The following is a 56,537-nucleotide window of genomic DNA, read 5'->3' on the forward strand; positions in this document are numbered from 1 at the left end:
AGACTTCCTGCATACCTACAACCACCACCGCTGCCACACCGCACTCGGAGGCAAGCCACCCATCAGCCGCGTGAACAACGCTGCAGGTCAATACAGCTAGACGCGTGGGCTGACGTAGCGCACGCCCGGGCCCCACCGCTCCATCACCGGCGCCATGCACCACTGGCACAGCGGGCACCCGCCACTGCCGTACTTGTGCGTCTTGCGCTGGCACCCGGCGCACAATCCCACCCGGTCACCCGGGGCACGTCAGCGCGGACGGGTCGGGCTCCGAAATCGGCGGGGGAGTGGTCATCGTGATTCCTGTTCCGGGTGACGTTCCCGGTCACCTCACCCGCAGACACCCCTTGCAAAACTGGAGCCATGATTGGGTCCGGCGCGCCCTGCAGCACCTCTTCGCAGTCCGGTGCGTGCAGATGGGCGGGACCGCGCCCGCGCTCGTCTTCTGTGGCACCCACCCCGAAGGCCGGCGCTCCCTGAGCACCTCGCGGTTCGCCGACTGGCGTGACGGCTCCCGGCGCTGGGCTGGTCGTAGTCGACGCCGTCGACCGGCCGCACATGGTCGAGCGCCCGGACCCGCGCCCGGTACTCCGCCGCCTCCACACTGCCTTTTGGTCAACCGTCGAGCAGGAGGATCGTCTTCCCACTCCCGCTGACATGGGGGCCGCTTGGCAAACTGAGCCGGCTGGATACAGCGCTGTGACCGGCGTGCGGTTGGACGTCGCCGGTGCGAAGCTCGGTCCGGCGCCGGGAGAGGTGGTCGGCGCGGCTGGATGCCTTGGTCATAGGTGTGGGCGCGTGGGTGTGAGGATGGCTTGGGTGACGAGGTAGGCCTCCAGTGCTTTGGGGGCCATGGGCGGGGAGTAGTAGAAGCCCTGGCCGTGGGGGCAGCCGAGTGAGCGCAGCCGCTCGGCCTGGTGGGGGGTTTCGATGCCTTCTGCGATCACGTCCAGCTCCAGGGCGTGCCCCACGTCGAGGATGGCCTGGATGAGGCTGTTGTCGGTATCGCTGCCGCCTCGCAGGACGAAACTCTGGTCGATTTTGACGATGTCGGCTGGGAGGTCGCGCAGGTAGGCCAGGGAGGAGTAGCCGGTGCCGAAGTCGTCGATGGAGATGCGTACGCCGAGGTCGCGCAGTGCGCGGGTGTGGGTGGATGTGGTGTCGGTGTCGGTGACGAGGGTGCTCTCGGTGATCTCCAGGATCAGGGAGGCCGGGGGGAACCCGGTCTCGCGCAGGACTTGTTGCACCGTGTCGGGGAAGCGGTGGTCCTTGAGCTGTTGGCCGGAGACGTTGACGGCCACGCTCAGGGCCTGGGCTTTCGGGATGGTGTGGTGCAAGTGCCGGCCGTGGCGGCAGGCTTCGCGCAGCACCCAGGCGCCGATGGGGTGGATCAGGCCTGTTTCCTCGGCGACGGGCACGAACACCTCGGGCGGGGTGGGGGAGTGGCCTTCCCGCTCCCAGCGCAGCAGGGCCTCGACGCTGGTGACCCGTCCGGTGGGCAGGTGGATGACCGGCTGGTAGTGCACGGTGAGTTCGTCGCGGGGCAGGGCGTAGCGCAGGTCCTGGGCGATACGGGCCCGGCTCTGCCGTCCCAGGCTCATGGCGGGATCGAAGAGTTCCGCGCGGTCGCGTCCGCGTTCTTTGGCCGTGTACAGGGCGATGTCGGCGTCGCGGAGGGCGTCGTTGAACGTGGTCGGTTCTGTGATGGTGACGACGCCGATGCTGGCGGTGATGAAGACGCTGCGATGGCCGGAGAGTGCGAAGGGCTCCCTGAAGCGGTCCAGGAACCGCTGGGCGTACGTCTTGGCGGGAGTCTCCTTGAGGTCTTCGGCTAGAACGGCGAACTCGTCCCCGCCCACGCGGGCCACAGTGTCGCTGCGGCGGGCTGCGCCCAGGAGCCGGTGACCGACGGTGATGAGGAGCTCGTCGCCGACCGGATGGCTGAGGCTGTCGTTGATGTCTTTGAAGCCGTCGAGGTCGATCAGCAGCAGGGCAGTGTTCCGGGGCGCCGCGGGGCGGCTGAGGGCGTGTTCCAACTGCTGTACGAACAGCGCCCGGTTGGCCAGACCGGTAAGCGCGTCGTGGAAGGCCTGGTGGGTGAGCTGCTGCTGCAGCGAAGTCCGCTGCCGCAAGGCGTCCTCGGCCGTGCGGGCCCGCGCTTGGGCCTGATCGGCCTGGACTTCGGCGAACCGTGCCAGGAGCGTGATGCGCACGACCAGCAGCACGGTCAAAGCAGCCATGATGCTCGCGATGGCCACGGCGTGTATGGCCTGCCCGCGCACACCGCCGACGTCTGCGATCAGCAGGACGGGACCGAAGAGGGCGGGCAGGGTCAGGACACTCACGCGAGCACGGGACAGCCTCTCCTGGCTGCGCGGCACCAGCTGGGTTGTCCTGGCCATGGACGGGTGCAGGGCGCCCGCGCCGAGGAACAGATAGGAGGCCATCCACAGGGAGGAGGAGACGTCGGCGGCGATCGGAGCGCCGGTCGCGGCCAGCGTGGAGTAGTACAGCGCGTCGGCGGCCAGTGTGGCTCCCACCCACGCAGTGAACAGCGCGAGGGCCGGCAGCCGGAGCCCCGAGACGAGCACCAGCTTGGCGGCCAAGCCCAGCAGCAGCAGATCGGCCAGCGGATAGGCCAGGGAGACCGCCAGCGGCAGCGCCGACAGATGGCCGCGCAGGTAGGGCATGACGATGAACGCCCACGCCAGGGTGGACATCCCCAGGGTGATGATCCCGGCATCCAGCACGGCCCCCCAGCGCACGCCCCTGCCCCATGCCGCCATCAGGCTGACCAGGCCGGCGGCGAAGCACGGGTAGGCCGCCAGATACAGCACATCAGCCGGTGAGGGGAACGGCACCAGCGTGCCCGCGGCCTGGAAGCCGCCGAAGATGACGTCCGCCACCGTGAACAGCCCCGTGCCGGCAGCGAACAGGTACCAGGACCGGCTCGGGCGCGGCCGGTGCCACCGCACGCCGACCAGGATCACGGCCGTGGCACAGGCCGCCAGCACCGGGGAGATCAGATGGCGTACGGGGGCGGTGACCACCAGGTAGCCGACGATCACCACAGCCCCGGCGGCCAGGAACCACCACCATGCACTGTTGAGGATGCCCCCGGGAAGACGGGCCTGGGTGTCCTCGCTATGACCGGAGGCGAGCCTGGCGGCCTGTTCGTCACCGTGCACGGTCAGCCTTCCAAGGGCGGTGCGGGGTTGTCCTTGGTGGTCAGGGGCAGTGTGGCGGTGATGGTGGTGCCTTGGCCCTCGGTGGAGTGCAGGTGGGTGGTGCCGCCATGGTTGGTGATGATGGTGTCGACGATGGTCAGTCCGAGGCCGGTGCCGGGGATGGCCTGGGCGGTGGCGTTGGAAGCGCGGAAGAAGCGGGTGAACAGCTGGCGTTGTTCTGCAGCGGGGATGCCGATGCCGGTGTCGCTCACGGCGAGGACGGCATGGCCGTCCTGGGCTGCGGCCTGGAGGCGCACCTGGCCTCCGGCCGGGGTGAACTTGACTGCGTTGGACAGCAGGTTCATCAGCACCCGGTCGATCTGATCGCTGTCGGCCTCGCAGATCAAAGGTTGTTCGGGGCAGTCGGCCTGCAGCCGGACGGAAGCCGCTTCTGCTGCGGGATGCATCGCGTCGATCGCTGCGGTGATCAGCTGACGCAGATCCACTGGCGCCTTGCGGGATGTGTATTTGCCGGATTCGATTCTGGAGAGGGTCAGCAGGTCTTCGATGAGGGTGCGCAGCCGGTTGGCGTTGCGGCTGACGATGTCGAGCATGTGCCGCTGGGGTTCGGTGATGGGCCCGACGTCTTCGTCTTTGAGGAGTTCGAGGTAGCCGGAGATGCTGGTCAGCGGGGTGCGCAGTTCGTGGGAGACGGTGGAGATGAAGTCGCTCTTGGTGCGGTCCAGGGCACGAAGTTCCTGAACCAGACGGGTTTCCTTCTCGTAGAGCTTGGAGGTGTGCAGGGCGCGGGCGACGCCGGCGGCCATGGCCTCCGCCATTTCCGTCTCCACCGGCCGCCAGGGCTGGTCGGGGCGGGTGCGGGCCAGGCACACCGCTCCGATCGGCTCCTGGCCGAGGCCCATCGGGACGACCACGATGGAGTGCAGGCCCAGTTCGGTGGCTGCCGCCCAGTTGGCCGCCGGCAGCCCGATGCGGGCGAACGAGCCCGGAGCGCCCGGCACGGGCGTGGTTTCCGCCAGATAGTGTGAGAGGTTGGGGACCGTCCAGGTGGATCCCTCGCGGTAGTGCTCGCGTACCACCTCTGTGGGGATGGGGGGCAGCGCCTGCTGACGCTCTTCGGGTAGCAGGCCGTCCTGGGCGGACCATGCCCGGGCGACGGGAACAACCTCTGGGTTGCTGTCCTGCATGAGGAGGGTGAAGACGTAGTCGGCGTCCAGGCCCTCGCCCATGCCGGTGCAGGCGGCGTTGAGGACATCGCCGACGTCGAGGCGCTCACGAATGCGCAGGCCGAGCTGCCTCACGGTTTCCGACAGGCGGTAGCGTTCTTCCTCGATGCCGCGCAGCCGGTCGGATTCATCCGCCAGCTCGTTCACCGAGCGAGCCACCGACCGGATCTCCGCAGGGCCTGACTCCGCCGCCCGCACGGCGTGCTCGCCCGCGGTGAGGCGGCCGAGGGTCTCGCCCACTGATCGCAGCGGTACAACCAGGGCGCGGGTGGTGCGCCGTGCGGTGTACAGGGCGAGGGCCAGCGCTGCGAGCAGCAGGGCGCCCAGTCCGGCCGCACCGGCGGTGACGATCGTGTCGGCACGCTGCTGCAACCGCTTCGCCTCGCCGACCAGCTGAGTCTCCAGGCGGTGGTTGTTGGCCTCGAAGGCCTCGAAGCGCCGGTTGCCTTCGCGGGTGAGCTGGGCCGCCTGCTCACTTCGCGGGGAGACCTGCGCCTGCTGGTCAGCCACTCGCAGGTACGCCTGGAGCTGCTGGTCCTGCCGGTTAAGGCTGCGCTCGGTATCGCCGGCTGTGTGGCGTCGGGCATCGGCGACGATCGCTGGATAGCCTGCGCGCGCCCGGCGGTAGTCGGCCAGCAGGGCCTGGTCGCCGGTGATCAGGTAACCGCGCATGGACCGCTGCATGTGGGCGGCCTGGGCGTGCAGATGCGTGTTGTCGACCAGGGCAGGCTGGACCCGGTCGATGATCTGGTTCTGGGTGGCCTTCTCCAGGAAGGCCCCGGTCAGTGCGCCGGTCCCCACCAGCAGGATCAGCCCGGTGGTGACAGCGAACGCAGCTGTCAGCCGCCGCGCGACGCTATCGGCCTTCTCTCCCGGCTTGCTGGTCACGAGCGATCTCCTCCAGTCGGACGGCATGGAGTGGCGTCGACCCTGATGGTCAGCTCTCGGACCGGTCCAGCACGGCCTGCACCCGGCTTGTCAACTCCGACAGGGAGAACGGCTTGGGGAGGTAGTCATCGGCCCCCGCCGACAACCCGGCCGACACATCGCTCTCCTGGCTGCGGGCGGTGAGCAGGATGACCGCAAGCTTCGCGGTGGCGGGATCGGCGCGCAGCTCTTGCAGGACGTCCAGGCCGGTCATCCCCGGCATGACGACGTCCAGCAGCACCACATCAACCTTCAGCTCGCGCACCGCCCGCAGCGCCGCCGGGCCGTCGGTCACGGCCGTCACCTCATGACCGCACCGTCTCAGCTTGTAGGCCACCAACTGCCGGACATCAGGCTCGTCGTCCACGACGAGAACACAGGCCACTACTGCTCCCGCCGCTCGGACTCCTGGTAGGAGTCGACCATCTCCGTCACCGACGCCAACCCGAACGGCTTGGCGAGCAACTCCGTCGCCAGATCCACCAAATCCTCGGCATCCACAACGGAGGAGACGACCAGGTGACACCTGCGGGTCCGCTCGTCTGTGCGCAGTCGGCGCACCACCTCGCGGCCATCGATGCCCGGCAGCAGAATGTCGATGATCACGATCTGCGGCGGATCGGCGAACGCCGCCTCCAGGCCCTGCTCACCTGTTTCCGTGACAGTCACCCGGCAGCCCAGCGCGGACAGATGCCGCTGCAGCAGAGCACTGACATCCCTGTCGTCCTCGATCACCAGGACGTGCGTAGCGGCCATCCGTGCTCCCCTCGCTGAGATCATCAGCAAGGACTCTAGTGACGAACCATCACAATCCAAGCAAAGCGGGTAGATAGGACCACGTGTCGGATGCAGTGGTGCTCCAGCCGGTGCTGGCGAAGACCACCGGCAGGCCGCAGGGATCACACCCCCGATGCAGGTGCAGATGTCTTCCTCGTGTCGTGGTTCAAGCCGGGCGTCACGCCGCATATGGTGCAAAAAACCTTCCGGGCGCGGAGTCCGTTGACCACTACCCAGCGAGGTCAGCCCGATGAGAATGCCTTTCCGTAACCGCCGTACGCGCCTGACGCTAGCGGCTGCACTGACCGCCCTGTGCGCGGGCCTGGCCCCGCTGGCCGCCGGCGGCACTCCCGCGTCGGCCACCCACGCATGGAGGCTTCAGTGGGCGGACGGCTTCAACGGGCGCGCGGGGAGCCTGCCCGATGCCGATAAGTGGATCATCGATGCCGGCACCGGATACCCCGGCGGCCCGCCCAACTGGGGGACCGGTGAGGTGCAGACCTACACCTCCGACCCCGCCAACCTCAGCCACGACGGCCGGGGCAACCTGCGCATCACCCCCCTGCGGGACAGTGCCGGACGGTGGACCTCCGGACGCATCGAGACACGCCGCAGCGACTTCAGGCCTCCCGCGGGCGGACGCATGCGCATCCAGGCCCGCATCCAGCTGCCCGCCGTCACCGGCGCCGCCGCCGAAGGCTACTGGCCGGCCTTCTGGACCCTGGGAGCCTCCTACCGGGCCGGGGCCCCCTCCCCGGCGTCTGGTGAGTTCGACATCATGGAGAACGCCAACGGCCTGAACCGCGTCTGGGGCGTGATGCACTGCGGCACACCCACCGGGGGGCCGTGCAACGAGAGCACCGGCCTGGCCGCCAGCACCACCTGCCCCTGGACCCGCTGCACCGGCACCTTCCACACCTACACCCTGGAATGGGATCGCCGCACCTCCACCGAGCGGCTGCGCTGGTTCGTCGACGGGCGGCGCTACCACACCGTCAGCTCCACCCAGGTCGACCCGGCCGCCTGGCGAGCGGCCACGGCCCAGGGGCACTTCCTCCTGCTGAACGTCGCCATCGGTGGCGGTTTCCCCAACGCTCTGGCCGGCCACTCCACCCCCACGCCGCAAACCCGCCCCGGGCACCCCATGCTCGTGGACTACGTCGCGGTCCTCACCGCCTGACGTCGCTGCAAGCGCGGCCTGCGGCGGCAGATGCTGTTTGTCGGGCGCGGCGTGCGGGGTGTCGGGGTGGCTGGGGTCCGGTGGTTTGGAGGCGCAGGTTCCACTGCTTCACCGGGCCCCAGCTATGAGGCCCGGTTCCCGGGAGGGTGGTAGTTACACCGTTTGCCCGGAGGGATGTCCTGATCCGGGACATGCCTGGGGCCCCGGATGTATCCGGGGCCCCAGGCATGTTGCTGTGTGGTGGGTTACCAGCGATACCAGCGGCCCTTGCGGCCGCCGGTGTCCGCGGAGCGCATGACGAAGCCCAGCAGCCAGACGACCAGCACGATGACGGCGATCCACCACAGTGCCTTCATCGCGAAGCCCGCGCCGAAGAGGATCAGAGCCAGGAGAAGAACGAGAAGCAGGGGAACCATAGTTATCAACCTCCGTCGCTCCTGGTGCCCGGCGAATGCAAGAACACACGGTCGATTTCCCTGGTTTCTCCACTGCTCTTGCGGGAACTGAACCTAGATTCTCCACGGCGTTCACCGCACTGCCGGGCCGGTGGGCGGCTATCGGTTCAGCCGAGTTGCGGGGGCCTGGGGTACCGGGATGGTTTCACGGGTGGCGCGGGCGGTCAGGGCGTGCAGTCGCACGGCGCGGTGGCCGTTCCCGGGGTCGATGGTGAGCAGCCCGTAGCGGTGCAATACCGGAGCGTGGCCTGGGCCTGCTCCTTGGTGACTTCGGCGGATTGAGGGGCGGTCAGTAACGTGTCGGACGGATCGCGGTGGGCGGTCAGGTAGCTGGTCACTGCGGCTTCGGCCCACAGGCTCTGGGGGTGTCCGGCCGGGTCGAGGTAGGCGGCCAGGTGCATTGCTGGGGTAGCCAGGCCGACCGGGAAAGGTTCCTCTTTCCTGTTACCGGGGCTGCCGGCCCGGCCGTGGTAACCAGGGCTCCGGGTGTGTCGTGTGGCGTCAGCCGGTGTGCTGGAAGGCCGGGTCCAGGCGGCGGGTGCTGTCCTGTGCCAGGCGGAGCCGAACCGGTTTCTGCGGCAACTTGGCGTAGGCCACCTCCGGATCTCGATCCGGAGTGAGCCATCGAGTGACCTTTTCAAGCAAGTTTGGGCAAGTCCGACATCGGGGCGGTGTTCTGACCTCCACGAGGAGATCATCCACCCACAAGAACCGCGCTGTGGGGGAGGGGGAGGGCTGTGTCCATTCCGGCTCTTGAACACGTGATCGACTTTGTGAAAGCTCTCGACGAACTGGTGACGCGGCCGAGCGGCGGCCGAGAGCTGCCCGTGATCGTCCTCCGGGACGACGGGGCCGGGTCGCGACTGGCCGAGGCCTTCGTGTCCGGCTACGGCGGTCGGCTCGAGGCGGGCAGCGATGACGACGTCACTTACCTCGTCCCTCGTGCTGTCGTGTCCCCGTCGACGGCCTCGGGGAACGAAGCTGCAAGACCGGACGTCGAACCGGTCAGACCCGACGTCGACCTGCTCGACTTCCTCGTCATGGAGTGGAAGAACTCCATGCCGCGGCATGCAGGGACGCTGCACATGCCGGCGTTCCAGGCCTGCCGGGACGTCCTCGATGTACCGATGCCCGGCGACGAGCACACGGACGCGGGGCCGGGTGTCCCCCCTATCCCTCAGGATCCGCACCGTGCGATGACTCATGGACTGTGGACCTGCTGGGAGCAGCGCACTCCTGTTCTCCGCACCGTGCAACAGGGGCTGGACAACGCCGCGCTCCCACGCTGGCTGTCAGGTATCTGGACCGTGGTCCTGTCGTGGCCCGTGCAGGTATGGCACCGATGGAGGCTCAATCGCAGCATGCGGTGGTATGCCCGTCGGATGACCAGTGCTGGGCTGGCCGCCAGGGACTTCATCCAGGCCGCGACACGGTTGCGCACCGCGGATGCGGAACAGCACCGGCTTCTGAGGTTGAACCTGCTGGTGGAAGCTCTGTCAACGGATCTGTCCCGGGCCGTCCGGCCCAGCCGGTTCCGGCCGTGGCGGCGGCGCAGGGTGTGGCCTTTCGTGCTGCTGGTGCCCGATCTCGGCGGTCCTCGGGGCGCTGTCGTACGGCAGTTCCTCCAGGCGCACCACGAACTCGTCTTGCAGGGTGCGCGCCCTCCGCTGGTGATTGTGGCGGGGCAACGGAGCGAATCTGAGGGCTCTGACACCGGCGCCGGTCCGTCGGTCGGCCTGGACCAGGCTGCCGCTGTGCTGAGGCTGCCTGGAGCCCGGTCGGCGAACGCGCCCGGGCCCCGCCGGATCGACGTGCTGATGAAGCGCGGGCTCGAGCAGCCCGATGTGGCCAGGTGGCTGACGCTCAACGCCAAAGCGACGCCCCCTGTGGTGGGCGCGGTCCGTGCGCACGCGGGGTGGGCCGTGCCGGCCCTGCTGCTGGCCGTCATGTGCTCTGCGGGATTCGCCTTGCGGAACGAGGTGCCGGCGTTCGACCTGTGGGATGGCTCATCCGATCCCTGCCGCGGCACCTGGCGGGTGGGAAAAGAGGTCGTGGGCGTGGACACCGAGACCAAAGGCTGCTACTTCACCACGGGCAACAAGTCACAGCTTCTGCTGCGTGAGCTGCAGGAGCAGATCCGTCACCAGAACGCCGCAGTGAGGGGAGCCCACCGCACGGTGGTGTTTCTGGCACCCCTGACCGCCGATCCCAAGGCACGCAGCGAGCAGATCGTCCCAGCAGGCGTGCTACAGCTCCGAGGCGCCGCGGAAGCACAGAAGACCTGGAACGAGCGGGCCATGGTGGACCACGACACGCCAATGCTCAAGATCCTCGTGGCGAACACCGGCTTCGCCTTCGGCGAGGGAGAAGCGGTCGCGGACCGCGTCAAGCGGCTGGCGGAGCAGGACAGCAGCGTGTCCGCAGTGATCGGCATCACCCAGAGCCGTCAGGAATCGGTCGATGCCATCAACCGCCTGGGTGACAGCATGCCCGTGATCGGAGCCTCCGTCACCGGCGACTTCATGGCTGAGGAAGCACGGAACTTCTTCCATACTCAGCCGACCAACGAGCGCATGGCCGAGGTCATGGTGAGGCGTGCGGTGAACTGGGGCAGCGAGAAGGCGCTGATCGTCTATGACAGCAAGGACCGCTACAGCAACGAACTGCGGGACGGCCTCGCCAGGCGGCTCAAAGCCCGCGGCATCGGCGTCGAAGATCCCTGGTTCGCGCAGGTTCCGGCCCCCAGGCCCGGGAACAGCACCGCCACAGCACGGGGACTGCCAGACCTCGCCAAGAGAATCTGTGATCTGCACGCGGACCACGGCACGACCTTCTACGCCGCCCGGGGCACCCAGCTTCCGAAAGTGCTTGCAAAGGTGCAAGACACCTGCGGCGGGGACGGCACAACGAAGTCTTCCCCCCTCCCGGTCATCGCCTCCGACGTCAACACATTGATCGAGTCCAAGGACGTGCCCGCATGGGCGAAGTTGCACAAATACGCCGCGGTGGACCTGTACTACATCTCCTTCTCCGACCGAGCCGTCCTGCACAGGGCCGACGGCGGGAGTGACTATTCCACCGGAGCGGACTCCTTCCGGGCAGCTGCCGCCGCCATCGAACAGGCATCAGCAGCGTCCGGCGGATCCGCCTCACCATCGAACGTCCTGCAAGCCCTGCGTAACCATGTCACCGTCAAGGACAGCATTGCGCCGGACCGGCCGTTCATCCTGCCGCTCAGCGAGGAAGAGCGGGCCAAACGCCCAATCTTCCTATGTTTGGCTCCTCACGACCCGAAGGTGGACAGCCACCGAGACTGCTCTCGGGGAGGCCGTTGAGGGATCCGTCCGCCTGGCGAGCTCGAGTCAATGCGGCCTTCCAAGCGGACGGAGCTAGGCGCTGGCCGCTCTTCCAGGTCGTTCGCTCTCGCTCCGCTCGGGGTGTTCTACCTGGGGGTGCGGCAGGCGGCCGAAGAAGTAACCGTGGGAACAAGGAGGATGAGGGTCGTGGCTCCGATGGCGTCTGGGATGAAGATCAGGGGGGCCACGGTCCGAGGTGCCGGTCTGCCGGACGGCTCCCCGGGCAGGCCGGCGGATGGGAGGCTGCCAGGTTCTGTCTCTGCTACGCGCCGTTGATGCTCTGGGGGCCGCTTCGGGCCGTGGGTCAATGAGCCTGATGCAGGGAGACGACGGCCTGCACCAGGGCCTGGGGACTCTCCCAGTTCAGCATGTGTCCAGCGTCCGGCACGGTGACAAGCCGTGCGCCCGGTATGCCGGTGGTCAGGCGTCGGGCGTGGCTGGGCGGTGTGCTGCGATCGGCCGAGCCGACCATGACGACGGTGGGGACCGTGATCTCGGCCAGGCGCGGGTAACGGTCCTCGCGGGCGAAGGCCCGCACGATCGGCAGGAGCGGGGTGTGGGCCTGCTGGAGGAAGACCTCGAGGAAAATCTCGATCATCGCGGGAGAGGGGTGTTTGCCGCACTGAGCGGCTCCGAAGAGGACTCCGCCCGTGCGGGTGCGTGCCAGCCGCTGGAGGATGCCCATCTCCAGCAGTGGGATCTGCAGCCGGTTGTGCGGTGCTCCGTCGTAGATGCGGCCCGCCCAGGTCGCGAACAGCACCAGACCGCGCAGCCGCCGGGCGACGCCGGGATGGTCTAGCACGGCCCGAAGTGCCAGGAACCCGCCCATGGAATGCCCGACGAGCACTGCGTCGCGGACGTCGAAGTGCTCCAGGAGCGCTAGGTAATCCTGCGCCATGGGGCCGGAGCCGATGCCGTCCGCACCGAACGTCGACCCTCCGTGGCCGCGTTGATCGAAGACGATGACACGGTGCCCGCCGGCCACCAGGCTGGCCTGCACCAGATTCCACTCCAAGAGCGAGACGCCGTAGCCGTGGGCCAGCACCACCGTTGGCCCGTCACCCGTGACGATGGTACGCAGAACCGTCCCGTCTGGGCGGGAGAGGAACACTTCCTCGCCCTCGGGCTCGCGACGGAGCCATTCGTAGGGGACAGGATCCGGCCGACGTTCGATCCAGTCGGCCGTCAGCCGCGCCGCCGCGATGACAGCGAGGGCCGCGGCAGCGTCATCCCGGACCAGCCGCATCTTCATGGGTGCCTCCCCGCTCCGCCCTACGGTGCGTCAGGCCGGGTGGTGCGGGCCTGACGGCGCCCATTCTTTACTTCGACGGACGGCGGTGCGTCGAGGATTCAGCGGATTGGCTCAGAAGCCGCTGTGCAACTTGTCGTCGTCGGCTGGTGGTTGCCGACCGGCAACGGTGGAAGTCGTGGGCTCGGGGCTGAGTTGGCACCTGAGGAAAAGGACAGACTTGCGCATCCGGATCGCCCGTGGCGCTGTGCTCGCCGCCGCGCTGGTCTGCTGTGCGGCTGTTAGAGTCCCGGACCGACGAAGGGAGGCCGCTCGTGGCCAAGGTCAACATCAGTCTCGATGCCGAACTGGTAGTGGAAGTGATGGTCCTGGCCGGGGTCGGCTCGCCCCAGGACGCCGTCGAAGCGGTCGTGCGCGACTACATCGCCCGTGGACACCGCACCGAGGCGCGCACCGAGCTCAGAGAGCAGAGCCTGCGAGAGGTCGAGGTCAAACCGCAGGAGCCTCAAGGCTGACCACTGCGATTCGCGAGACGTCGCTCCAGCTCCGTTGGCACGCGCCCGGCCGGCTGTGGCGAACCCGCCACGGCGACGACCGGCACCTACGGGCCTACGGGGCCCAGGTACCCCCAGCCGGCTGACCACGCCATCGTCATCGACCACGAGGACTCACTCGATACCCAGACCGGCCAGGAACGCGACATCCTGCACCGGGCCGAACAGGAGCTGGCACGCGATCGGGCCGTGGCTGGCTGGAAGGTGGTCACCGCGACCGAGGGCCCCGGCGGTGTCCTGCCGCCCCCCCCGGCAGCCAGGACCTCCGCACGGCCGGCTCCGCCGGCCTGCTCCTCCTGGTCGACTACGCCGACCGCTGGCCCCTCGCCTCGCTCACCTGGCTGTTCAGCAACGCCCTGCTGCACCGGACCGACATCCCCGTACGCGTACTGCTGCTGGGCGGACCGCGGACCTCTGGCCCGCCCTGCGGGCCTCGCCGGCCAACAACCAGGTCTCGGCGTCGTCCCAGGCCCTGCCGCCGCTGGACGCCGACGGGCCCGGCGCGCGCACCACGATGTTCCGCGCCGCCCGGGACGTCTTCGCCGACCGGTACGGCATCGATCCGCCCTCAAAGCGCGTCGACCTGACAGACGACGCGTTCGCTCTCACGCTGGTCGTGCACATGGCCGCGCTGGTCGCGGTGGACGCGGACGCCTGTGGCCTGGACGCCCCACTCCGAAACCCGGGCCCCGTCAGTCTCGAAGGGCTCACTGTCTACCTCCTCGACCGTGAGCAGCTCGACTGGGCCCGCATGCACACCGGCAGGAGACACGGGCGCATCGGCACCCCGCCGACGGTGATGAACCGCGCCGTGTACACCGCGTCGCTGGTCGGAACCCAGCCGGTCGCCGAGGGCACCATGCTCGTGGACGCCCTGGAGTTCGGGCACCCCACCGCCGACGTGCTCGCCGACCATGCGGTGTGCTACCCGCCACCTGACGCCGCGGCGGGGAAGTCCGTACTCGAACCGCTCTACCCGGACCGACTGGCCGAGGACCTCCTCGCCCTCACCCTGCCGGGCCACACCGCCGACTACCCCGCGCAGCGATGGGCCTCCGGCACGGCCACCGAGGCGGTGCGCCGGGTCCGGCGGCCCGGCCGGGCACTCACCACGCTCGCCGCCGCGGCAGCCCGGTGGCCGCACGTCGGGCGGGACCTGCTCTACCCGCTGCTGCGCGCCGACCCCGCCCGCGCAGTGGCCGCCGGCAACGCCTTCCTCGTGGCGCTGGCCCAGCTCACCGATGCCGCGCCGGAGTTGCTGCTGACGGTCGCGGCCCACATCCCCGACCCGGTGCCCGACGACCTGGTCACCGGCCGGGCCCTGCTCCGCGTACGGCTGCTGGAGCACCGGCTCGCGCTGGCCGGCGAGGACCGCGCTGAGCAGGCCCGCATCCTCGTCAACCACGGCAGCGACCTCCAGTCGCTGGGCCGTGACGAGGAGGCCGCCGAGGCAGGACGGCAGGCCGTGGGCCTCTTCGAGGACCTTGCCGCCGCCGACCCGGACTCCTACGAGGAGGACGTCGCCCGGTTCCTGACCAACTACGCCCACCACCTCTCCGACCTCGGCCGCGACGACGAGGCGCTCGCGGCGCAGCAGCGGGTGGTGGCCACCTTCCGCCGCCTCGCGGATGCAGACCCCGAGCAGTACGGCCTTGACGTGGCCACCGCCCTGGCCAACCACGCCCTGCAGCTGGAATCCGCCCACCGCTGGGAGGAGGCGTACCGGGCCAGCCAGGAGGCGATCGCTCGCTACCGCGACCGGATGCGGACCGACCCGCGGGCCAGAGCCGGTCTCGCGATCGCCCTGACGAATGCGTCGGCGCTGACCCTGCGCGACGCCGGTGCCGGGGACGCGGGAGAGGGCGCCCGGAGCACCGCGGAAGCGGTCGCCCTGTGGCGGGAGCTGACGACCATCGATCCGGGCTCCCACCAGGCCTACCTCGCTATCGCGCTGATCAACCTGGTGGGCGAACTCGCCGCCGCCGGCCGGCCGCACGAAGCCGTCGCCGCGGCGCAGGAGAGCGTCGAGATCTACCGCCGGCTGGCCCGTGCCGATCCGCACGCCCAGGAGGAGGGACTGGCGACCGCGCTCGGGCTGCTGCGCGACGCCCTCGTTTCCGCGGGCCGCGCGGCCCAGGCCGTCACGGCCGGAGCGGAGTGCGTCACCGTCTTCCGGCGCCTGGCCGCCGGGCCCCCGACCGCTACGAACGCCGCCTGCGGGGCGCGCTGCACCGCCAGGACGACGCCCTGCGCGCGGCCGGCCTGCCGCCGGACCCGGAAGCCGACCGGCGCTCCCCGAAGGTTTCGCTCCGGAACGCGGTGTACCGGCCCGCCGTCACGGTGTCCGTGTACGGGTGGGACCCGACACCCGTGCCCGCCCGGCTGCCCCCGCCGGAGCGGCCGGCCGTGAAGGGCCGGCGGCTGGCGCGCGCCGGGGACTGGTCCGGATACTGGCAGCTGATCCGCTCGGTCCCGCTCGTGGACGCCGCCGAGCTGGCGGGGCGCATCCCCGTGCACCAGTGGCGCCCGCCAGCGGAGGCCGATCTCGAAGTGCTGGAGATGCTCAGGGACATCGACCCCCGCCGGGCGGCCCGGCTGGTCGAGCGGCTGGCCCAGGCCGCGACGGTACGGGTGCCCGAGGAGCTCACCATCCACAACAGGGACTACGCCGACTTCGCGCACGGCCGCGCGGCCCTCCTGGTGGCCACGAGGGCAAACTACCGCCAGATCGCACGGCGTAGCTGCTGACCTTGGTCGGTAGGGTCCAGTGGGGACGACGTGGCATGTGCTCGCTGGCGTGCCACGGGGTGAGCACGCGGCACGGGGAGAAGCTCATGGGGGATCGGTTCGCGACACGGAAGACGTGCGGCGTCACTGGCGCCTGGAGGAAGGCGACCGCTCCGGGTCACCGAAACGAAGGACGAGGCGGCCAACCGGCGATCCAGCCTCTGGCGTCGGGAAGAGCGCGCGAGCGAACTCGAACTGGTCGGCGAGGCCCTGGTCGTGGCCCGGATGCACTACTCCGACTCCGGCCGGTACCGGTGGGGCGTCTTCCACGCGGGGACCCGCAGCCGCTTCTGAATTCTTTGCCGCCTTCCCAGCGGTCCAACTTCGATGCAATCGGCCCAGGTGCCCTGTCACCGGACACACACGCCGTGGTGTCACGTCGTCCGAGCCTGTGAGGTCTGTGAGCCTCACAGTCGTTCCCCCAGGGTAAACGCACTGACCTGTGAGGCCGAGCACTGGATCCACCTGCGGACCACCAACCCCATCGAGTCCACGTTCTCAACCGTCCGGCTGCGGACCAAGGTCACCCGCGGCGCCGGCTCCCGCACCGCCGCCCTGGCCATGGTCTTCAAACTCGTCGAGTCCGCCCAGCAGCGGTGGCGGGCGGTGAACGCGCCCCACCTCGTCGCCCTCGTCCGGGCCGGAGCCCGCTTCGAACGCGGCCGGCTCGTCGAACGCCCCGAGGCGGTCGCGGCGTGAGCACCCTCGCGGCCCAGGACATCAGCAGCAGGCGGCTGGACCTGCTGCCGCTGCACGTCGAACACGCCGAGGAGATGGCCGCGGTGCTGTCCGACCCGGTCCTGCACACCTTCATCGGCGGCACTCCGGACACCCCGCAAGCCCTGCGCTCGCGCTTCCAGCGCATGACCGCAGGCTCGCCCGACCCGGCCGTCTCCTGGCTGAACTGGGTGATCCGGCTGCGCGACGAGTCCTGCCTGACGGGCACCGTCCAGGCGACGGTCGGCCCTTCCGGCCACGGACTCATCGCCGAGATCGCCTGGGTGGTGGGCACCCCGTGGCAGGAAAGAGGCATCGCCACCGAAGCAGCCCAAGGACTCGTCGACTGGCTCAGCCGGCAGCCGGTGCACACCGTCGTCGCCCGCATCCACCCCGAACATCGAGCATCCGCCGCCGTCGCCACCTTCGCCGGGCTCACACCCACCGACGAATGGCACGAAGGCGAGATCCGATGGCACCGGAGTATCGGGCGATAACTTCAACGATCCACAGTTCTTGACTATTACTCGGGCTTCGGGCTCATCTCGAGTCATGGATGATCGGCTTGCGTTGAACACCGGCGATGCGTCGGACGTGAAGGTGGGTATGGAAGCCCCCCATGGTGTCGATCCTGCGCTGGTGTCTTCACCCTCTGCATCGATGCGATTACCCTCACCCGTGCCGTCTGCCCGTTTATCAAGGCTGGGCTTGTTGGACGCGCTGCGCGGCATCGCGGCACTCGTCGTGGTGTTCGACCACTCGTCATACGCCTTCATGGCCGAGTTCCGGCACGAGTTGATGCCTGAGTTCAACACCAGCCGGTACGGCATCATGGTGTTCTTTCTCGTGAGTGGCTACATCATTCCCGCCTCGCTTGAGCGACGGGGTTGCGTGCGGACATTCTGGATTGGACGGATTTTCCGCATCTACCCACTATGGGCTGCTGTCGTCACCGCGGTGCTTGCCGCCAACGCGTTGGGAATCGCCCAGATCCGTGACTTCGACGGGCAAAGCTTCGCCACGGTGGCCGCCGCCCATGTCACCTTGCTCCAGGAGTTGCTGGGAACGCCCAACCTCCTGCTTGTCCTTTGGACGCTCTCGTACGAGATGGCCTTCTACCTGCTGGTGGTGGCGCTCTTCTCGCTGAGGCGTCATCAGCGGTCGGCACCGGTCGCCGTGACCCTGGCGGTGCTGGCGGCTGTGAGCGTGACCCTGGCGAGTGCGCTGCCTGTGTCCGCTCTCAGCGACGGGGTCGGAACCGGCCCGCTGGTGGCCGTCGCCGCGACCGCCATGGCGGTCGCCATCTGCTGTGCGAGCGGCACATCAGCCGCGCTACGGGTGTCGGGTGGCGTGCTGGGTGGCGTGCTGGGGCTCGTGCTGGTCGCCTTCAACAGCACGGTTCCCATGTGGGAGGGGCTGGTGATTCTTGCCGTCATGTTCTTGGGCACCGCTGTGTACCGAGCCGAGAGCGGTCAGAGCACCTGGAGGTATGCAGCCTTCACCGCGATCGTCGTGGTGGCCTGTGCGGTATGGGCGGCCTACAGCTACGGTGATGGGTCCAACTTCACGCGGCGCGCCTGGATCGTGTCGTTTCTACTGGCCGTGTTCACGTTCGGCGTTGGGCTGGCGTGTCGTCGGCGCCAGCTACCGCGCTGGCTGACGTGGCTCGGGACGATCAGCTATTCGGTCTACTTGGTTCATCCAGTCCTGTTGGCGGTTACCGACGGCACGATCGGCCGCTGGCAGGAGAACAAGCCCTGGCTCGAGTTGGCCTTCTACGCCGTGCTTCTGCCCTTGTGCGTACTGACTTACCGATACATCGAAGCGCCGGGGCAGGCGTTGGGGCGAAAGGTGGCACGGCGTGTTCGGAGGCCGTGACGCGGAGTCCGTTCCACCTGGGGCGAGACGTGCTCGGATAAGCGCTCGTCGTTCGATCCGCTCTTCCCGGGCAGCGACTACGGCACACGGCCTGAAGTGCTCGATCGGCTCACCGGTCATGTGACGGCCATCAACACCGGTGATCTCGCCGATGCCTACGCGAACGCTGTGCGAGCGATCCAGCAGCGGCTGCAGTGCACGGTGCCCCGGAAGCTGATGAGCACCGCCTCCTGACGATCAAAATCGCTGACGGGTACTGAGTCGGCGCGATGCGGCCTTCCCGCTGCGGCCGACCGCATGCGTCCTGTATGACTGCTGGGTTTGATGTTGGTGCACTGGGAGGCCTCCCGCAGCACGGTGAAGCCGTCGCACGCGGTCACTGTCCCAGGCCGTGTGCTGCCGGTTGGTCTGGCGCATGGAGGGGGGTGGCCGTGTGGCTGGCCTCGGGTGACGGACTGTGGCGGGTCTGGCGGGGCTGGGGGATGTGCGTGCGGATGCGGCCTTTGCCTGCTCTCTTGGCCTCGTACATGGCTTCATCGGCTTGGTGGAGGAGTTCGTCCGGTGTGACGCCCGGGAGGGCTACCGTCATGCCGATGGAGGCCGAGACGAATGCCTCTCTGCCTGCGATCTGGTATGGCTGTGTCAGGGTAGACAGGATGCGCTCGGCGACGTCTTGGGCACGTGAGGGGTGTGCCCCGGCCTCTCCCTCCAGGAGGGCGGCGAACTCGTCACCGCCGAGGCGGGCTACGGTGTCTTCCGCCCGCACGGATGCCTGGATCCGGCGGGCGGCGTGGATCAGAAGAGCGTCGCCCACCGCGTGTCCGGCCGAGTCGTTGACAGCCTTGAAGCCGTCCAGGTCCATGAAGAGCACTGCGGGCGGGGCTGTGCGAGTGGTCCGCTTGCGCAGGGCATGCGCGACTCGGTCGGCGAACAAGGCCCGGTTGGGCAGTCCGGTGAGCGCGTCGTGGAAGGCCAGGTGCTCGAGCTGTTCCTGCTGGGCGACCCGGTCGGTCACATCGCGACTGCTGAAGATCATTCCCTCGGTGTGGTGGCTGACCGTCGATTCGACGTGGCGCCAACGTCCGTCGGCGTGGCGGACCCGGCAGGACACGCGGCGGCCCGGACCGGGGATGCCTGATGCAGCTTCCTGCCGCAGCGCCTCGACACTTTGCATCAGCGGCGTCAGGTCGTCGGGGTGGCAGTACAGGGGCAGACGGGAACCCAGCAGGTCCTCAGGCCGGTAGCCGAAGATGTGGTGGGCGGCAGGACTGACGTAGAGCACGCGGCCGTCCAGGCTGACGATGGTGATCACGTCGCGGGTGCCGTCGACCAAGGCGCGGTAAAGCGCCTCCCGGGTGGTGACTTCGCGAGTGATACGCAGGTGATCGGCGTGGATGATGCCTTGGCGGATACCGAGCGAGATAGGCAGCAAACCTGCCAGGACCAGCAGGACCATGTCGGTGCGGCCTCCGGCCATGGTGTGAGCTGTCAAGGCCAGGACGCAGATGACCACGGGCACGAAAGCGGCCACGACCCCGACAACGGGCATGATGCGCTGATCGACGTCCACGACGCTGCTGCCTCCGGCCAGCCATGGGGCCACGGCGATGAGGAGCAGGCCAGTGATCGAGCAGGCCGCCGCGCAAGGAATGCCGTACCAGGTGCCGGGGGCCGGCATGAGGATGCGCAGCATGTCGCTTGCGGTCAACACGATGAGGGCCAAGGCGGCTACCGTTGTCGCTGTGCGCTCAGGACGCTTCACGGAGTAACGCAGTGCCACCAGAAGTCCAAAGACCACGATGTCCGACGCCACGCGTGCCAGATCCTGCAAGGACCCGAAGGCATCGCCGCTTTGGTCAGCACGATGCAGCAGCAGCACCCAGCCCAGTGTGAGCAGGGAGCCGGCGATCATCCATCCGTCCAGTACTCGTCGCAGCCAGATCAGCGTCGCCCCGCGGTCCGCAACCGCGATCACCAGTCCGGCGATGGCCACCACCAGACACAGGACGATTCCGGTGACCGCCAGCACCTGGAGGACGACGTGGAGCCCACCAGCGGGCCCCCCTCGAGAGGCAGGGAGCTGACTGATGACGACGTGGTGAAGGCCACCCGCTGCCACAGAACCCGCAAAGAGCGCGAGGCGAAGACGCACCCTTCCGGCAACCGTCCTGGCACGCCCGAGCAGAGAAAGGGCGGCCAGACCATGCGCAGCCGGCACTCCTACGCCGACTGGAAGGAACAGCACCGCCGTCGCGCTCGCGCTCACCGTGGCTGCAAGCACGCATCCCAGCCCCAGAGCCTTGCCCCACCCACATGCCGCCGCTGACCCGCCGATACGAACGGCGCGCAACGAGCCCCACCAACCGGCCTGTCCCGGCCTCATACGAACCCCCGACGGTCAACGAGCCCAAAAGAGAGCAGGCACCCCGTGTTTGTACTGCTCGTGCCGGATAAGAGCATAGGAGGATGTCCAGCGCCTATCCTCATGAAAGCGGTAGGTTCACCTGAAAAACGGACGAGGTCCCAGAGGCTGACACCCTGCCAGTTGGAGGCCATCTGCAGAAGCTGTCTGATCACTCCGCCTCGGTGTGGGTCTGGGACAGTGCCGCGCATCTTCAGGCCGCGGCCAGCGCGGGTTCTGGTCTCATGGCCTCGGCCATCTGCTGGCGGGCGACAAGCCGTGCCGTGTCCAGCTGGCGGGCGCCGGTGACCACACAGTGTGTAGGTGGCGTCCTCAAGCTGGCGGGCGGTCTCAGCGCTGTTGTCGGCGGCCAGAGGATGCCGGAACGCTTCGCATCGTTCGACCAGCTCCCGCAGGAGCGAAGGGTGCGCCGTGATCATGGCTGGCTCCGTCCGGCGCAGCTCGTGTGGACCAGCCCCTTCACTCATCCGGTTGCAGCCGCAGGCGCCTACCGCACGTAGAGGCCGTGCCCGGTTCGCCGACGGTGCGCCGGCCGGCGTCTGTAACACGCTGCACCAGTGTCGCGGGTCCAACCGGCACGGCTCGGACAACGGCACGGCCCCGTCAAACTTGATCTCGGACTTCGTGCCAGCGGCCGGCCTCGATACAGCCACACGCCACCCGAACGGCCCACACACTCACGCACCGAGCGAGCGCCGTTCCCCCGATTGGACCAGTCTGGCCAGGAGTCCGTGCACCGCGGTCCCGTGATCACCGATCCATCGGGAGGCCGTCATGGTCGTGGTTCCTCTGCTTCTGCCGGTGCTGATCGTGCTCATGCTGTTCGGACTGGACGTCCTGGAGAACTACTTGTTCCCCCAGCCCACGGAACGGTCCCAGACCGACGCAGGAAAACCTCCAAGACCGCTTTGACCTGCGATAACCCTCATCAAGAGGCCTCCGAATCCCCCGGCCCGCCACCGGGCAGCCCCTCGCGGCAGCGAGGCCCATCCAAGAGACCGAACAGCACCTACATCCGGCAGATCAGCAGCCAAGACTTCAGAACAGGCACTCATGGCGACGGCATCGTCAGGAGGGGGACGTCGGTGGGGGAGAGGTCGGTGCGGGTGCGGTGCAGGCGTGAGGGGAGGTCTTGATCTGCTCGGGATCCAAGCGGTCCTCGGACACTCCTGGATCGCCACCACGATGCGGTACAACCACGTCCAGCAGAGCCGGGTCGAGGACGCCTGGGTGACCGGGCAGCAGCGGGCCGCGAAACGGCTGGAAGGACTGATGGGACGAAGTGGAACCTGCGGCTGACCGCTGCAAACAAGGGGATCTGGAAGGCGTCCGAGCTCCAGCGGAGCCTGGCCGAACACGGCTTGGTGATCTCGGCCGGGAAGATGTCCGGCCTGTGGTCAGGCCAGCCGGTCTCCCTCAAGCTGGAGGACCTGGACGTGATCTGTGTCGTGCTCGGCTGCGAGATCGGCGATCTGCTAATTCCCGAGCCCGGGAAGGTCAGCCGCCCAGGTCAGCAGCCTGGAGTCCAGGAGGCCACGACCGGCTCGATGGTGGCCCCGGCCGTCGTGCCCAAGCGCCGCGACGGCCGTTCCCTGCCACCGATGTGACCTGGTCACCATCACCATGGGGAAGATCAGCGAGAACAAGCCGGCGGCCTCCTGCTCGGGCTGTTTCGCCTGGGGCAGCTGCCCGGCCGGTTCTGCCGCGGCTGCTATACCTACGGCCAGCTGCACGCCGTCGGCGAGTGCGTCGGCTGCAGGCGGCAGGTCCCGGTCGATGACAAGCACGGCTACCGCCGCCTCTGCCGGGCGCAGGCGACGTGGGCGATCAAGGCCAGCGGCAAGGCTTCGGTGATCGAGCCGTACCTGCGGCGGGTGACCTGCCAGCAGCTGTTCTTCGCGAACCTCCAGCGGCCCAAGAACGGCGGGCCCCGGGTCGGCAAGGCCGGGCGGCGCGTGCTGAAGCCACCGCCGGTTCCCGAACCACACCGCGTGATCAACACGTCGACGCAACTGACGCTGTTCACTGCCACTCGGGGCTTCCGCCGGTTCGACCGGGAATTCCATGCCGACCTGGCCAACCCCTGGCTGGTCCGGGCCCGGCAGGCCGCTCGGGCGCTGGGAGAGTCCCGCGGCTGGAGCCGCTGGATCGCCAGCGACGTGAACCGAGCCCTGGTCATCGTGCTGCCATGCCTCCGCGAAGGCGAGCCGATCCGATACTCCGAGCTTTTCCCGGCCCTGCGAGTCCGTGGGCTTTCTTTCGTGCGGACCGCCGAAGTCCTCGACCGTCTCGGCGTGTTCGCCGACGACCGGGCCCCCGCCGTCGACCGGTGGCTGGAAACGGAAACTCGACGGGATGCCCCCAGGTATCCATCGCGCCGTCGAAGCCTGGGTTCGCACTCTCCTCGACGGTGGCCCGCGGTCCGAACCTCGCTCCCGGCATACGGCATGGGCCTACCTCGGCGAGCTCCAGCCGGTGCTGCTGGAGTGGTCCAGCCGCTACGACCACCTGCGAGAGGTCACCCGGGAAGACATCATCGCGGTCCGGGACGCTGTCACCGGCAAACAGCGCGAAAGCCGGATCGTCGCCCTGCGTGTCACTGTTCCGACACGCGAAGAAGAACGGCCAGATCTTCCGCAACCCCACGATCCGCATCAGTGTCCCCCGACAGACCGGCGGCGTCCTCCAAGCCCTCGTCCAGGCGGACATCGACGAGGCTATCGCCACCGCCACCGCCACCGCCACCACCCCGGACATCCGGCTCATCGTCGCCCTGGCCGCCGTCCACGCGGCACGGCCGACGCAGTTGGAGGGCGTCGACCTGGGCAACAGGCGCATCACCGTCGACGGTCACGTCCGCCCACTCGACGACCTCACCCGCCGTGCGGTCCTGGACTGGCTCGACCATCGCCGCAACCGCTGGCCGAACACGGCCAACCCTCACCTGCTGATCACCCAGAAGACCGCCGTCGAACTCGGCCCGGCCGGCAAGCTCTGGACCACCCGGGCCACCCGCAACCTCACCGCCACCCTGGAACGGCTCCGCGTCGACCGACAGTTCGAAGAGGCCCTCACCCACGGCGCCGACCCGCTCCACCTCGCGCTCGTCTTCGGTATCGACGAGAAGACTGCCATCCGCTACGCGGTCTCTGCGCGGGCACTGCTGGAACGGGCAGCCGAGCACTCGACAGTGCCCTCGGCAAAAGAACTTGGCCCGGTGCGCGGAGCCTTGAAGAATGACCAGCCATGCGGATTCGACAGGCAGGGCCTGATGACGCCTCGGCGGTCGCTAGTGTCCACGTGCGCTCCTGGCAGGTGGCCATTGCCGGTCTTGTTCCGCAGCACTACCTCGACGCCATGGACCCAAGCCACGAAGAGTCCGGCTGGAAGTCACGTATCGCAGCGACACAGTGGCCATCGTCGGGAGTGCTGGTAGCCGAAACCGAGGCCGGGATCGTCGGGTTCGCAAGTTTCAGCGCGTCTGAGGAGAGCTCTGCCACCGCGGAAATCGGCACGCTCTACGCGATGCCCGAGGTCTGGGGCGCTGGGATCGGAAAGCAATTGACGGCGGCAGCGTTGACGACTCTCGGACAGGCGGACTACGCACAGGCCGTCTTGTGGGTACTCGAAGACAACGAACGAGCGCTGCGCTTCTACGAGGCCGGAGGTCCGGCCGCCGCAAGCGATAGGTCTCGCCGAGGGAATGGCAGCCGGGCGCGGGCCGTATTGTCAGCTCGCCGCACCTGGGAGACTTCAGATCGAGTCGGGATGGGACGGAGCGGTACACCTCTACACCACACCAGCGGTGGCCGCCGATCTGGCGGGACTCCATGGGGAGGGCGTGACGTTCCTGTGGCGAGACGCGGCTCCTGAACCCATAGAGGTCTCGGACCCCGTCCACACCGTCGCGGACGCGGGTTTCTGGGCGAGGGTGGCGGAGGCGTCCGAGCGCCTGACCCTGGTCTGCGAGCGCTGGGCGTACGGCGCTCACGGATGCAGATGGTTCCGCGCGACGCCGGAGAGCACAGCCGAAGTGGCCCGGCTACTGCGGCCGCGGTCGCTGGTTTGCGTGGCCACCGAGCCGGAGCTGAACCCTAGAGCGGAGCTGCTGCCAGACGACTTCACCGCCTTCGTGGCCCCGCTGCCGCACGGCGAACTGGCCCACCGGAACTACCCCGGTGGAGCCGACACACTCTCCGAGGTCACGGATGACGGTTTCTCCCTCATGCTGGCCGATGCGGCGCTGGGCGACTGGTGCGCCGTCGTACCGGACACGGACGGGGTGGCCAGGGGGCAGTGGGAGACTCCGGGGGTGAGTAGTTGAGGTACAGGAAATTCCGGTGAGAACGATCTTGCTGGGGTTCGCCTACCTCGTGTGAGCTTCAAGCTGACGGGGGACGGCGCCAGCGCGCAGTTCGCGCAGAGGTGTGATTGTAGAGAGTGCCCGGGGAGACGCCGAGGAGCTTGGCGATCGAGGTGATGGAGCGGCCGGGGTCGGGCAGCAGGTCGCGGGCGGCGGCCAGGCCATCGTTGGTGCCGATGACGATGAGGGACGGATGACTCCGCGAGGGCGGCGAAGACGTGGAAGACGAGCCGGCCGCCGGGGGTGGTGGTGTCCAGGTTCTCGTGGAGCGAGGTGAAGCCGATCCCTCGGTCGCGTAGCTCGGTGCGTCGTTCGTATCGGATCCAAGCCGTTTGAACTAGTGCAGCCATGCGAAGGCGCGCTCAACCACCCCACCGCACCTTGCCCAGACCGGAACCGTGGGCGACCCCTCGGCGGGCGATCATCGGCTTGATGCCACGCTTCCACAGCAGGCGGCGGTACTTGTCGAAGTCATAGCCACGATCGGCATAGAGGCGTCGAGGCTTGTGACGAGGCCGTCCTCGGAGTCCCCGGATTGGTGGGACCGCGTCCAGCAGCGGAAGCAGCTGGGTGACGTCGTGCCGGTTGCCGCCGGTGAGGGTGACGCCCAGCGGCGTTCCGTGGCGGTCACGATCAGATGATGCTTGGAGCCGGGACGGGCGCGGTCGACCGGGGAGGGTCCGACGTGGCCCCCCTTTGAGCGCCCGGATGTGCGAGCCGTCCACGGCGCAGTCGTCCAGCCCAGCAGGTCGGCGTGGCGCAGCTCGGTCAGCAGAGCGGCGTGCAGGCGAGACCAGATGCCAGCCTCGGTCCAGTCCCGGAGGCGGCGCCAGGCCGTCACCCCAGAGCAGCCCACAGTCTCAGCCGGGACGTCGCGCCATTCCGCGCCGGTCCGCAGCACGTACATGACGCCGGCGAGGGCCGCCCGGTCGGGAACGCGCAGCCGACCGGGATGGCGGTGGCGCCGTTCAGGAGCCGGGGGCAGCAGAGGAGCCACACGATCCCACAGGTCGTCCAGAACAAGATCAACACGCACCTGGACACCCTGTCGGACAAGATCACTGAGCACAAGATCCGCGACTGACTCATTCTGAAACGATCAGTTAAGCAAGGCCACGGGTGACCCCTGCGTCCACACGCTGGATGCCTCCCGAATGCACAGACAGATGCTGCTGCTCGAAGTAAACGAAGCTACTCCGGCCACGAGGCCCACACGGCGCGGGATCAAGACTGACCTAACGGAGCCCTACTGGCCTCGTGGCATCTGCGGCAGCCGGCGTGTGACGGGCATGGGCGCTGGCTGCGTCGATCGCCGCTTTCACCGCCCGTTCGACCAGCGAGATGCCGCCTTGCTTCGACGTGTTGCCGCTGCTGAGAACCGAGAGCAGGTACCGGTGCCCCGGCAGCCTGACCTGTCCGATGCTGTTGATGACCCACAGCCCGGTTGCAGTGCGCTGCAGCCAGCCGTTCTTGAGCCACCAGCGGGAGGATGCGGCCGACACTCCCCAGTCCTGGCCTTCCACGATGTCACCCATCAGCTCCCGGATGTAGGCCTGGGATTCCGGGTTCAGCCCTTCGCGCGTGCGGGCGGGGTCCGCCATCCCATGGGGGAAAACCGACTGCAACAACCGGATCTGGTCCTTCGCTGTCGTCTGGGTGAGGCCCCAGTGGACGCCGGGCCCGCCATGTGTCGAGGAAAGCCCCAGCCGTTCGTTCGCCGCGTCGAGGCCTTCTCCCTCGCCGATCGCCCGCCACAGGAGGTCCGCCGCGTCGTTGTCGCTCGTCGTGATCATCGCCTCGGCGGCCTGGCGCTCCTCATTCGTCAGTTCGCGGCCCTCATCCTGCGCCTGGAGCAGCAACGCCGCGAGAGTGTCCACCTTGCTGATGCTCGCCGTGGTGAACAACACGTCGCCCTGGTAAGACGCGATCTCCCGGTCAGCGCTGTTCAGGTCGAGCACGGCAACCGCCAACCGGGTGTCACCGTCCATCAGCACCGGCGCGAGCGACCGCTCAAGAGCCGCGCCAAGGCTGGCTGACGGCGGCCCCGCCACTTCGGCGGCCGGCGCACTACTGTGCGTTAGGGACGTCTGCACGTCGTCGAGCGTGCGGGGAGAAGAACAGGCGGTGAGCGACGCCATGACCGCGGCGGTGGCGCAGGCCGCCACGGCGTGCGGGCGGAGGGCGACGCAACGGGGTCTTCTGAGCTCCTCATGCGCCCTGTTGAGCTGTCCATCGGGCATAACGGCCAGACCTCGATATTCCTGTGGAGGGAGAGGGGAAAGTCAGACAATATGACATGTCAGCATTGGGTGCGGTGATCAACAGCACGGCAGGCGTGTCCTTACGTGCAAGCGGCCCGCACCCGTCGTCGAAAACGCCGGCAGCCGACCCCGGCCCGGTCACCGCCAGTGTCGTGGTCGTCCATCCGTCGGCCGGGTCGTCGCCGGAGATCCAATGCCCGAACGCCTCGCGGGTGTAGCCGCCGCGGGATTCGGTGGCCAGCGGCAGACTCGCGACGGCATCGGGGAGGGGAACGGTCTCGGCCGTGTGGGCGGGCGGTGAGGTGGTGAGGGGACGGGACGGTGAGGAGCGCGACGGGCAGGCGCACGTCCGCCAAGCCGGAGCCATGAAGTAGGCGTCACCCTGCGGGCCGCCGGTCTGGTTGGGCTGGGGGATGGCCGGGAGGAGCCCGTAGACCGCTCCTTCTCTCCCAGGTACAGCCGCAGCGACGCCGGCGCCAGACGGCCGTCTCTCAGCCGCCGATCGTCCCTGCCGCCAGGGCGCCGACAGCAGGGCAGGAGCAGCACGCCGTCGGGGGCGCGCGACCGCCCGAAGAAGGCGCGTTACACGGTCGGTGCGCCCGGCGGGGACGCCGTAGGTGAGCGGTCACAGTCCGTGATCATGGCCGATAAGTCCTCCTTTTCGTCAAGCCGGCCTAGGCCCTGCCGGACGCCTCGGAACCCGGAGATGCGGCTATCGCCTGCCAAAGGATTGAGACAACGCCACGCCGAGTGCGTATCGCTTGACAAGCAGACCGAAGACACACCTCTGCGGTCCGGCTCACCAACAGACGATATCGAGCCGATCTCCGGCGTAGACCGGTCAGTTCAGCACATCACTGGTCTGCCGGCACGGATTCCACGCAGCGCTAGGCGGGCCGTGGTGGCGCCCCGCCCCGGACCTGGTTCGTCGAGGAGGACTACCGATGGGTACCGCACGAAGAACATCGGACGGGCCGTGCAGCTCATCAAGGGCTCCCTGGTCATGCCCGAGGAGACCTGGAGCTTCAACCGGACCGTGGGCGAGCGCACCGAGGCCAACGGCTTCGTCGAGGGCATCATGATCCTCGACGATCAGTTCACCAAGGCGCCCGGTGGTGGAGTCTCCGCCGTGGCCACGACCATGTTCAACGCGATGTTCTTCGCCGGGGTCAAGCCCTTGGAGTACGGCGCCCACTCCTTCTACATCGAGCGTTACCCGGAGGGCCGGGAGGCGACGGTCGCCTGGAGCAGCCTCGATCTCAGGTTCGCCAACGACTCCGGCAGCGCCATCTGCGTCCAGGCCGAGTCCACCGACACCTCGGTGACCATCACCTTCCTCGGCACCAGGAATTACGACCGGATCACATCGGTTGCGTGCCGCAGACCCCGCTCGAGGGCTTCGACGTCACCGTCGAGCGGGTCTTCCACAACGACGGCAAGGAAGTGAGGCGGGAGCCGTTCCGCACCCACTACACCCCACATGACGAGATCACCTGCGAAACGCCCCGGTGATCCGAGAGTGGCCGGCCTGACCCCCGGCGGTGAAGCTGCTCTCCGTCAATGTCGGCAGGCCCCGCCCCAACCCTTGGAAGGGTCTCAGCGCGACAGGCATCGACAAGCGGCCCGTCGACGGCCCGGTCGCCGTCGTCGCCCCCGGCCCCAAGGGCACCGGCGCGGTCGGTCTTGTCGGAGACCGGGTCTACGACGTGAAGCACCACGGCGGTTCCGACCAGGCCGCCGTCCACGGCAGCCGGCGACTTCGTCGACGTCAGGTGAGGGTGCCGGACCTGGCTGCGGTTTGCCCCGATACGCCCGGTAGAAGACTGGCTGTTCTGACGGCCGGGAATTGCTCGGAGTGAGGCGACGGCTGCGGTCGACTTTGCTCTCGCATACGATAGTCCACGTATAGGGCAAAGAGGCAGTCATGGCTGAGAAACCGATCAACCCGTCCGTATCGGATGTGACCTCGTCAGGACCCGAGAAGGCCAGCGTCGGAATTCACGGCATCACCGAATCCGCGCGGTATTCCATGGCCGAAATGGGGCCGAAGCGGAGTCTGCAGACGCTGTTGAAGGTGAACCACGTCGACGGTTTCGACTGTCCGAGCTGTGCGTGGGGCGACCCCGATCCCGACCACCGGAAGATCGCGGAGTTCTGCGAGAACGGCGCGAAGGCCGTCGCCTGGGAGGCCACGCGCAAACGCGTCGACGCGGCGTTCTTCGCCGAGCACTCCGTCGCTGACCTGCGGGAGCGGGACGGTCACTGGCTGGAGTCGCAGGGCCGGCTGGCCCAGCCGATGCACCTCGCCCCCGGCGCGACGCACTACGCGCCCATCTCGTGGGAGGACGCACTCGCGCTCACCGCCGATCGCCTGCTCGGCCTCGCCGATCCGAACCGTGCCGTCTTCTACACCAGCGGCCGGACGAGCAACGAGGCCGCCTTCCTCTACCAGTTGCTGGCGCGCAGGCTCGGCACGAACAATCTGCCCGACTGCTCGAACATGTGCCACGAGTCGAGCGGCGAGGCCCTGAGCGCGACCATCGGCGTCGGAAAAGGTCTCATCACGATCTCCGACATCACCGATTACGCGGACTTGATCATCATCGTGGGCCAGAACCCCGGCACCTGCCACCCCCGCATGCTCAGCGCGCTCGAACAGGCCAAGCGGCGCGGCGCCCGCATCATCGCAGCCAACCCGCTCCCCGAAGCCGGGTTCGGCCGCTATCACAACCCACAGACCGCGCGCGGCCTGGTCGGCCCGGGCACGCAGCTCGCCGACCGCTGGCTCCCGGTGCGCATCAACGGCGATCTGGCCCTTTTCGCGGGCCTGAACCGTACCCTGGTCGACCGGGAGGACTCCCAGCCGGGCTCCGTGCTCGACCACCACTTCATCGACCGGTACTGCGACGGCTTCGAAGCGGCCGCAACGGCATGGCGTGCCCTGGACTGGTCGCAGATCGAGACGATGGCCGGCCTGCCCCGCCGCCTGATCGAGGACTGCGCGGCCGACGTGCTCGCCGCGGACAGCGTCATCGTCTGCTGGGCGATGGGCCTCACCCAGCACCGCAACGCCGTGGCAACCATCCGCGAGATCGTCAACTTCCTCCTGTTGCGCGGCAATATCGGGCGCCCCGGTGCCGGGCCCGCCCCGATCCGCGGGCACAGCAACGTCCAGGGCGACCGCAGCATGGGCATCTGGGAGAGGATGCCGCAACCGTTCCTGGACAGGCTCCGCGACGAGTTCGGGTTCGATCCGCCCCGTGCCCATGGCCTGGACACCGTCGGCTCGATCAAGGCCATGCGCGACGGTGAGGTCGACGTGTTCATGGGCCTCGGCGGCAACTTCGCCGCGGCCACGCCGGACACGCAGGTCACGGAGACCGCGCTGGCCAACTGCGCCCTCACCGTCCACGTCGCGACCAAGCTGAACCGGTCCCATCTGTGCCACGGCACCGAGGCGTTGCTTCTGCCCTGCCTCGGCCGCACCGAGCGCGACCGGCAGGTCTCCGGTGAGCAGTTCGTGACGGTCGAGGACACGATGGCCATGGTGCACTCGTCGCACGGACGGCTCCTTCCGGGATCACCGCACCTGCGCAGCGAGGTCGCGATCGTCGCCGACCTCGGGCACGCTCTCTTCGGCGACGACCTCGGCTGGCGCGGCATGCGCGACGACTACGCCGTGATCCGCCGCCACATCGAGCACGTCTGCCCCGGATTCCACGCATACGAGGAGCGCGTCCGGCAGCCCGGCGGCTTCATGCTCCCCAGGGCACCGCGCGACTCCCGCACCTTTCCCACGTCGACCGGCAAGGCGCAGTTCACGGTCAACCCACCGACCGCGCCCGAAGTTCCGTTGGGACACCTGCTGCTGACGACGGTACGGTCGCACGACCAGTTCAACACCACCGTCTACGGCCTCGACGACCGTTACCGCGGCATCAAGGGAGGACGGCGGGTCGTCTTCCTCAACGGGGAGGACCTCCGCGACCTCCACCTCCACGACGGCGACCTGGTCGATCTGATCAGCGTCAACCCGGACGGTGAACGCCGCGCCCCCGGCTTTCGCGCCGTCCGCTATCCGACGCCGCGCGGCTGCGCCGCCGCCTACTACCCGGAGACGAACGTGCTGGTCGCCCTGGACTCCACGGCCGAGACCAGTAACACGCCGGTGACCAAATCCATCGTGATCCGCATCGAACCCTCCGACGGGGGAGCTTCGGTGTGACGGTCAGGTCAGAGGCGGGACTCACCCCGCTGTGAGGTCGGGTCCGGTCCCGGCGGCCCGGATCCGGAGACCAAGCCCTTGGTGGAGGTCCTCGCGGCCGCCAACGACGGGGGGTTCCTCACCGAAGGCTCTCAGCCCGGCGAAGTTGCCACGTTCCATGAACTGCCGTGGCGTCAGCGGGCGTCGTCTCCGGATTCGTCGCGGACCCGGCGCTCGCCCGGGCCCTGTGCGCGCGGGCCGCCGAGGCCGGGCTGGTCCTACGGGCGTACCGGCCGGGAAGCCGCCTCGACGAGAACGGGGAACGGAACGCGGTCGACGTCACGACGTGGGGCTCCCGGGTCAACACCGGGATGGGGAACTGGGTGCCGGCGCGCGCGGTGCGTCGGATCCTGCCTGGGTGCGACCGCCTGGCCGTGCGCGAGGTCGCCCGGGCCTGGCAGGTCACGCTCATCGACCCGGTATGGGGGCGCAACACGGTGCTCTGGCCCGTTTTCGGCGAGGTCCTCGGCTCCTGGCACACGGATGCGCCAAGTCGGCATCTGGATCGGCAGTAGAAAGTGTCCGGGATTGCCGTCAACAGCCCCGGACACCGGACCATCATCCACCCGGAGCCCCGCTCGTGCGGGGCTCCGGCCGTTCCCGGACGCACAGACCATCGGGCCTAGCGACCACGACTCCTGCCCAGGAGCGCACTGAGTCCCCGTCGTCCTGACACGCGGTCACCGGCAGGCGGGGTCTGCGGATCAGGCCGCCTGTACAGCCAGGCGTCCTCCGTGCCGGTGCTCTCCAACGACTCGCGGGCAGCTTCCACGAACGAGGCGAGGGCCTCTGCCAGGGGCTCCAGCACCTCGCGACACTGTTCGATCAACTGTTCACGTGGGGTGTCCCGCAGCTTCAAGGGAGCGCCGGGGATGGCGGCCAGGGCCATCATCACGTCCTGGCACTCCGAGACCGCTTGGACGAGGTCTTCGGTGGCATCGGCCACCGAGACCGGCCCTTCGACCATGACCCGAGCACGACAGCGTTCCCTGCCTGCCACCGCCCGGCGCATCCTGCGTGAGTCTGCTACCCGCGAGGACGGTTACGTGCCCGCCGATGTTCTGCGCGGTCCGCACGGCGAGGGCAAGCTCACCGGCAGCAGTGGCGCGTTCAAGGCCGCGCTGAAGCGCGGCGTCCGTCGCAATTGGTGGATCGCGGCCCAGGTCTCCCCTGTCCTCGCCGAGGGCCCCGGATTCGGAAAGGTCGCCGGCTACCGCATCCGCACTGCTGCCCTTCCCGCGTTTCAGGCCGCTGTCGCCACCCACCAGCAGGGCGAGCTCGCTAGCCAGAAGGACTGCCTCGCCGAGACGATCACCGGCAGCCGGAAGAGACGGCCCGCTACGCGCGGATCGCGCGCCCAGGAGGCCTGCGCGTGCTGATCGCGGATGCTGCCACCGGCCGCCGCGAGCCTGAGATCGACGTCTAGCGCCTGCATGAGTACCCCACGCGCAACGTGGTCCCGCAGCGCACCGGCCGCGCCCTTGCGGACACCCACGAGTGGCTGACGCTGCTGACAGACCGGGCCCTGCGCACGTACCCGTACACGGTCATGGGATCGGCGATCGACCAGGACGTACATCGTGGCGGCTTCCTGCGGCTAGAGCCGAACGTCGCCCTGGAGGCGCGCTCGAGATGGCCGACTGGACGGTGGAGCCGACCGCCACAGCTGTCGACGAGTTGCGTGTGCGGTACCGGGGGAAGGACCACTGCCCGTCCATGTACGCCGTCCCCACTGAGGGTCGCCAGTACTGCACACGGTGGCGCGGCCACCGCGACAATCACCAGGACGACCGGACGCTGCACCAGTGGCAGGACGACGCCCCGCAGCCTCCCGTGTGGTGGCTGACGGACCTCGGCCCGCGGCCAGGGGGGACGCTGGCCCGGGCCTGACCCGCAGGGCATCACTCCGCCCAGCGGCCCTACGCTGGGGTCAGGCGCGTCGGGTGATCAGGACGTCGAAGCGCGCGCGCTCGATCAGGCCGCCCCTGTCGTTGTGTTCGGTCAGCAGGGCGAGTACTCGCTCCTCGAACTCCTCCAGCCGGTCCCTGAACAGGGGACGAGAGGCGAAGGACGTCGAGTACAGGTAGCCGATGACCGTCTGCGGTGTCCAGGGCCGCTCGACCGGGATCGTGTGCTCTTCGACGTCGGAGAAGGCGGACTCGGCGAGGATCTCCCGGTAGGGGCGGTCGTGCGCCGAGTAGGTCCTGCCCTTTCCAGCCCGGCGTTCGTTGCCGGTGTACTCCTGGATCAGGGACCGCAGGGCGTCCGTCCACGTCGAGCGGGCCGTCCAGAGGCTGCCGTCTCCCATGACGACGACGGCAGCGTCTTTGGCCGTGCAGCCATCCAGCAGCGATAGCACGGCCGGCTGGTCCATCCAGTGGAACGCCCGGCAGACGGTGACCACGTCGGCCGCCCAGTCGGCGTGGGGCGGGACGAACTGCTCAGCCGGTTTGTTGTGCAGACGGATCGTCGTGTCGGACAGACCGGCCAGAGCCTTGTCGGCTTCGGCCAGCATGCCGGGACCCCGTTCAACGACGTTTGTCCGCTGGCGGCGAGGGCGCCTTGCACGTCGCAAGCGAACTCCTGGCGCGGCGGGCTCCGGTTCCTTCAGGTCGAGGTAGCTCGCTGCTCGATAGGCGAGGAACATGCCTCGTGTCTTGCCTCGGCTCTCGGGCAGCAGTCGTTCACCTTCGCTGATGAGGTGGTGGGCGCGTCCGGTGTCGCCGAGGTCGAGGAGGGCCTGGCCGGAGTCCACCGCGAGATCGGCTTCGGACACCCAGGCGCACCAGGCGGGCCGGTCGGTGTCGGCGCCGTTGAGGTGTTTCTCCGCTGCGGTGAGGGCACGCCGCACGGCTCGTCCTTCGTTTCGGTCGCCTCGTGCGGCGAGGGTGCGGGCGAGGCGTAGCTGGAGCAGGCAGCGGGCAGCGGGGTTCTGGGCGCGGGCCAGGGCGTAGAGGTCCTAACAAAGGCGTTGGACGTGGCGGTGGGTGATCAGGCATGTGGCGAGGCCGAGGAAGGCTTCGTGGATGTCGTCGCGTCGTTCCCAGCGGATCCGCAGACGCCGGAAGCCGTGCAGCCAGGAGATCGTGCGCTCGACCACGTAGCGGAAGATGCCGAGGCCGCTGCCGTGTTCCTGTCCTCGTTCGGCGATCACGGGGCGGATGCCGCGCTGCCATAGCAGCCGGCGGTACTTGTCGTGGTCGTAGCCGCGGTCGCCGAGCACTACGTCCGGGCGGCGCCGGGGCCGGCCGCGCTTGCCCCGCACCGGCGGTACTGCCTCAAGGAGTGGGCTCAGCTGGGTGACGTCGTTGCGGTTGCCGCCGGTCAGGGTGACCGCGAGCGGGATGCCGGTGGCCTCGGTGATCAGGTGATTCTTGCTGCCCGTCCTGCCCCGGTCGACGGGGCTTCGTCCGGTCTTGGATCCCCTTTTAACGCGCGGATGTGAGAGCCGTCGACAGCAGCACGGGAGAAGTCCAGGGCGTCCGCGCTGCGGAGCTTGGCGAGGAGGAACTCGTGCAGCCGAGGCCACACTCCGGCCTCGGTCCACTCGGCCAGGCGCCGCTAGCATGTCATCCCCGAACCGAAGCCAAGTTCCTGCGGCAGGTGTTCCCAGGCGATCCCGGTATGCAGCACGAACAGGATGCCCTGGAACACCAGCCTGTCCGGATGCCGCTTGCGTCCTGGATGCCGGGTCCGACGCTCGACCTTGGGCAGTTGCGGCTCGATCACTGACCACAACTCGTCATCGACTTCCCACGGCTTCGGCCGAGCCACCCCGCACCCCCGGATCAACGGTCCCGGAGCGATCCAACCACCTCGAAGATCATTTTGTTAGGAGTTCTAAGTAGTCCCTATCGCCGCTGAGGGTAAGCACGATGACGGCGATGATCGTGCCCAGTACGGATAACGCGCTGATCCAGGTCAGCGCCTTCGCCATGGCCGACGAGGAAGTTGAGGGACTACGGCTGGTCTCAGTCACGGGGAGATACTCCTCCAGTTCTGGGGAGTCTTCTGCGACGCGGGGAGAAGCCGACGGGATCGGCTTGATGGGCGTGTCCAACCCGGCTTCTCCCCGGGAGATCGTGCGGTGCAGGTTCCGTGCCGGTGCGCCGGCAGGACGTCGACTGATCGAAGCCAAGTACGCAGCGCACCAACACCCCCTGTGGCAGCGGCCTCCGTCGAAGGCGTCAAAGGTCCACTTCGCCCTGTCATCGAAGCGCTGCCGCGGTCCCGGTCAGCCGGGGGCGGGCGAAGTGGCGGTGAAGTGGCGTACGGATGGCAGACGGACGTCCGTCCCTCGGTACCGACCCCGGCCTACTTGGCGGCCCAGCAGCCCAAATTGTTCCGGTTCCCCTCCGCTGCCCGGCGCGGCGCGTCCGGCGATCCCAGCAGACCGTACGGCAGATACCCGGACCGGACACCGAGTTCCCACCCATGGACCTGGACGGCGAGACAGGCCAGGGCGAGGGTGCCGAGGGGGAGGAGGGACCGGGGCGCGGGATCACCGGCATCGGCCTCGACGCTCTCCCGGTACGCGACCAGCCGGGCGACGAGGGCGTCCTCGAAGGCGTGCTGGTCGTCGTCGAGGAGTACGCGGAGCAGCCGCTGGTCCGCGCTCAGCGCGTCGCCGACCTCGTCGAGCCGCCGGGCGGCCTCCGTGCGCTCCCCGGCGTCCGGCTTGCGCAGCGGAACCGTAGGCCAGTCGCGGGGCAGATGCCCGGCCGCTTCGGTGAGATAGGGGCACAGGGCGTCCATGGCGGCGAGGTCGGCGGGGTCGGAGACGGAGGCGTACCGGTTGTAGGGCACGCCGTCACGGATGGCGGGCGCGTAGTCACCGCGCAGCAGCAGCCCGGTGACCCGCTCCCAGTCCCACACATGCCCGCTGACGACACACATCTCGAACATGTCGAGCCAGGTCCGCGCGGTGGGCGCCTCCTTGACGACGTCCCGGAAGGTGATGGGCCCGTCCCCGAACTCGTCGTCGTCCGGGTCCGTGCTGATCCGCTCCCCGACGAGGGGGAACCGGAGTTCCTGGTCCCCGCTCGGGAAGCACATGATGCTCAGCACTCCATGCACACACTCCGCGGCGGTGACGGCGACCGTGCTGGCCGCAGCGTCGAGCCCCGGCTCCGTCACTGTTCGCGCGGCGACATGGTCGAGCAGTTCGTCCGCCATGGCCCGGATCAGCGTCGGCGAAATGCTGCCGTACCGCAGCGAGTGCCACCGCGTGTAGGCCCGCCCGCCGATGTCGTCGAGCGCCTCGGCCAACCGCTGCTCGCCGACTTGATGGCACGTCACATTCCGCACGTACCCCGTCCCTTCATGAACTCCACGACTGGACGCAGCACGTTATCAACGGGCACTGACAGCACTAGCTAACCCTGTAGGCCGTCCTGGGTGCGTGACTCGATCGCGCGCAGGACGGCCACCATGTCCTCGTGGCCGTGGCCCAGCGTCACGGTCTCCTCGAACAGGGCGTGGCAGACGTCGAGCAGCGGCGAGGCGATCCCCGTCTTGCGGGCGGCCTCGGCGATCAGCCGGTTGTTCTTCAGCACGTCGTGGGCCGCCGCCTGCACCGCGAAGTCGCGGGCGTACAGCTTCGGCGCTTTCATATGGGACACCCCGCTGGCCATGGGGCCCGCGTCCAGGACGTCCAGGAAGAGCCGGCGGTCAAGCCCGTGCCGGTCGGCGAAGTGGTAGGCCTCGGACAGCCCGGTCACCAGCGTGATCAGGAACAGGTTGACCGCGAGCTTCATCAGCAGGGCGTTCGGCGCGGGGCCGCAGACGAACGTCCCCCTGCATAGGGGTGCCAGCAGCGGCCGTACGACCTCCACGGCCGACGTGTCCCCGGCCAGCATCGCCACCAACTGCCCGTTCTCCGCGGGCACCCTGGACCCGGAGACCGGCGCCTCGACATAGCGCCCGCCCGCCGCGCGCACGTCGGCCTCGAGCGCGCGCGAGTATTCGGGCGACGTCGTCCCCATGTGGACCACGACGCGTCCGGCGACGCGCGCCGCGAAGTCCGGTGTGCCGCGGCCCAGCGTGGAGTCGATCGCGAGGTCGTCGGCCAGCATGAGGATCACGGCGTCCGTCCGCGCGAATACCTCGGCGGGATCCGCCGCCACCTCGGCGCCGGCCGCGCGCAGCGGAGCCGTGCGGGCGGCCGTGCGATTCCAGACCAGCAGCGGGGTGCCGGCCCGGGCCAGCCGGAGCGCCATCGGCTGACCCATCACCCCCAGACCGATGAAGCCGACGTCCATGGGGACCGCCCTCCGTGCGAGGCGTCGTCACGAGTCATGACGGCTGTCATAGTAGCGCGCTTTATGACGCCGGTCATAGAGTGAGTGCCGATGCGTCGAGACGGAGGTCACGATGGCGGTGTCCGAGCGCGGGCCACGCGAGCGGATGGTGTTCAGCGCGGCCCAGCTGATCCGGCGGGACGGGGTCACCGCGACCGGCATGCGCGACGTCGCCGCGCACGCGCGGGCGCCGCGCGGCTCCCTCCAGCACTACTTCCCCGGCGGCAAAGAGCAGCTCGTCAACGAGGCGGTGGAGTGGGCCGGCCGGTACGCCGCCCAGCGGATCGCCCGCTTCCTCGCGTCGATGCCGGAGCCGACCCCGAGCCGGCTGTTCGCCGCGATGGTCCGGCAGTGGACGGAGGAATTCGCCAGAACCGGCTTCGAGGGCGGCTGCCCGGTGGCCGCGGCGGCCGTGGACTGCGCACAGTCCACCAACTCCACCCGCGCGGCGGCCGCAGCGGCGTTCGCCCACTGGACGCGCCCGGTCGCCGAGGCGCTGACGGACATGGGAGTCCCGGCGGCCCGGGCTGAACCACTCGCGACGCTCATGATCAGCACCCTAGAGGGCGCCCTGCTGATCGCCCGCGCCGAACGCGACGACCGGGCCCTGACGACCGTCGTGCGGGAACTCGGACCGCTGCTGGACGCGAGCGTCGACAGCTACTAGGACTTGTCCGCCCGATCATGTGACTGTCTGGCTGTTGGCTCGTTGGGTCAGGCATGGGGCGGGGTGACTTGACGGATGCCGAGTGGGAACGGCCTGCGGCCGTTCCTGCCGGTGAGCAACAGACGTTGTGGCCGGTGGCGAGACCACCGGCAGGTGATCAACGGGATACTGCACCGGGTGCGGACCGGAGTTCAGTGGCGGGATCTTTCCTAGCGGTTCGGCCCCTGGAAGGCCGTTTACGAACGGCATCGGCTGTGGTCGGCCGACGGCACGTGGGAGCGTCTGCTGCAGCAGGTCCAGGCCGCCGCCGACGCCGCAGGCGAGATCGACTGGGACATCTCGGTCGACTCCACCATCGTGCGGGCTCATCAGTACGCGGCTGGTGCCCGCGTCGATCTTCCAGACGCTTCCGGCCCCTCCCGATGTCGCATCGGAAGGGGCCGGTTCTCGTAGCGGGGACAGGATTTGAACCTGCGACCTCTGGGTTATGAGCCCAGCGAGCTACCGAGCTGCTCCACCCCGCGTCGGTGCTCCCACCCTACGCCACATGGAATGCTCCAGGACTACCGGGCATAGCTCGCCCACGGCGGCGGGGGACGAACTGCTCACCGGCCGCCCGCCGTGCTCAGAGTGTGTGGGCCGGACTGGAAGAGGTGTAGAGCCACTGCGGCCTGCGGCGGCAGATGCTGTTTGTCGGGCGCGGCGTGCGGGTGTCGGGTGGCTGGGGTCCGGTGGTTTGGAGGCGCAGGTTCCACTGCTTCACCGGGCCCCAGCTATGAGGCCCGGTTCCCGGGAGGGTGGTAGTTACACCGTTTGCCCGGAGGGATGTCCTGATCCGGGACATGCCTGGGGGCCCCGGATGTATCCGGGGCCCCCAGGCATGTTGCTGTGTGGTGGGTTACCAGCGATACCAGCGGCCCTTGCGGCCGCCGGTGTCCGCGGAGCGCATGACGAAGCCCAGCAGCCAGACGACCAGCACGATGACGGCGATCCACCACAGTGCCTTCATCGCGAAGCCCGCGCCGAAGAGGATCAGAGCCAGGAGAAGAACGAGAAGCAGGGGAACCATAGTTATCAACCTCCGTCGCTCCTGGTGCCCGGCGAATGCAAGAACACACGGTCGATTTCCCTGGTTTCTCCACTGCTCTTGCGGGAACTGAACCCAGATTCTCCACGGCGTTCACCGCACTGCCGGGCCGGTGGGCGGCTGTCGGTTCAGTCGAGTTCCACGCACAGTGGCCGCCGGAACCGCCCAGAACGTGACACGTGGCTCCGCTACGGCCCACCCCGTCGGCGCAGCGTGGTGCCCGGAAGGTGGGGCACTGGCACGGTCGGCCCCGGCGTGCTCTTCCTGCTGGGCGTCGGGCTGTGCGAGACGGTGCCGCTGGCGGTGCCCGCCCTGCCCGGGCTGCCGATGATGCGCGGCCCGGGTCAGGAGTCTTCGCATACAGAACGCCCGGTCCTCCCCGCGCCGGTGCCGCCCCCCCACCACCCGGCGATGGCATGTGTGAGGGTTTCTTGGCCCAGCGGTGACGTTGACGATGGGATACCGGGGCACACGAACCCGGCAGGGTCCGTACGGGTGTCCGGCAGGAGGAGCCAGTGGCGGGTCATGAGGTCTATGCCGTCAGCGCATTGTCGGTGGTGGCCGCGATACTGCTTGCGCGATGGTGCCTGGCGGGCCGACGTGGCAGGCCGCGCACTGCTGCCGTATCCCGCCGTGCCTCGCGCTGGACGGCGCCGAGGAAGGCCCGACGCACGGGATCCACCGCGGCCCAAGCCGAGCAACGCCTGCCGACGGACGCGCCATGCGCTCAGCGGGCGGCGCAGGAGGCCGAAGACCTTGTGCACGGCTACTGGCGCCAGCTCAGTCCCCTCTACCTGTCCAAACGCGATCACCATCAGCACTGAGCCGGTCGGGCAGCGGGCAGACGATGAGCCCGGGGGAGCGCGTAGATCAGCTCTATGCGGGCATGCGACGGGTGGCGCTGCTGGGGTGAGTGACGCGGCGGCACGGTATCGATGACCGTACCGCCGCGCGCCCTTTTCAGCCTCGGAGCCTGTCGCGCGAGCTCCGCTCAGTACGGGTCGTAGCTCTCGGCGTCACAGGCCCAAGTGGTCTCGCATGATGTTGTGAAACGCGTAGACAGGCCCAAGCCAGCGCGCCCACTGATGGGGCCCGTCGCCTGTGGCAGTGCCCCCTGACGTGTTTGCCATCGGGCCACCTCATTTCGCCGCCCTCTCACTCCGGCGAAGAGCCGAGGGCGGCGGACGGTTGCAGGTCTCAGACACACGCCGGAGCCGCAATCGGCCCGTTTCCCCCCGTGGAATATCGGTTTGGTGCCGTGTAGCGGGGTTACTAGCTCGCGTTGGGCGTGCTGGGATCCGGTGTGGCGGCTGCCTGGACCGGGCGAGCGTCCGCTGGCGCGGTAAGGGAGCTGGTCAGAGTGAGTGTGGTTTCGGCTCAGGGCGGTGGCGGAGGAGGTTCCAGCGGTCTGTATGACGTGCTGGAGCTGGTGCTGGACCGTGGACTGGTGATCGACGCGTTCGTCCGGGTCTCCCTCGTCGGGATCGAGATCCTCAAGATCGATGTGCGGGTTGTGGTGGCGAGCGTGGACACGTATCTGCGCTTTGCCGAGGCGTGCAACCGTCTTGATCTTGAGGCGGGCCCGCGCAAGCCGGCAGGGCTGCCCGAGGTGGTCAGTGGCCAACTTGGGCAATCCGGGGGCCAGGCCAAGAGCAAGCCAAGAGCAAAGGGGCCCTGTCCGGAGCAGCGGAGGCCCTTTCGGACGCGTTCCAGCAGGCTCGCGGACAGGAAAGGGAAACGGAGGGCGCACGACCCCGCCGTCGTGGCGAGGAGGAGCGGTGAGCACCTACGTCTACGGCATCGCTCACGCCTCACACCCCTCCATGCCGCACCACACCGACGGCATCGGCGAACCACCGCATCCGGTGCGCGTCCTGCGCGCCGGCGACTTGGCCGCCATCGTCAGCGACGCACCCGACAACCTGCGCCCCAAGCGCCGCGACCTGCTGGCACACCAGGCGTGCTCGCCAAGGCCAGCGAAGGCGCAGTCGTGCTGCCGATGCGGTTCGGCAACTCGCCCCGACGATGAGGCGGTGACGGCGATGCTGACCGAGCATGCGGCCCACTACCTGCAGCGACTGCAGGATCTGGACGGCATGGCTGAGTACAACATCAAAGCCACCCCCAACGAAGAGGCTGTGCTCCGTCTGGTGATGGCGCAGAACGAGGACATCCGCGCGCTGGCCGAGGAAACCCGCCAAGCAGGCGGCGGCAGCCAGGAAGAGAAGCTGGAACTGGGCGAGATGGTCGCCACAGCCATCCAGGCGCAGGAGGATCACGATGCGGCTCAGCTCCGGCCCGAACTCGAGTCGGCCGCGGCAGCGGTCAGCGTCGGACAGCAGAGCACCGGATGGCTGGCGAACCTCTCGTTCCTGGTCGAACGCGACAACGCCGACCGGTTTCTGGCTGCGGTCGATGAGGTGCGGCATGCACACCCCCACCTTGAGCTCAGGGTCCATGGCCCGCTTCCGCCATACAGCTTCGTAGAACCGCCGACATAGCGCGCAACCAGCAGCGAGCGCGGGCCGCTCCGGCGCCTCCCACCCCATGACGGTGAACGAGACGGTCATCGCGCTGATCCGCCCGAAGCCCGACCTGGACCTGGTCGCGGGGGAGTCGGCCGAAGAGGTCGCCGCCGCGCAGGTCGCCGCCCGTGCACCCGACGGGATCGGGCCCCTCACCTCCTACGCCACCGAGGTCGCCCTACCGGTGAAGGGCACCTGCTCAGCGATGGAGAGGCTGCTCGCGTCGCATCGCGTCGGCCAGGTGCTGGCGGGCAACGTACAGCGCTGTGTCCAACTGACGGGTTCCGGTGACCACGCACAGCGTGTAGGAGGCGTCCTCGAGCTGGCGTTTAGTCTTCTCACTGCCGCTGGACGCCGCGCGCTGCCTGAGCGTCTCGCAGCGTTCGACGAGTTCCCGCAGGAGCGAAGGATGTGGTCTGAGCATGCGGGCTGCCTCCGTCCTCGCCCGTTCGGACCTGCCTGCTTCACTCCTACGGTCGCAACCCTTGGCGCCCGCCGCACCCGGAGATCGAGGGACCGCCGGGTCAGGGGCGACGTATGGGACCGGAAGCCCGATTGTTGGTTTCGCCACCGTAGGCACCGGATAAGCGCCTGCTCAGCAGCTCCTGTGGGCGCTGTAGGGATTCTGGCTAGCTCGGGCACTCCCATTGGTGCGGACCGAGCCCCTGCCATTCGACTGCGCCAGGGAGATCGAGGTCGTTCTCGTAGCCGGTCAGCCCGACCTTCTCCAGGAGCCGCAGGAGCTCCTGGTCCGAGTGAGCGATACCGATGCACCTTTCTGCCTCCGGGCAGCGCACGATGACTTGTCGCCCGCTTTCTCCGGGAACCGGCGATTCCACGATGACCAGTGGCACGATGTCGCCCCCCTCTCGCGATGGGGCAAGGTGATCAGTCCGGCGTCGCTCTCTTCACGCCGCTGTCGCCCATACACCCTGTGTACGACGGGTGTGAGGACCCCGCGACCGGAATAGCAGCCTGGTCCTCGCGGGCCGCCGCGGTGCGCACATTGCTTGGGGCTGGATGGGGCTGTCCGGGCCCCAAGCCGCCCCGGCGGACGTCAGCGCGTGCAGGCGCCCGAGGGGCTGGTCAGTTGGTGAGTGCCTCACGCAGGGTGGGGCGGCAGTCGATGAGGGCGTCGACACCGACGATCTGCAGGGTGCGCATCACTGATCCGGCGGGGCCGACCAGGCGGAGCCAGCCGCCTGCCGCGGTGACGGCCTGGTGGGTGGCGATGAGGATGTTGATGCCGCTGGAGTCGATGAAGGTGACCTGCCGCATGTCGATCACGATGCGGGGCCGGGCGGTGTCGGAGACGTCCAGGGCCTGCCTGAGCGGGGCGCCGGTGTGGTGGTCGATCTCGCCGGCCAGGGTCAGCACGCGGATGCCGTCGGTGGCGGTGACCTCGACCGACAGCCCTCGGGGCTGCTGGGTCTTCTCGGCGTCCGTCATGGGTTCCTCAGGCATGTCGGTCATACTGGCACGTCAAGACTTCCACCTGGAGTGCTGCCCCGCCTAGCGCGGGTAATGCCTTGGCGACTAGACGTGAGGCGTATGCCGCGGGTGGGTGGGTACGCGCGGGGGTGTGAACGGGGCATTAAAGGCGGGCCGCGATGGAACCAGTGTCAGTGGGTGAGGACAGCGAGGCCCCGTATGAGCAGGCCATACAGACCACGGTGGCCCTGGAGGGCGACGGCACGTGCATCGCCCGCGCCCGCCACCTCGCCGCGGACTTCCTCACCCGGGTTCAGGCCGAGCATGGCCTGCCGGTCTCGCAGCGTGCCATGGGCCTCACCCAGCTGGTGGTCAGCGAGCTGGTCACCAACGCCCGCAAATACGCACCCGGCCCGGTGCTGATGGACCTGCGCGTCACCGGCGACACGGTCGAGATCGTGGTGTGGGACTGCGATCCGGTACTGCCGGTGGCCAGGGCCGCCGACGCCGGACGGGTGGGCCAGCACGGTCTGGAGATCGTCATGGCCGTCGCGCAGGGCTTCGAAGCGCAGCGGGAGCCGGTCGGCAAGCGCATCACCGCCCGCGTCGCCTTGCTGGACGACCCCGGCGGCGCCATCACCGGGCGACGGCCCCTGTAGGACAACGCGGCCGCCCCCAGGCGCCAACCGGCTCAGGTCCGCCCCGGGCTGTGGGTGGTCAGCCGCAGTCGTTGCGGTTGATTTTCAGGGAGCGGGTCTGGTCGTTGAGGTTGTAGCCGCGAAGGTCGTGGATGGAGCCGCCGCTGCGGGTGACGCACACCCACGGGCCGCTGTGGTTGCGCTTCTCATACACCCGGGCGGTGCGGTCGGAGTTGTTGCGGATGGAACTGCCGCGGTCACGGATCGCGGAGGGAAGGTCCTTCACGCTGCCGTCCACCGCCCGCCTCACCCACGGCTGCCCACCGAAGTTGATCTCGGGCTAGATACACACCTAACCGGACGGGCAGTCGATCGCGGCCCGCGCCGCGCTGGCCTCACTGGACGCGGCAGCCGGAGCAGCCATGGGCAGGAAGGCCAGAGCGGCGACGGCCGCGGCACGCATACATTTTTGATCGCGCACTACACATACTGGCCGCTGGGCGCCCTCCGGGCAGTAATGCCTGCGGGTTCACTCCAATGGAACCGCCTCTGCCCGGTGAGGGGTTCGCGCAGCACATCAGCATGCTGCAGGCAACTGGCCCAGCTCGCGCAGAGCCAGGGCAAAGGCCGCAGCGCGCGGCCTGGCGGGGACATCGCTGAAGGAGTACCGCGAGCTGACCCGGCGCCTGCCCGAGGAACGCGCCGCGTACCAGGGCGTGGAGGCGGGTGCGCGGCGAGGCGCCTCGGTGGGGCGGGCCAGCCGGTGCCGGGCAGCTCGCCCTTACCGGCGGGCTAGGCGTTCACCAGGTGTGTGGCGGTGACCGCTTCCCGGGTGGGGGCTGGTTATTGGGTGGTGTGGGTGAGCCAGCGGTGCAAGGCGGTGTGGACGTATTCGGGCAGAGTGCTGAGGTGGTCGATGGCCTCGCGGTCGCCGGGCATGGGGGCGACGCCGGCGGTGGTCAGTGCCGCGTGGAGTTCCAGGCGGTGCACATCGCGCGGGGCGAGGGTGATGTTGAGGCGCTGGGTGGGGCTGGGCGGTGGCAGCAGGAAGTCGTCGTGTGCCCAGGACGGCCGGTCAGGCGTGGTGGTGGGGTGGGCCATGGACAGGCTCCTCTCAACGCTTGGGTTGCAGAGGGGGACTTCGCGCGAGGGGACGCCGGTTGCGGCCGGCGTAAAGGTCCACCCGGATGCAGCAGAGCGGCTTGGAGTGCTCCTATGACCCGGTGAACTGCTTGGCACGCGTCCACAGCGTCGGCCTGCTCGCTGCCGTCCCGGCCGCCACGGTGCAGCGCCTGCTGGGCGGCCGCGCGGGCCGCCTGGCCGCCGACCGGGCCCGCGACATCGACCTTGGACCACGTCTTCCGCGTGGACTGGCCCTACATTCCGACCCCGGGGGGCGGCCGGATGCCCTCTGCGGCCGGGCGCCCGGCAGGTGGCCAACGCGCGACAGACGGCGGGAAGGGAGCGGAGCTGATGGCGGGGAAGCGGGAGGAGAACCCGGCGGGGTCGTCGAACAACCTGCGCGGCGACGTGCTGCGCGTGCTCGGGGTGCTGAACGTCGCGACGGTCGAACAGATCCAGCAGATCGCAGCCCCGCACCTGAGCTACCGGCACACCGACAAGCCGCGACGCCCTCGAAGCGGAAGCAGGCCCGTACCGCCTCGCACCTCGGGGCGCTCTCCGATCTGCGCAATACGGCCTGGCGGAGAACGGCGGGCAGATCTCGGGTGGGAACACGCTGCGCAACCTGACGCCCATGGGCCTGAAGGCTGCCTCCTACGAGCTGGGGCGGGTGGGGGAGATGGGCAACCCGGCCCGGGGCGCGGGCCGCACCGGTGCTTCCCACCCGATGGTGCTCAACGACGCCGTGCTCGCGTTGCTGCGCCGGAAGCCGGACCTGGCTGAGCTCGCTGGCGAGCCGGCTGAGGTCCTCGCTGCCGCGCAGGCCGCGGTCGATGCACCGGACGGGTGTCGAGAGGGCACGGTCAGGGCTGGAGTCCGGTGTGGGTGGCGCAGAAGGCGAGGGCGTCGGCCTCCATGTCGATCCAGCGGGAGGCGGCGCGGGGGCCGTGGCCGACGCCGTCCTCGCAGCGCAGGACGACGGGTTTGCCGCTGGTGGTGGCGTGTTGCAGGGCAGCGGTGAATTTGCGGCTGTGGGCGGAGCCGACGCGGAGGTCGGTGCGGGCGGTGACCATCAGCACGGCGGGATAGCGGGTGCCGGGCTGCACGCGGTGGTAGGGGGAGTAGCTGAGCAGGACGTCGAGGTGGTCGGGGTTGTCGGGGTCGCCGAACTCGTTGATCCACCATGGGCCCATGCCGAGGCGGGGGTAGCGGACCATGTCGGTCGGGGCACCGTGGCAGACGGCCGCGGCGTAGAGGCCCGGGTCGCGGGTGATCGCGGTGGCGACCATGAGACCGCTGTGGGAGGCGCCTTTGATGGCCAGCTGGGCTGGGGTGGTGTGGCCTTCGGCGATCAGCCAGCGCGCGGCCGCCGCGTAGTCGGCGAACGCGGTGGGCTTGTTCATCGCCATGCCGGCCTGGTGCCAGGTGATGCCCCGTTCGCCGCCGCCGCGGACCCCGGCGATGGCGTAGATGCCGCCGGCGGCGACCCAGGCCAGGATGGTGGGTGAATAGGCGGGGGCGGCGGTGGCGCCGAAACCGCCATAGGCGGTCAGCAGGGCCGGGCGTGGCCCGGGGCTGCAGTGGGCGGGGGTGATGAGGAACAGCGGCACGTCGGTGCCGTCCTCAGACGGGTAGGTCAGTTGCCGCACCTCGGCCTGCGGCCGCTTGTGCGGTGGCGGGTCCGCGGCTGAGGAGGGGGTGTCGGCCGCGGGCAGCGGCACGGCGGACGCGAGCGGTGAGGAGACGGCTGGGGCAACGGCTAGGTCGCCGTCGGCGGCTGGGATGTCGGGGTGGCACCGCTGGTCGTGCAGGCTGAAGCGGTAGACCGTCGGGGCGGTGACGAAGTCGCTGTAGGTGAACCATGCCTGGTCCGCCTCACCGGGCGGCACGGTGAGCTTCGTGACCGTGCCGCAGCCGGTCCCCGGGGTGTCGATCTCGGCCAGCAGGCGGCCGGTGCTGTCGTGCAACGACAAACCGGCCACGCCGCGTCGCGCGGAGCTGACCAGGAAGCGCGGCGAACCGGTGCCCGGCTCGACCAGGGCGACACATGACGAGAGCACCGTGTCCCGATCCGGAGTGATCAGCGGCGTCCACGCCGCGGCGTGCGGGCTGTCGGGGCCGATCCGGCAAACTCTTCCACCGGGTGCCCCATCGGTGGTGATCACGTACAGCAGGCCGCGAGGGCCGAATTTGACCAGCGCCTGCACACCCGTGGCCGTGCCGTCGTGCACCCGCTGCAGAGTGGGGGCGTGGGTGGGCGCGGCGGTCAGGTCGGCCAGGTAGACCTGGTTGCCGCACTGCGCGCCCGGGGCGCAGCTGACCATCAGCCAGTGCCCGTCCGCGCTGGTGGACACCGACAGCTGCCGGTTCCCGGTGGCGAAGACCACCGGGTCCACGCCCGGATCCTGAGGGCTGTCGAGCAGCCGCAGCCGCACCTGCCGGTCACCACCGTCGGCGGGGCAGGTCACGTAGTAGAAGCCGGCGTCGCCGGGCAGCCACGCCACCGGTGTGCCGCGTCCCGGGCGCACCGGGAGGCCGACCTGGCGGCCATCGGCTACGTCCACCACCGTCAGTACGGGCTTCTCGCTGCCGTGGGACGAGACCTGACAGGCCAGCAATCTGCCTGACCATGACGGCCGCCAGGCGTCCAGCGTCGTGCGCCCGGACGCGTCCAGCGCCACCGGGTCAACCACCACCCGCTCGCCCTGCCCGGCCGTGGCGGCCACCAGCACAGGATGCTCGTGCCCCGCACCGCCCCTCAGGAAAAACCGGCACCGGCCCCGCCACACCGGCGGCGACTCCACGGGTACCGCCTGGCTGCCCGCGTCCGCAAAGTGCCGCAGCAGCGACCGGAACACCGGCCGTGTCCTCCACCCGTCCGCCTGCTCTGCCAGCCATTGCTCCTGGTCGGCCAGCCACTCCTTGCACGCGGCGTCCTCATCGTCCTCCAGCCACCGGTAGGGGTCCTCCACCCGGCGGCCGTGCACCTCGTCCACCACCACATCACGCCTGGCCAACGGCTGTGCTGCCATGGACGGCACCTCTCTCGAGACGTCGAGACGACGTGCGGCGACCCCTGACGGGGGCCGCCGCACACAGGATTCGGGTCAGTCGCTGTCACCCGCGAAGAGGGCGACCTGCCAGTCGGCGAGTACCGCCACCTCATCCGCCGGGAGAGGGAGACCGAGGGCGGTGAGGATGGGGAGCTCATTCATGGCTTTTCTCCTTTTCCTTGACATTCGTCCGTTACGTGACGGGTGCCCGCTCTCCCAGCCGGAAGACTGCTCCATTGGAGTGAAACGACCTCAGGCGCGCGACGATGAGGAATCACCGGCACAAACGGCAGGACGCCGTACACGGAGAGAGTCCGCTGCGGGGCAAAGGGCGAGTTGCATGCGCCAAGGAATCCATCCTGTGTTATCAATCCCGGCCCATGAGCGGCAGGAGCTCACTCACAGTCCCACCGCAAGCCCCAACTGACGTCGCAATAAACCGACATCGCAAACCCGGTCAGGCAGTGACAGGTACGTCGTGCGACTGCCGCGCAGATGGCGGGCCCGTTCTGCTGCCGTGTAACCCGAAGGACTCCAAGCGGTGGTCCGATTTGTGCTTTGCACACAACTGCGGGAGTCGTTTCGCAGTGACTGTGGGAACCAACGCCCGCCTCACCACGTAGGACACGGTCTAAGACCGTGTCCTACGTGGTGAGGCGGACGTATCGCTTGTAGCAGCAAAGGGCGGCGGCGAGTCCGAGGAAGGCCAGGTAGTTGCGGGGATGGCGTTCGTAGCGGGGGCTCAGGCGTCGGTAGCCGGACAGCCAGGACACGGTCCGCTCGATGACCCAGCGGCGTCGCCCTAATCGTTCGCTGGACTCGATCCCTTTGCGGGCGATGCGCACTCCGATGCGTTTCCAACGCAGCCATTTGCGCAGGTCGGCGCGGTCGTAGGCTTTGTCGGCGTGGAGGCGCTGGGGCTTGAAGTAGCGGCCGTTGTGGGGGTCGTGTCTCGTTTGGTGACCCTCGACCATGGGCTTGAGCCCTTCGCTGTCGTGGGTGTTGCAGGCCGAGATGCCAACGAGGAGGGGCAGTCCGTTCGTGTCCGACAGGATGTGCATTTTGGAACCCGGCTTGCCGCGGTCCACGGGGCTCGGACCTGTGTGTTCGCCCCCTTTTTAGCCCTGATGTGTGCGGTGTCGAGTACGACGCGGGTGACGTCGATAAGGCCGGCATCGTTGAGCCGGTGCAGCACGGCCTCGTGCAGGCGACCCCAGACGCCAGCTCTCGACCAGATCAGAACCGACGGTGGGCAGTCGACTTCGATTGATGATGGCAGCAAACAGCGTCTCATCAGGCGTGTCCGGCGTTCCGCCGCCCTGCGGCCGGACTTTCGACGGCGGGATCAGCAGCTTCGCGATATCCCACAACCCGTCCGGAACAATCCAACTCCACGTACCCCGCCCCATGACCAGACCAGCGACGCCTCACCAGTAGGACACGGTCTAAGGGTTGTCCCGTAATGATCTCTAGCCTGGTATCCACTTGCCTCACTCATCCCGCGAGGACGAGGTTGTGGAGTTGGGCGATCCCGAGCACGGCGTGGTAGACGCCGTCGCCTTTCAAGCGGCAGTCGTGGTCCTCTTTCCAAGCGGGCAGCTCAGCCTGCCCATGCGCGCGCTGGTGTGGGATGACGAGCCCGGTGCCCCGATAGCCGCCGTCCGCGATGACTGTGGCTTTGCCAACGGCGGCCTTGGCTCCGGATTGCTCCCACGCCTTGCAGTCGTTGCGGTTGCCGGGCAGGGGCTGGCCGATCACCACGACGAGCCGGTGTCGGCGTCGATGACGACCTGGTGGTTGGTGGAGTACCGGTAGTTTTTCGACTGCGCGGCGATCGCATGATCGCGGGTGGGCACCAAGGTGCCGTCGACGATGAGCACGGTGTCCTTGCGGAACCGCTTGCGGGGCCGGAGCGCGAGCAACGGCCCGAGATGATCGATGATGCGGTCGGCTGCGGACTTCGAGATACCGAACAGTGGGGCCAGCTGGTGCAGCGTCAAGTTTGTGCGCCAGTAGGTGGTCACCAGCAGCACGCGGTCTTCCAACGGCAGGCTCCAGGGTCGACCTTGCGTACTGGATCCGCGCCTTCTCGGCGTAGCGCGGTGATCAGCTTGCGGAAGCTGCGCGGGCTCAGTCCGCTGAACGGGGCCATCCAAGACGGCTCTGACGCCGTGATCACACCAGCCACGACAAGATCGTCCCACCCGCAGCACCGTCTCACTGAGGTGCCACGGAACCCCCGGCCGCCCGTCGCTGGCCAGGCCACATATCGCTATACGCCGCGTCGAAGAACTGCGCCTGCGGCCCGCGCAGCGCGGCCCCGTCGGCTATCTCACCCCGGGCCGCCTCGGCGAGGCGGGCTGCATAACGATAGGCGGCGCCCCGCAGGGGCTCGCTTCTGGCCGCCAGGTCGATCTCCGCATGAGCCAACCACAGGTCGTCGACAAGGTGGTCGAGCACGGGATCGGCAGAGGTGTCGCCACTGCCCGAGCGGGCGAGTGCCGCCTTCTCCACCTGCGACGCAATGCCCAGGAACTTCAGGACCGCGTTCTTGAGCTCCGCGCGATGCGCGGCTGACTCCTGCACTTCGAGCTGCCGAGTGCTTACTCGCGAGACGAGGTACTGGCCAAACAGCGATCCGCCCGCACCGAGCGCAACACCCGCCAGAGACAACAGCGCCGGCCCCAACGTTCCCCAAGATCCCATAGCTGGAGTTTCTCAACATCAGTTCGCCGCCGTGCGAAGGCCGGGCTTCTCCTGTACTTGGGACCAGTGGGGAATCCCCAGTGGCGCCTCGTTGGGTAGGGAGGTAACTGGCCTCCATCGTCGCTGACGGTAATCGAGGTGACGCGTGTTCGACGGCTGGGTAGCGTGAACCGGGTGTCGAGCGAGGAAGTGATGCAGGACGGTGCCCACCGTCGGGTGGTGCGGATCGGTGACACCGTCCGTAGGCCCGCCCAACCCTGGACGCCCACCGTCCACGCGTTGCTGCGGCACCTGGAGAATGTGGGGTTTGCCTATGCGCCCCGACCGCTGGGAATCGACGACGAGGGTCGCGAGGTCCTTACCTACATCGACGGTGACTCCGGAGCGTCGGGCTGGGCCAGGGTCGTGGACGACCCGGGCCTGACCAATTTCGCCCGACTTCTGCGCGACTACCACGATGCCTGCGAGAGCTTTTCACCTCCGCCAGGCGCGACCTGGTCCACGGACGCAGGTGTCTCCGGGGACGACGAGGTTGTCTGCCATGGGGACTTCGGCCCATGGAACGTCGTCTGGCAGGGCAACCAACCGGTGGGAATCATCGACTGGGACTTTGCTCGCCCGGCGCCACGCTTGCACGACGTGTCCTACGCGTTGGAGTACGTTGCCCCGTTCCGCGACGATGCCGAGTGCCTGCGCTGGCTGCACTACCCGGCGCCGCCCAATCGCCGTCTGCGGCTGGAGCACTTCTGCAGTGCGTACGGTCTTGACTCGACCGTGGGGATCGTCGACGCCGTCATAGCCAGACAGCAGGACAATGCCGACCTCGTGCGCCGGCTGGCCGAGCAGGGGCACGAGCCCCAGGCCACGTGGGCCGCCGACGGGCTGCTGACCGAACTTGACCACAGGATCGACTGGAGCAAGGCGCACCGACATCTGGTCGAGTAGCCGATTCGCCCGTCACCGACCGTACTTCTGGCCGTCAGAGTGTCGCCATATCCTGCCGTCCCTGGGGAGCTTCTCCTGACCGCTGTCGTCGTGGACGGCGCATGCAGTTACGGGACAGCTCTAAAGGGTGTTGCAGAAGGCCGTGAACTGGGCATCTCCGCTGTACGGCTGGGGTGTTGAGGGCCGAGCGGGTGTGGGTGGAGACGTTCACTGGGCTGCGGGTCGAGTTCACAGTGTCGATGAACGAGGAACCGGGGTCATGACCAACCACTGTTGCGAGGCGATGAGGCGCCGCGTGAAAGTGCCCTGCGACCAGCACATTGACCCCTTGCCTGCCTGGACTCGCTGATCAAGTTCAGCGCCAAGTTCCAGGAGTACGGGGTGATCATCCACGATGGCGGCACATCGAGCATCACTATCGACTTCTGCCCCTGGTGCGGACGACGCCTCCCCGTATCACAGTGGGACCGATGGTTCGACGAACTCGAACGCCGTGGGATCGATCCAGGGGAGGACGAAGTCCCAGCCGAGTTCCAGGACGACCGCTGGCTCGCCGCCCTGTCTCGGGACTGACGAATCAACACCCTCTTTGCTCCCCTGGAGCCGCAACTGTGAAAGGTCCCACAGCGGAGGCGACACACGCGGAGATGTCCGTTTCCATGCCCGCAGCCAAGCCCTCCTCGCAGAGAAGGCCTCCCTTCTCGCGCAGGTCCAGGTAGAAGCGCGTAAACCTGCCGTCCTGCCTGAGGCTGTGAATGCGTTCGTCGATGTAACCAAGGTCGTTCAGGACCTTCCTGACCTTGGCAGGGGTGGGCTCCGAAACCGCCTGCAGCGCCTGGACGATGCGCTGTTCGTGCTGGACGCTCATGCACCAGTCTCGGTCGTTCAGCTCCGCCGCGGGACCCGTGGGGGCGCCAGGCTCGATTGGGACAGCCGGAGGGGTCTCGCCGGGGGCGAGGCTCTCCTTCCCCTCCTTCACCGAGCCGGCTGGCCTCTTGTGAGACGGGCCCGGCCCGGTCTCGCTCTCGGTCTCAAGACATGGCTGCGCAACCTTGTCGAGCATCGCCATGAACCCCGCCTGCTCGGGCCCCGAGGATGTGGCACTCTCCTCGGCGCTGACGCTGCTACCCGGCTTGCTTTCAGACCCACCGTCACTTGGGCTCTCGCTCCCGCAGCCGGCAAGCACCAAGGTAGCGAGTGCGGTTGCCGTCAGGGCACGCCGGGGGCGGGCAAGCGGGCTGATGAAAGCGAAGATCCGTGTCATGGACGCAGTCTCCTGCCGGCGTCGCGCGCCCCGCATGAGTATGCGTACCCACGCAGACACTCACGGAACGTGGCTGTGAGATCTTCCTGCGCCTCATCCGCCTCATCACGTAGGACACGGTCCTCATGTGCCCCGCCTTGGCTATGGCACAGAGGGTGGCCCTTCCCGCGGCCGAAGGTCACGCCCAGCGCATGCCGAGTTCGGATTGCCTGCGGGTTCACTCCGATGGAACCACCCCTGCCCGGTGACGGGTTGGCGCAGCACATCAGCACATCAGCACGCTGCAGGCAACTGGCCCAGCTCGCTCAGAGCCGGGGCGAGGGCTGGATCGCGGCGCCTGGCGGGACATCGCCGAAGGAGTACCGCAAGCTGACCCGGCGCCTGTCCGAGGAGCGCCCCGCGTACCGGGGTGTGGGGGACGTCGCGCGGCGCGACAAAGCCCTTGCCTTGCCGAAGAATGCCTGACCATGCTCAGACCCGGGCCGATCAGCTGCTGAGGTGACAACTGGGGCAGGCGGTGTGGCAGCGGTTCACCGCGGCGGGCACGCCGATACGGTCCGGTGATGGAGTGCAGTGGAGAAGAGCCAGTGTCAAAGCAGCGGCGCAGTTTGGCACATCACCGCCCAGTCCTGATGTGGGGCAGCATCCGCCTCGCCGACTGAAGGGCCCTGTAGAAATCGTGGAAAGGGCAGACGAGGCCTGATGGGGAACTCAATGTCGTTCTTGGGGCGTGACATGGCTGTCGATCTGGGGACCGCCAACACGCTGGTGTACGTCAGGGGTTGTGGGATCGTGCTCAACGAGCCGTCCGTCGTCGCGGTCAACACCGACACCGGTGGCATCCTCGCGGTCGGCACGGGAGCGAAGAAGATGATCGGGCGCACTCCCGGCAACATCATTGTCGTGCGTCCGCTGAAGGACGGTGTGATCGCCGACTTCGAGATCGCGGGGCGGATGCTGCGCTACTTCATTCTGAAGATCCACAAGCGGCGGTATCTGGCTCGTCCGCGGGTGGTGGTCTGTGTGCCCTCGGGTATCACGGGCGTCGAGCGCCGTGCCGTCATCGAGGCGTCGTCCCAGGCCGGCGCCCGCCAGGTGCACATCATCGAGGAGCCCATGGCCGCTGCCATCGGCTCCGGCCTGCCGGTCCACGAGGCCACGGGCAACATGGTGGTCGACGTCGGCGGCGGCACCACGGACGTGGCGGTCATTTCCTGCGGCGGCATCGTCATCGCCCAGTCCATCGGCGTGGCTGGCGACGAACTGGACAACGCGATCGTCCAGCACGTCAAGAAGGAGTACTCGCTGCTGCTGGGTGAGCGCACGGCCGAACAGGTCAAGATCGCGATCGGTGCGGCGTACGACCTCGACTCCGACGAGCACTCCGAAATGCGCGGCCAAGACCTGGTCTCCGGGCAGCCGAAGACCGTCGTCATCTCCGCGGCCGAAGTACGCAAGGCGATCGAGGAGCCGGTCAGCGCCATCGTCCACGCCGTCAAGACGACCCTCGACAAGTGCCCGCCGGAGCTGTCCGGCGACATCATGGACCGGGGAATCGTTCTGACCGGCGGCGGAGCGCTGCTGCGCGGCCTGGACGAGCGGCTGCGCCGCGAGACGGGCATGCCGGTCCACATCGCCGAGGATCCGCTGGACAGCGTGGCGCTGGGCTCCGGAAAGTGCGTCGAGGAGTTCGAGGCGTTGCAGCAGGTGCTGGACGCCCAGCCCCGAAGATGAGGCGGCACTTCGATGCCGCTGTCGGTCTCCCTCGCTCGCTTGCATGGGAGGGACGCGAGCGAGGTATGGAGAACGTAGCCTTTTGCTCTCTTGGGGTACGTGCCTTCAGCACCTGACCTGCGCGCCTTTTCGATAGGTACTGCGGTGCTGGAGCGGCGGTTGGCCGTGCCTGAGCGCAAGCGGACTAGCAGTGCAGACCGCCCGGATGCGGCCGCCGCCGGGTTGGCTACTTCTCGTCGAAGACGAGGTCCTCGGGATCATGGGTGAGCCGCACGGTGTTGCCGTTGGTGACCTTGACGATGGTGTCGAAGCCGGTCCACTGTCCGGTGGAGAGGATGAACAGCCGATCGTCGCGCTGCTCGAGGTAGTCGGGGAAGCCTTCCAGCGAAGCGTCGCCGTCGTTGAGCTGGAGGTAGTCCGCGAGGCGGCGGAACAGCTTGGGCAGCAGTACCGCGGTGTCGGTGAGGGTGGACATCCCTTCCACCTTCGCTCCCCTGCGGGTTTGGTCCTTGGGCCAGAGCCCCTTGTCGGCCTGCCGGGCCTGCTCCACTGCCGCAATCATCTCCTTGCGCAGGTCGACGAACAGCTTGCGGTAGAACGTGGGGTAGGCCAGGCCTTCGGCAAGCTGATGGTGATTGGCCGTCTCACGCAGATGGTCCGGGGTGACAGTGAGGAGCGTGCCGCTGCGGCCGGGAGCGTCGGTTCCGCGGCCGGCGAGGGCGACGCACCGGCCGTGAACGTCCGCGCTGCGGGTGAGGATGTAGCCGGGCCGGGAGGCGGGGCTACTGTCGGTGACGATGCCGTGAGTGTTGCGCTGTACGTCGTCGAAGCCCAGCCAGGACAGCAGTTCGTCTGCGGCCTGGCCGGCGAACGGGGCCGGCTGGTGCAGCTCGGGACCGCGGGGCGGGCGGTAGTGGGTCTCCAGGGTGTCGATGCCGTCGAGGCGGAGCTGAGCGCCGCCGCTGCGGTTGCGCCGTACCCGTCGTCCGTGCAGGAGGTCCCACTGGTCGGGTTATCGGGGTAGAGTCTTGCCCCACCCACATGCCGCCGATGACCAGCCGATACGAACGGTGTGCAACGAGCCCCACCAACCGGCCTGTCCCAGCCTCATGTGAACCCCCGACGGTCATCGAGCCCCAAGAGGGCAGGCACACCGTGTTTGTACTGCTCGTGCCGGATTAGACGTCGTCTCATTTGGAGTGCTGGGTAGTCTGCACTGTGTGGTGATGGTCGAGCGCATAGTGCCGGATGAGTTGTGGGAGCTGTTCCAGCGGGTGGTCTCACCTGCTCCATCACGGCCACAGGGCGGCGGCCGGCGCCGGTACGGGGATCGCGAGGTGCTGGCCGCGATCGTCTTCGTGGCCACGACGGGCTGCACCTGGCGGCAGTTGCCGCCGGTCTTCGGCCCGTCGGGGCCGACGGCACACCGGCGCTTCACCGAGTGGACCGCCGCCCGGATCTG

Annotated in this window: 50 protein-coding genes, 1 tRNA gene and 11 pseudogenes (1 of these 62 running past the window's edge); 32 read left to right on the plus strand and 30 right to left on the minus strand. The window is 68.5% G+C overall.

The genetic code is table 11. From position 1 onward, the window contains the following. Nucleotides 1-100 (plus strand): annotated as a pseudogene (locus ACIBL4_RS37570) (IS481 family transposase); the annotation flags it as partial. A 682-nt stretch (nt 101-782) separates the two neighbouring features. Here ACIBL4_RS37570 and ACIBL4_RS37575 read toward each other — a convergent pair. The 4 genes from ACIBL4_RS37575 to ACIBL4_RS37590 are packed head-to-tail and all read right to left on the minus strand — an operon-like array spanning nt 783 to nt 6,076. After that, the gene (locus ACIBL4_RS37575; RefSeq protein WP_399416296.1) at nt 783-3,188 is read right to left on the minus strand and encodes an EAL domain-containing protein; all 2,406 of its coding nucleotides are present in this window, start codon (nt 3,186-3,188) and stop codon (nt 783-785) included. Nucleotides 3,189-3,190: 2 nt separating this feature from the next. Then, a complete protein-coding gene (locus ACIBL4_RS37580; protein ID WP_399416297.1) occupies nt 3,191-5,302 on the minus strand; it encodes an ATP-binding protein in 2,112 nt (703 codons plus the stop codon). Between the two features lie 49 nt (nt 5,303-5,351). Continuing rightward, nucleotides 5,352-5,726 (minus strand): response regulator transcription factor, encoded by a 375-nt coding sequence (locus ACIBL4_RS37585; RefSeq protein WP_399416299.1) that lies wholly within the window; start codon nt 5,724-5,726, stop codon nt 5,352-5,354. After that, on the minus strand, nt 5,726-6,076 hold the full coding sequence (locus ACIBL4_RS37590) for a response regulator (protein WP_399416301.1): 351 nt from the start codon (nt 6,074-6,076) through the stop codon (nt 5,726-5,728). The genes ACIBL4_RS37585 and ACIBL4_RS37590 overlap by 1 nt, the downstream gene beginning before the upstream one ends. A gap of 298 nt (nt 6,077-6,374) precedes the next feature. On the opposite strand from ACIBL4_RS37590, the gene ACIBL4_RS37595 reads away from it, so the two are divergent. Then, on the plus strand, nt 6,375-7,298 hold the full coding sequence (locus ACIBL4_RS37595; RefSeq protein WP_399416302.1) for a glycoside hydrolase family 16 protein: 924 nt from the start codon (nt 6,375-6,377) through the stop codon (nt 7,296-7,298). Between the two features lie 245 nt (nt 7,299-7,543). Here ACIBL4_RS37595 and ACIBL4_RS37600 read toward each other — a convergent pair whose 3' ends face one another. Continuing rightward, nucleotides 7,544-7,714, minus strand: a complete 171-nt coding sequence (locus ACIBL4_RS37600; protein WP_279541689.1) for a DUF5670 family protein — start codon at nt 7,712-7,714, stop codon at nt 7,544-7,546. A gap of 776 nt (nt 7,715-8,490) precedes the next feature. Between ACIBL4_RS37600 and ACIBL4_RS37605 the strand changes: the two genes are divergently transcribed. Next, nucleotides 8,491-11,088 carry an ABC transporter substrate-binding protein gene (locus ACIBL4_RS37605; RefSeq protein WP_399416303.1) on the plus strand — a complete coding sequence of 866 codons (2,598 nt, stop codon included), beginning with the start codon at nt 8,491-8,493 and terminating at the stop codon, nt 11,086-11,088. Nucleotides 11,089-11,413: 325 nt separating this feature from the next. Here the strand turns inward: ACIBL4_RS37605 and ACIBL4_RS37610 are convergent, their stop codons facing one another. Further along, on the minus strand, nt 11,414-12,361 hold the full coding sequence (locus tag ACIBL4_RS37610; protein ID WP_399416305.1) for an alpha/beta fold hydrolase: 948 nt from the start codon (nt 12,359-12,361) through the stop codon (nt 11,414-11,416). A gap of 311 nt (nt 12,362-12,672) precedes the next feature. Here ACIBL4_RS37610 and ACIBL4_RS37615 point away from each other — a divergent pair, with 311 nt between their 5' ends. The 7 genes and pseudogenes from ACIBL4_RS37615 to ACIBL4_RS37645 all read left to right on the plus strand — a co-directional run bounded on the left by ACIBL4_RS37615 (nt 12,673) and on the right by ACIBL4_RS37645 (nt 18,528). Next, a complete protein-coding gene (locus tag ACIBL4_RS37615; RefSeq protein ID WP_399416306.1) occupies nt 12,673-12,873 on the plus strand; it encodes a type II toxin-antitoxin system VapB family antitoxin in 201 nt (66 codons plus the stop codon). A gap of 553 nt (nt 12,874-13,426) precedes the next feature. Next, a complete protein-coding gene (locus ACIBL4_RS37620; RefSeq protein WP_399416308.1) occupies nt 13,427-15,322 on the plus strand; it encodes a hypothetical protein in 1,896 nt (631 codons plus the stop codon). After that, nucleotides 15,283-15,660 carry a hypothetical protein gene (locus ACIBL4_RS37625; RefSeq protein WP_399416309.1) on the plus strand — a complete coding sequence of 126 codons (378 nt, stop codon included), beginning with the start codon at nt 15,283-15,285 and terminating at the stop codon, nt 15,658-15,660. Before ACIBL4_RS37620 ends, ACIBL4_RS37625 begins: the two co-directional genes overlap by 40 nt. A gap of 486 nt (nt 15,661-16,146) precedes the next feature. Further along, a pseudogene (locus ACIBL4_RS37630) lies at nt 16,147-16,398 on the plus strand (IS256 family transposase); the annotation flags it as partial. Then, entirely contained in the window at nt 16,395-16,913 is a 519-nt protein-coding gene (locus ACIBL4_RS37635; protein ID WP_399416310.1) for a GNAT family N-acetyltransferase, read from the plus strand. The pseudogene ACIBL4_RS37630 and the gene ACIBL4_RS37635, both read left to right, overlap by 4 nt. A gap of 163 nt (nt 16,914-17,076) precedes the next feature. Continuing rightward, nucleotides 17,077-18,294 (plus strand): acyltransferase family protein, encoded by a 1,218-nt coding sequence (locus tag ACIBL4_RS37640; protein ID WP_399416417.1) that lies wholly within the window; start codon nt 17,077-17,079, stop codon nt 18,292-18,294. Between the two features lie 96 nt (nt 18,295-18,390). Beyond that, complete coding sequence (locus tag ACIBL4_RS37645; protein WP_399416311.1) at nt 18,391-18,528, plus strand: hypothetical protein; 138 nt, start codon at nt 18,391-18,393, stop codon at nt 18,526-18,528. A gap of 142 nt (nt 18,529-18,670) precedes the next feature. On the opposite strand, the gene ACIBL4_RS37650 is transcribed toward ACIBL4_RS37645, so the two are convergent. Next, nucleotides 18,671-20,323: a diguanylate cyclase domain-containing protein gene (locus ACIBL4_RS37650; RefSeq protein WP_399416312.1), complete on the minus strand. Its 1,653-nt coding sequence runs from the start codon at nt 20,321-20,323 to the stop codon at nt 18,671-18,673. Nucleotides 20,324-20,673: 350 nt separating this feature from the next. Next, nucleotides 20,674-21,183: a DUF5133 domain-containing protein gene (locus tag ACIBL4_RS37655; protein ID WP_399416313.1), complete on the minus strand. Its 510-nt coding sequence runs from the start codon at nt 21,181-21,183 to the stop codon at nt 20,674-20,676. A 652-nt stretch (nt 21,184-21,835) separates the two neighbouring features. On the opposite strand from ACIBL4_RS37655, the gene ACIBL4_RS37660 reads away from it, so the two are divergent. Beyond that, nucleotides 21,836-22,015, plus strand: a complete 180-nt coding sequence (locus tag ACIBL4_RS37660; RefSeq protein ID WP_399416316.1) for a hypothetical protein — start codon at nt 21,836-21,838, stop codon at nt 22,013-22,015. Then, the gene (locus ACIBL4_RS37665) at nt 21,943-22,323 is read left to right on the plus strand and encodes a helix-turn-helix domain-containing protein (RefSeq protein ID WP_399416418.1); all 381 of its coding nucleotides are present in this window, start codon (nt 21,943-21,945) and stop codon (nt 22,321-22,323) included. Before ACIBL4_RS37660 ends, ACIBL4_RS37665 begins: the two co-directional genes overlap by 73 nt. A gap of 989 nt (nt 22,324-23,312) precedes the next feature. Here the strand turns inward: ACIBL4_RS37665 and ACIBL4_RS37670 are convergent. Then, complete coding sequence (locus tag ACIBL4_RS37670; RefSeq protein WP_399416317.1) at nt 23,313-23,900, minus strand: hypothetical protein; 588 nt, start codon at nt 23,898-23,900, stop codon at nt 23,313-23,315. 62 nt (nt 23,901-23,962) lie between these two features. Between ACIBL4_RS37670 and ACIBL4_RS37675 the strand changes: the two genes are divergently transcribed. Together ACIBL4_RS37675 and ACIBL4_RS37680 are read left to right on the plus strand one after the other, a co-directional pair. Beyond that, nucleotides 23,963-24,589 (plus strand): GNAT family N-acetyltransferase, encoded by a 627-nt coding sequence (locus ACIBL4_RS37675; protein WP_399416318.1) that lies wholly within the window; start codon nt 23,963-23,965, stop codon nt 24,587-24,589. After that, on the plus strand, nt 24,522-25,040 hold the full coding sequence (locus ACIBL4_RS37680) for a hypothetical protein (RefSeq protein WP_399416423.1): 519 nt from the start codon (nt 24,522-24,524) through the stop codon (nt 25,038-25,040). The genes ACIBL4_RS37675 and ACIBL4_RS37680 overlap by 68 nt, the downstream gene beginning before the upstream one ends. 42 nt (nt 25,041-25,082) lie before the next feature. Here ACIBL4_RS37680 and ACIBL4_RS37685 read toward each other — a convergent pair. Both ACIBL4_RS37685 and ACIBL4_RS37690 read right to left on the minus strand, forming a co-directional pair. After that, nucleotides 25,083-25,378 (minus strand): annotated as a pseudogene (locus ACIBL4_RS37685) (recombinase family protein); the annotation flags it as partial. Nucleotides 25,379-25,419: 41 nt separating this feature from the next. Next, nucleotides 25,420-26,097, minus strand: a pseudogene (locus tag ACIBL4_RS37690) (IS5 family transposase); the annotation flags it as partial. Here ACIBL4_RS37690 and ACIBL4_RS37695 point away from each other — a divergent pair. Then, on the plus strand, nt 26,032-26,163 hold the full coding sequence (locus tag ACIBL4_RS37695; RefSeq protein ID WP_399416425.1) for a hypothetical protein: 132 nt from the start codon (nt 26,032-26,034) through the stop codon (nt 26,161-26,163). The pseudogene ACIBL4_RS37690 and the gene ACIBL4_RS37695 overlap by 66 nt on opposite strands. 151 nt (nt 26,164-26,314) lie before the next feature. On the opposite strand, the gene ACIBL4_RS37700 is transcribed toward ACIBL4_RS37695, so the two are convergent. Next, on the minus strand, nt 26,315-27,217 hold the full coding sequence (locus ACIBL4_RS37700; protein ID WP_399416319.1) for a serine hydrolase: 903 nt from the start codon (nt 27,215-27,217) through the stop codon (nt 26,315-26,317). 1,072 nt (nt 27,218-28,289) lie between these two features. Between ACIBL4_RS37700 and ACIBL4_RS37705 the strand changes: the two are divergent. From ACIBL4_RS37705 to ACIBL4_RS37720, 4 genes and pseudogenes are all read left to right on the plus strand, one after another. After that, a pseudogene (locus tag ACIBL4_RS37705) lies at nt 28,290-28,852 on the plus strand (VanW family protein); the annotation flags it as partial. Nucleotides 28,853-28,881: 29 nt separating this feature from the next. Continuing rightward, a pseudogene (locus ACIBL4_RS37710) lies at nt 28,882-29,076 on the plus strand (MOSC domain-containing protein); the annotation flags it as partial. A 188-nt stretch (nt 29,077-29,264) separates the two neighbouring features. Further along, nucleotides 29,265-31,565: an FdhF/YdeP family oxidoreductase gene (locus ACIBL4_RS37715; protein WP_399416320.1), complete on the plus strand. Its 2,301-nt coding sequence runs from the start codon at nt 29,265-29,267 to the stop codon at nt 31,563-31,565. 167 nt (nt 31,566-31,732) lie between these two features. Continuing rightward, nucleotides 31,733-32,119 (plus strand): DUF6919 domain-containing protein, encoded by a 387-nt coding sequence (locus ACIBL4_RS37720; RefSeq protein WP_399416321.1) that lies wholly within the window; start codon nt 31,733-31,735, stop codon nt 32,117-32,119. A gap of 107 nt (nt 32,120-32,226) precedes the next feature. Here the strand turns inward: ACIBL4_RS37720 and ACIBL4_RS37725 are convergent, their stop codons facing one another. Next, nucleotides 32,227-32,571 (minus strand): hypothetical protein, encoded by a 345-nt coding sequence (locus tag ACIBL4_RS37725; RefSeq protein WP_399416322.1) that lies wholly within the window; start codon nt 32,569-32,571, stop codon nt 32,227-32,229. 79 nt (nt 32,572-32,650) lie between these two features. On the opposite strand from ACIBL4_RS37725, the gene ACIBL4_RS37730 reads away from it, so the two are divergent. Beyond that, nucleotides 32,651-32,983 carry a hypothetical protein gene (locus tag ACIBL4_RS37730; protein ID WP_399416323.1) on the plus strand — a complete coding sequence of 111 codons (333 nt, stop codon included), beginning with the start codon at nt 32,651-32,653 and terminating at the stop codon, nt 32,981-32,983. A 253-nt stretch (nt 32,984-33,236) separates the two neighbouring features. Continuing rightward, the gene (locus ACIBL4_RS37735) at nt 33,237-33,494 is read left to right on the plus strand and encodes a hypothetical protein (protein WP_399416324.1); all 258 of its coding nucleotides are present in this window, start codon (nt 33,237-33,239) and stop codon (nt 33,492-33,494) included. A gap of 40 nt (nt 33,495-33,534) precedes the next feature. Here ACIBL4_RS37735 and ACIBL4_RS37740 read toward each other — a convergent pair whose 3' ends face one another. The 5 genes and pseudogenes from ACIBL4_RS37740 to ACIBL4_RS37760 all read right to left on the minus strand — a co-directional run bounded on the left by ACIBL4_RS37740 (nt 33,535) and on the right by ACIBL4_RS37760 (nt 37,864). Further along, nucleotides 33,535-34,455, minus strand: a complete 921-nt coding sequence (locus ACIBL4_RS37740) for a methyltransferase (protein WP_399416326.1) — start codon at nt 34,453-34,455, stop codon at nt 33,535-33,537. Between the two features lie 108 nt (nt 34,456-34,563). Continuing rightward, nucleotides 34,564-35,378, minus strand: a pseudogene (locus tag ACIBL4_RS37745) (IS5 family transposase). A gap of 49 nt (nt 35,379-35,427) precedes the next feature. Next, nucleotides 35,428-35,583: a hypothetical protein gene (locus ACIBL4_RS37750; RefSeq protein WP_399416327.1), complete on the minus strand. Its 156-nt coding sequence runs from the start codon at nt 35,581-35,583 to the stop codon at nt 35,428-35,430. A gap of 335 nt (nt 35,584-35,918) precedes the next feature. Beyond that, nucleotides 35,919-36,911, minus strand: coding sequence for an immunity 49 family protein (locus tag ACIBL4_RS37755; RefSeq protein ID WP_399416329.1), 993 nt, complete (start codon nt 36,909-36,911; stop codon nt 35,919-35,921). Between the two features lie 68 nt (nt 36,912-36,979). Then, complete coding sequence (locus ACIBL4_RS37760) at nt 36,980-37,864, minus strand: NAD(P)-dependent oxidoreductase (protein WP_399416330.1); 885 nt, start codon at nt 37,862-37,864, stop codon at nt 36,980-36,982. A gap of 112 nt (nt 37,865-37,976) precedes the next feature. On the opposite strand from ACIBL4_RS37760, the gene ACIBL4_RS37765 reads away from it, so the two are divergent. Next, a complete protein-coding gene (locus tag ACIBL4_RS37765) occupies nt 37,977-38,570 on the plus strand; it encodes a TetR/AcrR family transcriptional regulator (RefSeq protein WP_399416331.1) in 594 nt (197 codons plus the stop codon). Nucleotides 38,571-38,623: 53 nt separating this feature from the next. After that, nucleotides 38,624-38,972 (plus strand): annotated as a pseudogene (locus tag ACIBL4_RS37770) (IS5 family transposase); the annotation flags it as partial. 48 nt (nt 38,973-39,020) lie between these two features. Here the strand turns inward: ACIBL4_RS37770 and ACIBL4_RS37775 are convergent. Both ACIBL4_RS37775 and ACIBL4_RS37780 read right to left on the minus strand, forming a co-directional pair. Continuing rightward, nucleotides 39,021-39,094 (minus strand) — tRNA-Met (locus ACIBL4_RS37775). A gap of 374 nt (nt 39,095-39,468) precedes the next feature. Further along, nucleotides 39,469-39,639: a DUF5670 family protein gene (locus ACIBL4_RS37780; protein ID WP_279541689.1), complete on the minus strand. Its 171-nt coding sequence runs from the start codon at nt 39,637-39,639 to the stop codon at nt 39,469-39,471. Between the two features lie 1,435 nt (nt 39,640-41,074). On the opposite strand from ACIBL4_RS37780, the pseudogene gvpJ reads away from it, so the two are divergent. Together gvpJ and ACIBL4_RS37790 are read left to right on the plus strand one after the other, a co-directional pair. Next, nucleotides 41,075-41,320 (plus strand): annotated as a pseudogene (gene gvpJ, locus ACIBL4_RS37785) (gas vesicle protein GvpJ); the annotation flags it as partial. A gap of 115 nt (nt 41,321-41,435) precedes the next feature. Then, on the plus strand, nt 41,436-42,158 hold the full coding sequence (locus ACIBL4_RS37790; protein ID WP_399416332.1) for a GvpL/GvpF family gas vesicle protein: 723 nt from the start codon (nt 41,436-41,438) through the stop codon (nt 42,156-42,158). 223 nt (nt 42,159-42,381) lie between these two features. On the opposite strand, the gene ACIBL4_RS37795 is transcribed toward ACIBL4_RS37790, so the two are convergent. Further along, entirely contained in the window at nt 42,382-42,606 is a 225-nt protein-coding gene (locus ACIBL4_RS37795) for a DUF5133 domain-containing protein (RefSeq protein WP_399416333.1), read from the minus strand. 662 nt (nt 42,607-43,268) lie between these two features. Further along, nucleotides 43,269-43,646, minus strand: a complete 378-nt coding sequence (locus ACIBL4_RS37800; protein ID WP_399416335.1) for an STAS domain-containing protein — start codon at nt 43,644-43,646, stop codon at nt 43,269-43,271. A 146-nt stretch (nt 43,647-43,792) separates the two neighbouring features. Here ACIBL4_RS37800 and ACIBL4_RS37805 point away from each other — a divergent pair, with 146 nt between their 5' ends. After that, nucleotides 43,793-44,272 carry an ATP-binding protein gene (locus ACIBL4_RS37805; RefSeq protein ID WP_399416336.1) on the plus strand — a complete coding sequence of 160 codons (480 nt, stop codon included), beginning with the start codon at nt 43,793-43,795 and terminating at the stop codon, nt 44,270-44,272. Between the two features lie 58 nt (nt 44,273-44,330). Here the strand turns inward: ACIBL4_RS37805 and ACIBL4_RS37810 are convergent, their stop codons facing one another. From ACIBL4_RS37810 to ACIBL4_RS37835, 6 genes and pseudogenes are all read right to left on the minus strand, one after another. Continuing rightward, complete coding sequence (locus ACIBL4_RS37810) at nt 44,331-44,537, minus strand: peptidase inhibitor family I36 protein (RefSeq protein ID WP_399416337.1); 207 nt, start codon at nt 44,535-44,537, stop codon at nt 44,331-44,333. 557 nt (nt 44,538-45,094) lie between these two features. After that, nucleotides 45,095-45,352, minus strand: coding sequence for a hypothetical protein (locus ACIBL4_RS37815; protein WP_399416338.1), 258 nt, complete (start codon nt 45,350-45,352; stop codon nt 45,095-45,097). Between the two features lie 884 nt (nt 45,353-46,236). Further along, nucleotides 46,237-48,405 carry a prolyl oligopeptidase family serine peptidase gene (locus ACIBL4_RS37820; RefSeq protein ID WP_399416339.1) on the minus strand — a complete coding sequence of 723 codons (2,169 nt, stop codon included), beginning with the start codon at nt 48,403-48,405 and terminating at the stop codon, nt 46,237-46,239. 665 nt (nt 48,406-49,070) lie between these two features. Further along, nucleotides 49,071-49,835, minus strand: a pseudogene (locus ACIBL4_RS37825) (IS5 family transposase). 85 nt (nt 49,836-49,920) lie between these two features. After that, nucleotides 49,921-50,614 (minus strand): annotated as a pseudogene (locus ACIBL4_RS37830) (transposase family protein). Nucleotides 50,615-50,643: 29 nt separating this feature from the next. Beyond that, a complete protein-coding gene (locus ACIBL4_RS37835; RefSeq protein ID WP_399416340.1) occupies nt 50,644-51,132 on the minus strand; it encodes a hypothetical protein in 489 nt (162 codons plus the stop codon). A gap of 174 nt (nt 51,133-51,306) precedes the next feature. Here ACIBL4_RS37835 and ACIBL4_RS37840 point away from each other — a divergent pair, with 174 nt between their 5' ends. Both ACIBL4_RS37840 and ACIBL4_RS37845 read left to right on the plus strand, forming a co-directional pair. After that, entirely contained in the window at nt 51,307-52,077 is a 771-nt protein-coding gene (locus ACIBL4_RS37840) for an aminoglycoside phosphotransferase family protein (protein WP_399416341.1), read from the plus strand. A 381-nt stretch (nt 52,078-52,458) separates the two neighbouring features. Continuing rightward, nucleotides 52,459-52,650 (plus strand): DUF6980 family protein, encoded by a 192-nt coding sequence (locus ACIBL4_RS37845; protein WP_399416342.1) that lies wholly within the window; start codon nt 52,459-52,461, stop codon nt 52,648-52,650. A gap of 4 nt (nt 52,651-52,654) precedes the next feature. Here ACIBL4_RS37845 and ACIBL4_RS37850 read toward each other — a convergent pair whose 3' ends face one another. Next, nucleotides 52,655-53,341, minus strand: coding sequence for a hypothetical protein (locus ACIBL4_RS37850; RefSeq protein ID WP_399416343.1), 687 nt, complete (start codon nt 53,339-53,341; stop codon nt 52,655-52,657). Between the two features lie 225 nt (nt 53,342-53,566). On the opposite strand from ACIBL4_RS37850, the gene ACIBL4_RS37855 reads away from it, so the two are divergent. Together ACIBL4_RS37855 and ACIBL4_RS37860 are read left to right on the plus strand one after the other, a co-directional pair. After that, on the plus strand, nt 53,567-53,806 hold the full coding sequence (locus ACIBL4_RS37855) for a hypothetical protein (RefSeq protein WP_399416345.1): 240 nt from the start codon (nt 53,567-53,569) through the stop codon (nt 53,804-53,806). 249 nt (nt 53,807-54,055) lie between these two features. Then, nucleotides 54,056-55,075 carry a rod shape-determining protein gene (locus tag ACIBL4_RS37860; protein WP_399416346.1) on the plus strand — a complete coding sequence of 340 codons (1,020 nt, stop codon included), beginning with the start codon at nt 54,056-54,058 and terminating at the stop codon, nt 55,073-55,075. 226 nt (nt 55,076-55,301) lie between these two features. Here ACIBL4_RS37860 and ACIBL4_RS37865 read toward each other — a convergent pair whose 3' ends face one another. Next, nucleotides 55,302-55,637, minus strand: coding sequence for a hypothetical protein (locus ACIBL4_RS37865; protein ID WP_399416348.1), 336 nt, complete (start codon nt 55,635-55,637; stop codon nt 55,302-55,304). A gap of 240 nt (nt 55,638-55,877) precedes the next feature. On the opposite strand from ACIBL4_RS37865, the gene ACIBL4_RS37870 reads away from it, so the two are divergent. Further along, nucleotides 55,878-56,099, plus strand: coding sequence for a hypothetical protein (locus tag ACIBL4_RS37870; protein ID WP_399416349.1), 222 nt, complete (start codon nt 55,878-55,880; stop codon nt 56,097-56,099). A 202-nt stretch (nt 56,100-56,301) separates the two neighbouring features. After that, nucleotides 56,302-56,537 (plus strand): IS5 family transposase gene (locus tag ACIBL4_RS37875; RefSeq protein WP_399416420.1); it runs 561 nt beyond the window's last position. Within the gene, nt 56,302-56,537 belong to an annotated coding region that runs on past the window's edge; the region does not span the whole gene.

This window comes from Streptomyces sp. NPDC050416, from assembly GCF_044458845.1.
Classification (GTDB): Bacteria; Actinomycetota; Actinomycetes; order Streptomycetales; family Streptomycetaceae; genus Streptomyces.

Bases quoted from the DNA above. Each gene is read 5' to 3' on its own strand.
- ACIBL4_RS37595 (WP_399416302.1), top strand. From the start codon at position 6,375: ATGCCTTTCCGTAACCGCCGTACGCGCCTGACGCTAGCGGCTGCACTG.
- ACIBL4_RS37600 (WP_279541689.1), bottom strand. From the start codon at position 7,714: ATGGTTCCCCTGCTTCTCGTTCTTCTCCTGGCTCTGATCCTCTTCGGC.
- ACIBL4_RS37610 (WP_399416305.1), bottom strand. From the start codon at position 12,361: ATGAAGATGCGGCTGGTCCGGGATGACGCTGCCGCGGCCCTCGCTGTC.
- ACIBL4_RS37620 (WP_399416308.1), top strand. From the start codon at position 13,427: ATGTTCCGCGCCGCCCGGGACGTCTTCGCCGACCGGTACGGCATCGAT.
- ACIBL4_RS37640 (WP_399416417.1), top strand. From the start codon at position 17,077: ATGCGATTACCCTCACCCGTGCCGTCTGCCCGTTTATCAAGGCTGGGC.
- ACIBL4_RS37655 (WP_399416313.1), bottom strand. From the start codon at position 21,183: ATGAGTGAAGGGGCTGGTCCACACGAGCTGCGCCGGACGGAGCCAGCC.
- ACIBL4_RS37675 (WP_399416318.1), top strand. From the start codon at position 23,963: ATGCGGATTCGACAGGCAGGGCCTGATGACGCCTCGGCGGTCGCTAGT.
- ACIBL4_RS37695 (WP_399416425.1), top strand. From the start codon at position 26,032: ATGGCGGTGGCGCCGTTCAGGAGCCGGGGGCAGCAGAGGAGCCACACG.
- ACIBL4_RS37700 (WP_399416319.1), bottom strand. From the start codon at position 27,217: ATGGCGTCGCTCACCGCCTGTTCTTCTCCCCGCACGCTCGACGACGTG.
- ACIBL4_RS37715 (WP_399416320.1), top strand. From the start codon at position 29,265: ATGGCTGAGAAACCGATCAACCCGTCCGTATCGGATGTGACCTCGTCA.
- ACIBL4_RS37725 (WP_399416322.1), bottom strand. From the start codon at position 32,571: ATGGTCGAAGGGCCGGTCTCGGTGGCCGATGCCACCGAAGACCTCGTC.
- ACIBL4_RS37735 (WP_399416324.1), top strand. From the start codon at position 33,237: ATGGCCGACTGGACGGTGGAGCCGACCGCCACAGCTGTCGACGAGTTG.
- ACIBL4_RS37760 (WP_399416330.1), bottom strand. From the start codon at position 37,864: ATGGACGTCGGCTTCATCGGTCTGGGGGTGATGGGTCAGCCGATGGCG.
- ACIBL4_RS37765 (WP_399416331.1), top strand. From the start codon at position 37,977: ATGGCGGTGTCCGAGCGCGGGCCACGCGAGCGGATGGTGTTCAGCGCG.
- ACIBL4_RS37780 (WP_279541689.1), bottom strand. From the start codon at position 39,639: ATGGTTCCCCTGCTTCTCGTTCTTCTCCTGGCTCTGATCCTCTTCGGC.
- ACIBL4_RS37795 (WP_399416333.1), bottom strand. From the start codon at position 42,606: ATGCTCAGACCACATCCTTCGCTCCTGCGGGAACTCGTCGAACGCTGC.
- ACIBL4_RS37800 (WP_399416335.1), bottom strand. From the start codon at position 43,646: ATGCCTGAGGAACCCATGACGGACGCCGAGAAGACCCAGCAGCCCCGA.
- ACIBL4_RS37805 (WP_399416336.1), top strand. From the start codon at position 43,793: ATGGAACCAGTGTCAGTGGGTGAGGACAGCGAGGCCCCGTATGAGCAG.
- ACIBL4_RS37815 (WP_399416338.1), bottom strand. From the start codon at position 45,352: ATGGCCCACCCCACCACCACGCCTGACCGGCCGTCCTGGGCACACGAC.
- ACIBL4_RS37820 (WP_399416339.1), bottom strand. From the start codon at position 48,405: ATGGCAGCACAGCCGTTGGCCAGGCGTGATGTGGTGGTGGACGAGGTG.
- ACIBL4_RS37835 (WP_399416340.1), bottom strand. From the start codon at position 51,132: ATGGGATCTTGGGGAACGTTGGGGCCGGCGCTGTTGTCTCTGGCGGGT.
- ACIBL4_RS37850 (WP_399416343.1), bottom strand. From the start codon at position 53,341: ATGACACGGATCTTCGCTTTCATCAGCCCGCTTGCCCGCCCCCGGCGT.
- ACIBL4_RS37855 (WP_399416345.1), top strand. From the start codon at position 53,567: ATGGAACCACCCCTGCCCGGTGACGGGTTGGCGCAGCACATCAGCACA.
- ACIBL4_RS37860 (WP_399416346.1), top strand. From the start codon at position 54,056: ATGTCGTTCTTGGGGCGTGACATGGCTGTCGATCTGGGGACCGCCAAC.
- ACIBL4_RS37865 (WP_399416348.1), bottom strand. From the start codon at position 55,637: ATGATTGCGGCAGTGGAGCAGGCCCGGCAGGCCGACAAGGGGCTCTGG.